Source organism: Paenibacillus wynnii, assembly GCF_030812855.1.
GTDB classification, from domain to species: domain Bacteria; phylum Bacillota; class Bacilli; order Paenibacillales; family Paenibacillaceae; genus Paenibacillus_AQ; species Paenibacillus_AQ wynnii_A.
This window is the reverse complement of record NZ_JAUSTK010000001.1, coordinates 461,372-507,226: the sequence shown is the minus strand read 5'-3', so window position 1 is coordinate 507,226 and position 45,855 is coordinate 461,372. Positions and strand designations below refer to the sequence as shown.

The following is a 45,855-nucleotide window of genomic DNA, read 5'->3' as shown; positions in this document are numbered from 1 at the left end:
AGGCAAATGTACTGGTCGATACGGACAGGCAATATATTCTGAGCGGCGTATGGAGTTCGGCGAATCTGAACGACCAGCGCATGGCCGTTGTCCTTTTCAAAGGCCTGCTCCTGAAGTTTCCTGCGCTGAAAATAAAGCATATCTTGGGAGACAAAGGGTACGACAGCGCGGCCATCTACCAGTTGATTCATTCGTTAGGCGCCTACCCTACGATTCCAATGATTCACCACAAAGATCCGCCCAAGGGAATGAACCAAGACTACAATCCCGTGTGCTCACAGGGGCATGCCTACCGTTACGACAGTTTTGATGCCAAGTACGAAACCCTGCGGTATACCCAGCCTAGCGAGTGCAAAGACTGTCCACTTTCCGGTTCCGGTTGCCAAAAGGTTTTTAAAATCCGCATAAAAAGGGATTTGCGTAAGCACACCTATCCCGCAAGAGGCAGTGAGAGCTTTACGCAGCTGTACAAAAAGCGAACAGCTGTTGAGCGTGTTTTTGCATACCTCAAAGAGTATTTTGGCATGAAACGTACGCGTCACCGCGGCGTCCGGGCAAGTGTTGATTTCCAGCTCAGTACGTTGGCCTACAATCTCAGTAAGTTTGCACTGGACAAGTTGAACAAGCAGTTGAGCAAATCCCAGCAAGTGGCCTAAATTAAAAAAATGACCTCAGATTTTGGCTAAGTCTTAATATTTAGCAAATTGAATTATGAAATTGACTCTTTCATACAATATTTTCACTATATAAGATGAACAAAAAGCTTCTCAAGACACCTATCTGGGGATGATGATAGAGCAGGCGATTCAAAGCGGCGGAGCAGCGGTGCTGGACTGAATGATAAGCGATCAATCCATCTTTATAACGCAAGCCTTCTACTGTGGAAGGCTTGCGTTTTTTTTGGCGAACCTGCCGGGTGATATTCCCACGGTCTTGGTGAAACTGCGGATAAAGTTCGCATAGTCGCTGAAACCGGATTGATAGCAGGCTTCGGTAATGCTGAGCCCTTCGCAGAGATAGGATTTGGCGAGTGCGATGCGGCGGTCTACGATATATGAACGGAGCGTTAACCCTGTATGTTTCTTGAACCGGCGGCTGATATAAGTGCTGTTCAAATGAAAATATCGTTGACGATGAAGAAATTATCACGGATGGCCTGGCAGTTATTTTTGGCAAAATGAACCTCAACCTGGATCTTTATAAAGCGTACTCCGGTCAAGAAGCGCTGAACCTGCTGGGCCGTACGAGAGTGGATATTGTCTTGTCCGATATATGTATGCCCGGAATGGATGGGCTGGAGCTGATGGAACACATTCGCCGGAACTGGCCGCAGTGTAAAATGGTTTTTCTGACGGGACACAGTGACTTTAATTATGTCTATCAGGCGATTCAAGCTCCGGGCGTTCAATATGTGCTTAAAAACGAAGGGTATCCGAAGCTGATTGAGGCCGTAGAGCGGGCTTTGAAGGAATTGGATGACACTATGCGGGTGAACAATTTAATCCGCCAATCGAAAGAGCATCTGGATACGCTTGAGACATTGGCCCAAGGAGACTATTTCCGCCATCTTGTACACAGTGTCAGATTCGAGCAGGATGTACAGGAGGATTTCAAGCAATTGCGCATACCGCTGGATGCGTCTATGCCCGTTTTGATTGCACTCGGCAGTTTGTCTTATCCGGAATCCTCCCAATCGTATGCCGACCGCCAGGAGACGGCTCTCGCGGTTAAGTATCTGTCGGAAAAGTTGCTGAAGGAGAGGACGGTCAGCCTCGGAGTAATCGACCGATACAGCGATCTAATCTGGCTAATACAGCCCGACTGGCAAAGATACGCGGAGAAGACGGACGCCTTTGAACAAATGGTCATGTTTCTGGAAGGAACGTTTGAGCTGATTCAGCAAGCATGTCTAGAATCACTGAATATAATGGTTGCCGTTACGCTGAGCGTAGAAGAGTCTGCCTGGGCTCGCTTCCCTTTTTTTACGACAAGGCAAGACAATTACAGCATTACCGAGTCGGTGACGGAAACCGGATGGTGCAAAAAGTGCTTCCGACGGAGGCCATAATGCCTGACTCCGTTAGTGACCGGTCTTTGCGCGACAAATCCGAAACGATGACCGCACATTTGGAGGAGGGGAGCAAAAGAGAGCGGCCAGCGCAATCGACAAGGTGTGCTCATATATTCAAGAAAATATCACCCAAGATCTATCGCTTGTCCGATTGGCGGGTGTTATCCATTTTAATCCCTCCTATTTGTCCCGTCTGTTCAAGCAGGAACGGGGCATCAATCTGTCAGAGTATATTGAAGAAATACGAATTCGCCAGGCTAAGGAACTGCTGAAAAGAGAGGAACTGAAGGTAGCGGAAGTCGGTTCATTAATCGGATATGTGACGCCGCAATCGTTCACCCGATTTTTTAAAAAATGGACTGGGATAACCCCGCAGGAATACCGGGCTGATAAGCAAAGCAGTTAAAAGCGCTTCCGTTATATAAAACTGCGATTTCTTTTTAGTATTTATGAATAGATATAATCTAAGAATAGATCAATGTTAAGTGTCTATATATCATGGACTTTGGTCAAGCCGCTTCACTATACTGAAAGGGACAAACCGTGAAGCAAAAAAAAGAGGGATGAAATAGCGATGGCGAAAAAACAAGGATTAAATCCGTATCTCCCGTCTTGGGAATATATCCCCGACGGCGAGCCGAATGTTTTTGAGGGCAGAGTGTATGTGTATGGCTCGCATGACCGTTTTAACGGACACGCTTTTTGCTTGAACGACTATGTCTGCTGGTCGGCGCCGGAGGATAATCTGGCCGATTGGCGGTATGAGGGTGTAATCTACCGGACTACAGATGATCCGCTTAATCCTGAAGGAAGCATGTGTCTGTATGCTCCCGATGTCACCGTGGGAATGGACGGGCGGTATTATCTCTACTATGTGCTTGACAAGGTTCCCGTCGTATCGGTGGCTGTTTGCGACAAGCCGAGCGGCAAGTTTGAGTTCTACGGCTATGTAAGATATGCCGATGGAACACGTTTGGGGGAGAGGGAAGGCGACGAGCCGCAGTTTGATCCAGGCGTGCTAACCGTAGGAGAGAATACCTACTTGTACACCGGATTCTGCTCGTTTGGCGACCAATCTAGACATGGCGCAATGGCAACGGTGCTTGGCCCGGATATGCTCACGATTGTCGAAGAGCCTGTATTTGTTGCGACGAGCCAGCCTTACAGTAAGGGGAGCGGATTCGAAGGATATGAGTTCTTTGAGGCTCCTTCCATCCGTAAAAAGGGAGATACCTATTACCTTATCTATTCCTCGATATCCATGCATGAACTGTGTTATGCGACCAGTCAGCATCCGACCAGAGATTTCACATACCAGGGAGTCATTGTCAGCAATTGCGATCTTCATATTGATACGTACAAGCCGGCAGACCAACCGATGTATTATGGCGGAAATAACCACGGCAGTATCGTTGAAATCAACGGGGAGTGGTATGTTTTTTATCATCGGCACACCAACGGGACCGCGTTCTGCCGGCAGGGCTGTATCGAGAGAATCAATTTTCGCGAGGATGGCACTATTCCCCAAGTGGAGATTACTTCCTGCGGTCCAAACGGAGGGCCGCTCGAGGGCAGGGGGGAATATCCCGCATACCTGGCCTGCCATTTGTTCTGCAAAGACAAGGAAATGTACACCGGAGGCTTCGGCCGTATCGGAGCATGGATGGACAGCCGATTTCCGAAGATTACCCAGGACGGCAGGGATGGCGACGAGGAAATCGGCTATATTGCCAATATGACGGATTCGGCAACTGCCGGTTTTAAATATTTTGCGTGTGAGGGAATCACCAAAATCAAAATCAAGGTGCGTGGATATTGCCAAGGCAGCTTTGAAGTAAAAACGTCGTGGAACGGACCGGCTCTCGGACGAATACCGGTAGGTTTCACGAATGTCTGGAAGGAATACTCTACTGATCTGGCTATTCCGGACGGTGTACAAGCACTGTATTTTACGTATACCGGCAATGGCGGTGCCAGTCTGGCTTCATTTAATTTGGAATAATCCGAATGGAGGAGATCCTATGACATTTCAATTGAATCAGGCAATCGGAAAGGTTACACCTAATGGTAATCCGGTGGTTGCGAATAGATATGGGGCCGATCCGTATGCCCTGGTATTCGAAGACCGGGTCTATCTGTATATGACCAATGACGCGCTGGAGTACGACGAAAATGGCGTGGTAAAAGAAAACACTTACGGCAGTATTAATAAAATTGCGGTAATTTCGTCCAGCGATCTAGTCAACTGGACTGATCATGGAGAAATTGCAGTTGCAGGGCCGGAGGGGGCGGCCAAATGGGCTACCCAATCATGGGCGCCTGCAGCAATCCATAAGGTAATCGACGGCAAGGATAAATTCTTTCTGTATTTCGCCAATAATGCCAGCGGCATTGGCGTTCTGTCCAGTGACAGTCCGGTGGGACCGTGGATTGACCCTATAGGTGAAGCGCTCATTCTGCGTTCGACTCCGGGAGTTGAGGACGTCACCTGGCTTTTTGACCCGGCGGTTCTGGTGGATGATGACGGGAAGGGTTACATCTATTTCGGAGGCGGAGTACCGGAAGGAGAATACGCGGAGCCAGGTACAGCACGAGTGATGAAGCTTGGAGATGACATGACCAGCGTAGTGGGTACTGCTGAGGTTATTCCCGCCCCGTTCATGTTCGAGGATGCCGGGATACATAAGCGGGAAGGCGTATATTATTATACCTACTGCTCAAATTTCTATGATGGGGAACGTCCGGAGGGCAGTCCTCCTGCGGGAGAGATTGCGTATATGACGAGCGACAAACCGATGGGTCCCTGGACATATCATGAGACGATATTAAAGAATCCAGGGCATTTTTTCGGAGTGTCAGGCAATAACCATCATGCGATTTTCGAATTTCATGAGGTATGGTACATCGCCTATCACGCACAAACCTTGTCCAAAGCACAGGGGATTGCGAACGGCTACCGTTCGACGCATCTCAATCGCCTTTTCCATAACGACGATGGTTCCATTCAGGATATTGAAGCAGATTATAAAGGTGTGCAGCAAATCAAATATTTAAGCCCGTATCAACGCGTACAAGCGGCAACAATAGGCTGGAGCGCAGGCGTAACTACGGAAACAGAGGAAGTATTGGGAGCACGAAGAGTAACGGAAATTGAGAATGGCGACTGGATCGGGTTATCAGGAGTCGATTTCAGTAAAGGTGCCGCGGCATTCAGTGCTTCTGTCATAAGCCTTGAGGGTGGTGGGACCATTGAACTGCATCTGGATGAACCATCAGGTCTATTAATTGGCGAACTGCCGGTTCCCGCCGCGAATGGGCCGGATAAACAGATGGAGTTAAAGACAGAAGTTAGAGGAGCGAAAGGGATCCACGACCTATATCTAGTGTTTAAAGGTAAACCTGAGACCGAGTTGTTTAAGTTTGTATCATGGCAGTTTATTGAGTAGAGGAATTCATCCTAAGGAGGGCAATACCGTGAATACTGCTACCATTACCAATCCAATAATGTGGGCAGATGTTCCGGATATTGACGTAATCCGGGTTGGCCCTATATTCTACATGGTCAGTACGAGTATGCATTCGATGCCGGGCTGTCCGATTATGAAATCGGTTAACTTGAAAGACTGGGAAATTGTAAGTTATGTATTTGATACCATTGAGGATAACGATGCCCATCGGCTGCTGGACGGAAAAGGGATTTACGGTAAAGGATCTTGGGCGGCATCCCTCCGATACAAGGACGGGGTATTCTACGTTTGTTTTTCTTCCAATGACATGGACCGGTTATATATCTACCGCACAGAGGATATTGAACATGGAATATGGGAGCGTTCGGTGATATCGGGGCTTCACCATGACCCTGGTTTGCTGCTGGATGATGATGGCCGCAATTATGTGATCTACGGTAATGGTGATATCCGTATTAAGGAGCTGACGGAAGATCTTACGGCTGTGAAGCCGGGTGGAACTGATCAACTGCTGCTCGAAGGCGAGCGGACAGACATGGGTCTGCGGATCGAAGGCTGTCATGCATACAAGCTGAAAGGTTATTACTATTTGTTCTTTATTGAATGGCCGAGAACTGGAAATAAGCGAAGACGTCAAATATGCTACCGTTCGTGTGAGCTTCTAGGTCCCTATGAACGGAAAATTATTCTGGACGATGATCTGGGCTACCATAATAACGGTGTGGCGCAAGGCGGAATTGTCGATACCCCGGATCATGATTGGTATGCTGTGCTGTTCCAAGATCATGATGCTGTCGGGCGGATTCCCTGCGTGCTTCCTGTGAGTTGGGAGAACGATTGGCCGATCATCGGGGATAACGGTTCAGGACCTCAAGTTTTTGAGACAAAGCTTCCTGTTGCGGAACCGAAGCCGCTTGTAATCAGCGATGAGTTCGACTATGAGACCAATCGGCTGGCTCTGAACTGGCAGTGGAACCATAATCCTGACAACGGGCTTTGGTCTGTCACAGAGCGGCCGGGTCATCTGCGGCTCCGCACTGGTCAATCAGCAGACAGCATCCTAATGGCACGCAATACGCTGACGCAACGTACTGAAGGACCGGTCTGCAGCGCGGTGACAGTGCTGGAGACCTCAGGAATGAAGCCCGGCGACCGGGCAGGAATGGCGGCGCTGCAGAATGGGTTTGGCACTGTAAGGATCGCAGCCGGGGAGCAAGGACAGTTCAGCATCGATATGTGTGTTAACGGCTGCGACGGCTGCGAGGAGACTTTGGAAAGTGTTGTGTTCACCAGTGAACGGGTTTTTCTCAAAATTGATTTTAATTTTAAGGAAAGCCTTGACCAGGCACAGTTCTTCTATTCGGATGACGGGACAGCTTGGATTCCGATCGGCCGGACGCTGCAGATGAATTACTCGCTGGATCATTTTATGGGGTACAGAATTGGATTGTTCAATTATGCGACCAAACAGTCCGGCGGTTACGCCGATTTCGATTATTTCCATTATAATAGGCGGAATTAGAACAAGGCTTGTAGATGTATGAGCTTGACCATGCTACAGATTATAACGCCAAGGGCGCCCACGTTGTGACCGCCCTTGGCGTTGTTTATAAAAAATACATTCATAGTTTAGCCTATATGTCTGCCTGGACTTTTTGTTCTTTGGAGGCAAGTTTTTCCCGGTAGGACCGGGGGGAGTAGCCAGTAAGCTGCCGAAACTGTCTGCAGAAATGCTCTACATTTGCATATCCGCAAAGCGCTGCGACCTCGGCAATTTTATGCGGACCGAAACCAAGCTTTTCTTTGGCCAGCCGAATCCGGCAATGAATGACATCCTCCATGCAGGAAATACCGAAGGTTGATTTATATATGGTTTGCAGATAACCTGCGCTTATGTGCAGATACTCTGCCATTAACGAAACGGTCCAAGGATGGCCAGGGTTATTGTAAAGAGCCTTGCGCAAGTTCAGAAGATTATAATATTGCGGGCTCAGCTTGTCTTGGGACGCTTCGCACAGCTTATTGAAGAAAATTCTAAACAGATAGTCGATGGAAAGCTCCCGGTAGTCATTCTGAAAAGTGTTCTCCAGAGTCAACAATTGAAACAACTGATGGCAATAGCCGGGATCCGGTAGCGAGAATGGAATACCAACAGGCAAAGTGTTTTCAGTGATGTAGGATTCGTCCGCATCAAAACGGACCCAGTCATTAATGTAATTTTTGGAACAGGCACGGTAATAAATGTTGTGCTTAGGCGGATATAGAACAACAGAGTGGGCCGGAAACTCCTTCAGTTCTCCGTTAACTTCAAACAACGCCGGAGTTTGTGTGAGCACCAGAAGCCAGGCATTCAAGCCATCGGGTATGCTGTACACAAAATCGTCAGGATGAGTAGCGTCGAATTCGACATAGTGAATCTTGGGCATCAGCTTCTCCTTTCTTCGGATACATCAATTAATGGACAGGATACATCATTGTATATCACTGAAATACGAGTTTCTGGTCATTAGAAATTATCAATAATGAAGAAAGGTCATTTGTTAATGATACCACAATAAAACGAAGATCGGAATTATATCCTTGCCTCCGGGTGAGTTGATGCAATTTCTGGTTGAGCAATATTTCAAACAGCAATTTATCCATGTATAAAGAGAGGAATGAGCGGCAATGAACGAGGGCAATCAGAATTATACGATGCAGACGGCACCGGCCGGATATGACGTGGAGAGGGAAGGCATTGCCCGGGGAATGATCCGCACCGTAGAATATCCTTCCACAACGGTAGGCAACATCAGGAAGGCAATGGTATATACGCCGCCAGGCTATTCCGACGGACGGGAATATAGCGTCCTGTATCTGCTGCACGGGATTGGCGGAGATGAGACAGAGTGGTTCAATCACGGCAAGCCCCAGATCATCCTGGATAATCTGTATGCCGATCAAATGCTGAAGCCCATGATTGTCGTTCTTCCCAATGGCCGGGCGATGCTGAACGACCGGGCGGAAGAAGATATTTTTGCTCCGGACAAGGTACAGGCGTTCGAAACATTCGAAGCGGATTTGCTCCATGATCTTATCCCTTATATCGAAGCTAATTATTCGGTCCTGACAGACCGGATGCACCGCGCTATTGCCGGATTATCCATGGGCGGAGGGCAATCCCTGAATATCGGTCTGAACAATCTAGAACGATTCGCCTGGATCGGGGCGTTCTCCCCGGCTCCCAATACGAAGCTGCCCGAGCTGTTGGTCCCGGAACCGCAGAAGACCGCAGAATTGCTCAGTCTACTCTGGCTATCGTGCGGTGATCTGGACAGTCTCAAGAATGTCAGCGACCGGACGGAAGCCTATTTGTCACAGCATTCCGTGCCGCATATCTGGGTGGAGGAAAACGGCGACCATGATTGGCCAGTCTGGAAGAACGGTTTATATCAGTTCTCCAAGCTCATTTTTTAGCTCACCGCTCAAAGGATACCTGCTGCTTTCCCACAATCAGCCCGTCCTCTCCGCTGTTTAAGCGGGAACCGGTTCTACAATCTTTAAAAAACGCAACAAGAACCTCTCAAACCCGGATATAACGTACAGATCGGGATGGAAAACCAAACAGAGCACGTCTCCAATAGCCGGAAACGTGCTCTGTTTTTAGTTTTTTTGTAGCTTTAAAGGAAGAAAGGTTATCTTTTCGTAAAAAGATCTACTTTTAGGACGCCCCCTAACAATAATTTATTTACTGGCGACTGGATCAGCACGCATTTTAACGATTTTTTGAGCTCTTTCCGTACCCACGGCAAGAACATTATTCCAACCGAGACCTACTGCATCGGTCTTCAGCTTGGTCCAAAGCTTATCGAATTCTGCTTGGTCCTTGGAGAATATCATTTTCCATGAGGTGTTTTTAACATAATCGGAGATCTGGCTTCGTTTATTCTTAATGTCCGACGAATCGGACCCGAGACTTGTATTAATAGCTACATTTCCCACCGCAGTGCATTCAAGGACATGATCGGTCAGTTCGAGAACTGGCTCAAGCCCGAATCCAAGGTCAACAAGGCGCTGGTGGAGCTGGACTAATCACGACGCCATTATGGGTATGTTCATATTAGGCAGATTGAAGGAGCGTAGCAATCATGACAAGCATGGATCACAAGCGGCGGTTATGGTACAACCGACCGGCGCGGGAATGGAACGAGGCTTTGCCGATTGGGAACGGTCGGCTCGGAGCCATGATTTTTGGCGGTACGGCCGAGGAGAAGCTGCAGCTCAATGAGGATTCCGTATGGTACGGCGGTCAGCGCGACCGCAACAACGAAGACGCCCTGCCTCATTTACCCGAGCTCCGCAGTCTGATTCTGGAGGGAAGGCTGCGGGAGGCAGAGGAGCTGGCAGCGATGTCGATGGCGGGACTGCCTGAAGCGCAGCGGCATTATCTGCCGCTGGGCGAATTGCTGCTATCGTTTGGCGGCCACCGGCAGCCTGCCGAGGACTATAGTAGAGAGCTTGATTTGGAGCGCGGCGTCTCCCGCATCAGCTATCGGATCGGTGAGGTCTGGTATACCCGCGAGATATTCGCAAGCTGCCCGGATCAGGCCATTGTCCTCCGAATTTCCTCCGACTATAAGAACGGGGTTTCCCTGAAGGCGAGATTTAACCGCCACAACTGGAGATACCTGGAGAAAACAGAGAAATGGCAGAACAGCGGACTGGCGATGAGCGGAGATTGCGGCGGCCATGGGGGCAGCTCCTTTGCCGCTGTCTTGAAGGCAGTCACGGAAGACGGCATCTGCCGCACCGTCGGCGAGTATTTGCTTGTGGATGGGGCAAGCTCGGTTACGCTGCTGCTTGCCGCAGGAACCACGTTCCGTCATCCCGATCCGGAGCTTTATGCCAAAAGACGGCTGGAAGAGCTGAGCCAGGTTCCCTATGAAGAGCTGCTGGCCCGGCATATCGCGGATTACCGTGGACTGTATGGGCGGGTGGAGCTGACGCTGCCGGAGAACCCGCATCTGAGAGTGCTGCCGACCGATGAGCGGCTGAAGCGGTTTCGGAAGGGTGAGGAGGACAACGGTCTGATAGCGACCTTTTTCCAGTATGGGCGCTATTTGCTTATCTCTTCCAGCCGCCCGGGCTCCTTGCCCGCAAATCTGCAGGGCATCTGGAATGACAGCTTCACCCCGGCCTGGGACAGCAAATTCACGATCAATATCAATGCGCAAATGAATTACTGGCCTGCCGAAATCTGCAATTTGGCCGAATGCCATGAGCCGCTGTTCGATTTGATCGAGCGGATGCGGGAGCCGGGGCGGGTCACGGCCAGGGTTATGTACGGCTGCGGAGGGTTCACGGCGCATCACAATACGGATATCTGGGCAGACACAGCTCCGCAGGATACCTACCTGCCGGCTTCCTTCTGGCCGCTGGGCGCTGCCTGGCTGTGCCTGCATCTCTGGGAGCATTACCGGTTCAGCCAGGACCGTTATTTTCTGGCGCAGGCGTATGAGACGATGAAGGAAGCGGCCAGATTCCTGCTTGATTATTTGGTGGAAGACGCCGAAGGCCGGCTGATAACCTGCCCGTCCGTCTCCCCTGAGAACACCTATAAGCTGCCAAACGGCGAGTCAGGAGTGCTCTGCGCCGGGGCTTCGATGGATTTTCAGATTATTGAAGCGCTGTTTGGGGCCTGCATCCGCAGTGGGGAGATTATCGGCAGGGACAAGGCGTTCCGCGAAGAACTCGCCGCTGCTCTGGCGCGGCTGCCAAGGCCGCAAATCGGGAAATACGGCCAGATTCAGGAATGGATGGAGGATTATGAAGAGGTGGAGCCGGGGCATCGCCACATCTCCCATCTATTTGCGCTGTACCCCGGCGACGCCTTCACCGTGGAGCATACGCCGGAACTGGCTGAAGCCGCCCGGACGGCGCTGGAACGCAGACTGGCGAGCGGCGGCGGCCACACCGGCTGGAGCCGGGCCTGGATCATTAACTTTTGGGCCAGATTGAAGGATGAGGGTAAGGCCTATGCGAACGTCCGCGCTCTATTGGAGCATTCTACGCTGCCCAACCTGTTCGACAACCATCCTCCATTCCAGATTGATGGGAATTTTGGAGGAACGGCGGGGATTGCCGAGATGCTGCTCCAAAGCCACGCCGAGGGAATCAAGCTGCTGCCCGCGCTGCCGCAAAGCTGGAGCGAGGGGCGTGTCAAGGGCCTGCGGGCGAGGGGAGGCTATACCCTCGATTTCGTCTGGGCGGAGGGGCTTGTTACGGAAGCGGTTGTAACTTGCACGGTTTCCGGTCCTTGCCGGCTGGAAGGTCCCGGACTTGATTCCGTTTCGTTCAACGGAGAAGCCGGATGCTCCTATACGTTCACCCGGTAAAGAATGAACAGGAAGGCGCCCAATTTGTCCGTTCAATAAGATTCTACTGGCAGGAGCTGGCGTATTGACGTCAGCCCTATTCCGCCGGGCAGCGGCTTGCAGAGCAGCGACTGTGAAGGCCAAGCTTTTTTTCTTCTATAATAATGTGTTGTTGAACCAGCAATATCCTGCACCTCAACAAATCCATATCCGCTGTACAATAAACGTTTCTTTGAAATCTATAAGCCTTCGACAAGATTTAATTTAGTGCTATATGGTGGTAAAAAGACAAATGTTAGTCGCGGATGTTCCTTTAGGAAAGATTGAATGTGCTTCGCATGGCTTCAATTAGTGATTCAATTTCTGTTTTCTGGGTTTTCATCGACCTCACCTCTTTGGTTGTGGTTTTTAGGGCGTTCAATCTTATCTGCTGGATTAGTGTTGATTAGATCAGTTTTGAGCGCATGCTGTAATGCTGCACGTATGTTGGCGTGGTAGTGAAGGACTGTATTAGTTGAAGACTGAATTTTCGTCATACCAAAACGCAGCGATTCAGCTTCTGACATGAATAATATTTTTGTGGAATGAAATGATCCTGATTCTTACTTTTTAAGGAGTGTTAGATAAATTGGACAAAAAAGCAGCAGCCAATGAAATCCCGGAAGGGACACAAATTATCTTTGGTGATTTTTCCGAAGGAGGCACCTATTATTCCTGCTCTTATCGGCCTGATGTAGTTTATGCGGAATATGGCGGCGTGGAAAGAAGACTTCAGATTATTATCCCGAATCGTGCCGGATACAAATTTCCATTAGTCGTTTTCGTTCAAGGTTCGGCTTGGAGAAAACAAGATCTTTATGCGGCCATTCCAAATCTAAGCCATATAGCGTCAAAAGGTTATGTGATAGCAAGCGTTGAAATCAGGGACACCGACATCTCAAGATTCCCAGCCGCTGTAGAGGACGTCAAATGCGCGATCCGGTTTATGCGTAAACATGCTATAGAATATGGGATTGATCCGAATCGAGTCGCGGTTTGGGGAGATTCATCTGGCGGACACCTTTCATTAATGACCGGTCTTACCATAGGAGAATATGATAACGGTCTTTATAGTGAACAAACGGACGAAGTTAGTGCGGTAATTGATTATTACGGAATCTCAGATCTGCTTACCTTAGGGAAATATAATGATGTTCTGGATCATGATGCCGCTGATTCACCGGAAGGTTTATTTATTGGAGGAAAAGTAAAGGAATATTTGGAATTAGCGAAGAAGGCGAGTCCCCTTCATCAAGATTTGGATAAAGCGCTTCCGCCGTTTCTTATCGTGCATGGAGACAATGACCAAGTTGTACATATAAACCAGAGTATAGAGATGTACAAAGCTTTGAAACAGCATGGACAGAGAGTTTTCTTCTATAAGGTTGTAGGCGCAGATCATGGACCAGGCTTGTGGAATCCTCAGGTGCTTGACATTACAGAAAAGTTTTTATCTGCTAACTTAAATCGGCCTTGTATAAATCAGCCGTCGTTTCAGCATTCATTGGAATAGTATTAGTGCGTATGAGCGTTTTAAAGTATAGCGTGGGGTGAAGGAAGATGGAATTGGAAGAAATGTTTACTGTACATGTTAAAATTGAAAAAACGATCGAACTGCAGAGCAACGATGGAGATTCAGTTGTCATGATTTCTTTTACAGGACATGTGACAGGACAATACTTTCAGGGAGAAGTACTTGAAGGAGGAGTAGATACGCAAGTAATCGGGAAGTATGGTGACCGGCACACCTTATCGGCAAGATATATGCTTCGGGGCAAGGATTATACAGGGGAAGTTTGCCAAATCTACATCGAGAATAACGGCGATGTCCAGAAAAAATTGAAAGATACATTGTTCCGCACTAATCCCAAATTGATTACGAATAGCAAAGCATTGTCCTTTCTGAATGAAGATTTATTCGTAGGGGAAGCGTTACCCACTGATTTGGGAGTAGATATAAAGATATATAGATGGCTTTAACATCGTAACATGCGGATGAAGGAAGAACGCTTCCAAGCTGTGGTGAAGTATGGAAATTACCACAAAGAAAAAAGCAGGGCATGGAAGATTAACCCTCGAAGTCGGGTGGCTTTCCCTTGCCCATGATCTGCTAAAGCAAGCTACAAGACCTGGAAGGGCGAGTCGCTGCACGATCCCATTGGAACGGATAAAGAAGGAAATGAAATAATATTGATAGATATTTGGGCTCAGGAGCGGACGATCTGCTGCTCACAGTAGATCTAGTGGTTGGACGGTTTGGGTTGGATACAGGCGGGGAAGGGCGAACCCAGCGGGATATCGCAAAAGAACTCGGCATCAGCCGGAGTTATGTGTCTCGGACGATCAACCTCCTCTGTGTTGTACAAATTTTACAACCACATAAACAAGTTCAACCGCGTAAACACCTCCCTTACGATTAACCTTTACTTAATGGCAAAAGTAATAATTAATCCGCTTACAATAAGGATTATATCGTTGATGCTAATCATCAAACCTTGAATATAAAGTCATAAAATAGCAGAAACAGGACAGGATTCCTTGCTTTGCATCGTGGGAATTTTCAGAGTTAGGACACAAAAAGGGGAAGACCCGGAAGGTCCTCCCCTTTTTGTGAAAAAGAATAACTATAAACCATTCATGGAGAGTTTTTAAAAATAATCGCATTTAAATTTTGAAAACTCAGCTGAGAAGCCTTCCCCATAAGCATATAAACCGATAATTACGCCTGTAAATCCTCCGGCGATTTCGGAGGAAAGGTATTTCGTTTGAGCAGTGCCTAAGAGGATTTCCTTGCCGTCTGTATGAATGAGGAAGGTATAGCGGTCATGACTTGCCCGTATAATCAGTTCAGCATGATTGTCACTTACTAGATCCACTTCATTTTCGATGGATTTAATATCCCCGATGTTAAGACGCTCGATAACCTTATATCCGCTCTCATCTTTACGAATAGCTAAATCATAATGATGATCTTCATCCATATAGAGCGTGATGCCGGCCTCTCCGTTCGTAAGGCTTACATCGCAAGAGATTACCGCGTTGAAGTCTTTTTGGCGTATGCCGATGAATGTCGGGGAATCCGGTTGATCAAGTCTGATTTCAGTTCCTTTAAGTTTTAGTCTGTTTTGCTCAAATAAATAATTTTTCGAATTAGGCTGACGAAGATAGCACCAGTCCTTGTCCCATTCCGTGTTTTCAAAGGTGTAGCTTCTTTTCTCCTTCTGAACAACATCACTAGGGATACGGTCAGTTTCAAAACACGTTAGTGTGGTACCTTTATGTCCTGCCGTAAACCAGCCGTCCTCGCCAAAGGTAACTGGTGTAAGGAATACTTCGCGGCCAAGGTGATGATAAGTAGACCATTGTCCACTTTGTCGGAAACCAAGATGAAGCATCCACCAATTGTCGTTGTTATTTTGAATAAGATCACCATGACCGACTGCCTGTAACGGACTCTACCAGAATCGAATCCCATATCCCGAATCCCTATCCATTGAGCTGAGACAGCTCATCGAACGGGTACGATCTGAGCTTGTTGATAAACAGCTGCTGAACTGGCTTGGCGGGATGCTTCTTTCTCCCATGTCAAGAACGGCATATATGGAGAAATGTTCGTAGCAGCCATGATCGCTGCTGCATTTTCTGAACGAAATCCGGAGCGTATTGTCGAAATCGGCTTAAGCGAAATTCCGGCTACCAGTCGATTGGCTAAGGATGTTAGGGAAGCCGTAGCGATTGCGCGTAGCTCGAAGGATCAAGTGGAGTTGGTTGATCGAATTTGGGAAGCCTTTAAACACTATAATCCGGTTCATACCAACAACAATGCGGCTTTGGTAGCAGCTTCACTGATCTTTGGTCAAGGTGACTTCGAAAAAGCAATCACAACATCGGTTCTAGGCGGCTGGGATACGGATTGCAACGGTGCTACAGTCGGATCTATTATGGGGGCTATGTTGGGAGCAGAAGCCATACCTAGCTCCTGGACTACACCTTTAAATGATACCCTTTATGCAGAAATTAATGGATTCCATCCCATCCCGATTTCTGAATGTGCGACTCGGAGTTATGAGGTGTTTAAGAAGCTGAACCCTAACGAATGAATGTTATGAATTCCTATGGTGTAGATCTTTAGGGATTTACATATAGATCTGATGAGATCCTTAAATCAGCCCCTGAAACGGGGCTGATTTTTTTTGGATGATTTTTTATATGCTTGTATAAGCAAGTTGGTCTTCAGGAAGTGCCTTCTTTGTGCCGTCATGATTCAGAACAGAACGCCATGTATGACGTGGTTCATAACCCAGGATTTTCCGTGCTTTATCTATTGCCATTAAAGTCTCATGTTCTTGTACAGGTCTCTTTAAGTTTACATTTGGAAAAAATCTAGTTACTAAATCGTGACTAAGATCGGGCATAATTGTATCTGGAGCGGTTATATGGAATACTTGATTTCCTAGATCATTCTTCTCAATGGCGAGAAGACACGCCTTAGCAGCGTCCCTGACATCGCAATAAGCCCATGCATTTTTCTTTTGAATATCCCTTTCCTCATCATTCCAATGCATAGGGGGGATTTTTTCATATTCATCAGGCTCATACATATTTGCAAAGCGAAGAGTAACGATCTGTTGCTTAGTAAGATTGTGGTACATTCCTGTCAGTTGTTCAGTCAACAGCTTTGCCATAGCATAGGATGACTTAACTAAAGTTGGATGCTCTTCGTCCACAGGAAGATAACTTAGCTCTTCCGGTACAAAAGGATACCCCAAAACAGTTTCACTTGATGCCCATACAAGTTTAGGAATTTTAAAGTCTTTGCAAGCTTCAAGGATATTGAAATTTACGATCATATTATTCTCAAATATAGCCTGGGGTGTATTCCTTACATCGGAAGGGATATTCCCAAGATGGACAACGGCATCACATCCCATCAATAGTTGACAGACCTGACCATAGTCACGTAATTCAGCTTGAATGAAATTTAACGAAGCAGATTCTTCTCTTAATTTTTTATCTGAAGCTATAACTTCATGACCGGCATCTAAGATTGTTCTTACGGCCCATCGTCCGATTTTACCTGCCGCACCGGTTACCACTACTTTCACCAATTCTCACTCCTTCTTTTATTATCGTGTTGTCTTCATAAGCAAGTTACATCTTGTTTAGATTACCCTTTGTTAATGGTTTTATTAATCGCAATCTCGAAATTCTAGATGAGCGCGAGAAGGGGGGGAACTCCTATGCCTATGCAGCAGGGTCATTTGAATATACAGAATTGGTTATTCCTATAGTTATGGGGGGTAACACCTTTAATATTAGTATGACAGCGGATAGTGCCGGAGATGTAAAATGGTGTGGACATAGATGTAAGCGGTTGCAATGGGGGTGGGTAACTGTAAGGAAAAAATAATCCATATGGTGTTCTACTGCTAAAAATGTAGGTAATTTATTAATTCCAAAAATTACTCGAGGGGGAAAGCAACAAATGAGTAGAATGTTCAAACAAGTCATTTCGATTTTACTAGCAGCTGGTTTGCTAATTCCGTCAGGCTGGTTTGCTCCGGTTGCGAAAGCAGCAGCGCAGGATATTCCCGTAATTTTGTATCACCGGATTGTCGATACTGCGACGGATCAATGGACACATACAAGCGTGGACAAATTCAGGAGCACCATGAAATATCTTCATGACAACGGTTACACGACGTTAACTGCGGATCAATATGTGAACATCAAGGCCGGTGTCACGACACCGCCTGCCAAACCGATCCTACTCACATTCGATGACGGAACCCCCGACTTTGTTACCAATGCTCTTCCGATACTGAATCAATACGGAATGAACGCCGTTGCATTTATTGTTACCGGCTGGATCGGTGGTACCTACAGCATGTCGCTTGCTGAGTTGCAAGATCTGGCGGCAAACCACCCGAATATTAGTATCCAGAATCATACGGTTAACCATGCTAATAATACATGGAACATCATGACACAGGTAGCTGCTTCGGCCGAATTAGCCCAAGCCAATACTTATCTTAAAGGAATTACGAACAAAGATCCTGTTCTTTTGGCTTACCCTTATGGCCACTTCAATTCGGATGTTCAAGCGGCAGCAGCAGCTAACGGCATTAAGTACTCCTTCAAAGTGGGTTATCCGGATCAAAGTGACCATGCTATGGGTCGTTATTACGTACAAATGGGTACAACATTATCCGAAATTGCCAATTGGATTGGCGGACCGGCACCGGATACGACAGTACCATCAGATACGGTAACGGTTTATCACGAAAGCTTTGCGAGTGGCAAAGGCGTGGCAACCCAAGCGGGTGGCGCTAGCCTTACACCAGTCACCGGTAAAATTTTTGCCGGCAATGCTGACGGCGCAGCTTTATATGTAAGCAACAGAGCGAATAACTGGGACGCGACTGATTTCAAATTCAGCGACATGGGGTTGGAAAACGGAAAAACCTACACGGTGACCGCATCCGTTTATGTTGATGCTGATGTGACTGTGCCTAGCGGCTCGCAAGCTTATCTTCAAACTATAAGCAGCTATAGCCTTTTGGCGAACGTAAATTATGAAGCCGGTAAAGCAATCACCTTGACTAAAGAATTCACCGTGGATACAAGCAAAGATACGACCCTGCGTGTTCAATCGGACGATACTGGGAAAACGGTTCCGTTCTACATTGGGGATATCCTCATCACGGCAAAAAAAGCAGTAACTGTAACGGATAAAGAAGTTTATCACGAAACTTTTGCGAGTGGCAAAGGTTTAGCAACGCAATCAGGCAGTGCTAGCCTAGCACCTATCACCGGTAAAGTTTTTACCGGCAATGCTGACGGCGCAGCTTTATATGTAAGCGACAGAGCGAATAACTGGGACGCGGTTGATTTCAAATTCAGCGACTTGGGCCTGGTAAACGGAAAAACCTACACGGTGACCGCATCCGTTTATGTTGACGCTGATGTGACTGTGCCTAGCGGCTCGCAAGCTTATCTTCAAACCATAAGCAGCTATAGCCTTTTGGCGAACGTGAATTATGAAGCCGGCAAAGCAATCACCTTGACTAAAGAATTCACCGTGGATACAAGCAAAGATACGACCCTGCGCGTTCAATCGGACGATACTGGGAAAACGGTTCCGTTCTACATCGGTGATGTATTGATCACAGAGAAGGGGTCTACGGTAACCCCAACACCAACCCCAGAGCCATCTAGAGACCCGGCTTTACCTTTTACCACTGTAACTTTTGAGGATCAAACGGCAGGCGACTTTGCAGGCAGGGCAGGTACTGAAACGTTGACCGCCTCCAATGAAGCAAATCATTCCGTTGATGGTGCATACGCTTTGAAAGTAGAGGGTAGAACCAATTCGTGGCATGGGCCGGCATTGCGAGTGGAGAAATATGTTGATAAGGGCTACGAATATAAAGTTTCGTTCTGGGTCAAGATGATCTCGCCCGCAAGCTCACAACTCAGTCTTTCCACGCAGGTTGGTAATACCAGTGCAAGTTATAATACCCTTACTTCAAAGACAATCAGCATAAGCGATGATTGGGTTCAGTTACAAGGAACCTACCGTTATACCACTGTAAGCGACGAATTTTTGACCATCTATGTGGAAAGCTCTAATGCAACCGCATCTTTCTATATCGATGATATCAGCTTTGAACAAACAGGCTCGGGTACGATCTCCGTACAGAAAGATTTAACTCCGATCAAAGATGCTTATCAAAACGATTTCTTGATTGGAAACGCGGTATCGGCGGCAGATCTGGAGGGTCTTAGACTTGATCTTCTCAAGATGCATCACAATGCCGTCACAGCAGAAAACGCAATGAAACCGGATCAGGCGTATTCTTCGGAAGGCATCTTTGACTTTACCTCGGAGGATGTGCTTGTTGATAAAATTCTGGCTGAAGGACTTCAGTTGCATGGGCATGTGCTGGTATGGCATCAGCAGACACCTACGTGGCTGAATACTACAACAGATGTTGACAACAATACGATCCCCTTGGGTCGGGAGGAAGCTCTCAACAATTTAAGAACCCATATCAAAACGGTCATGGAGCATTACGGCGACAATGTGATTTCCTGGGACGTAGTTAACGAAGCGATGAACGATAACCCGTCCAATCCAACGGATTGGAAAGCAGCTCTGCGTCAAGCCCCTTGGAAAAGTGCCATCGGGACAGATTATGTAGAGCAGGCATTTTTGGCGGCAAGAGAAGTGCTGGACGCGCATTCCGATTGGAATATCAAGCTGTATTACAACGATTATAACGAAGATAACCAAAATAAAGCTCAGGCCATTTACAGCATGGTCAAAGAAATCAATGATAGGTATGCGCTGACACACCCTGGCAAACTCCTTATTGACGGGGTAGGTATGCAGGCGCATTACAATTTAAACACGAACCCGGAGAATGTAAAACTGTCCTTGGAGAAGTTTATTTCCTTGGGCGTAGAAGTAAGCATATCCGAGCTTGACCTTACGGCCGGAAGCAATTCTCAGATTTCCGAGCAACAAGCGAACGCTCAGGGCTATTTATATGCGCAACTGATGAACATCTTCAAGGCTCACGCAGCAAATATCTCACGCGTGACATTCTGGGGACTAAATGACGGTACGAGCTGGAGGGCCTCTCAAAATCCATTGGTATTTGATAGTAACCTGCAGGCCAAACCAGCTTACTATGGTGTAATCAACCCCAATAAATTTATAGCAGAGCATACGCCTGATACTGTAAATGCAAATCAGTCAACCGCTAATTTTGCTACGCCTGTAGTAGACGGGATTGTTGATACAGTTTGGAATCAAGCTTCTGCAATGTCGATTAATCGCTATCAAATGGCTTGGCAAGGCGCGAACGGCGAAGCAAAAGCTCTCTGGGATGATGAAAATCTTTATCTTCTGATCCAGGTTAACGATGTGCAGCTTAACAAAAGCAGCGTAAACGCATATGAACAGGATTCCGTCGAAATCTTCGTGGACCAAAACAATGCGAAAACAACGTTCTATCAAGGGGATGACGGACAATTTAGAGTTAACTTTGACAACGAGACCACATTTGAACCGTCAAGTAGTGCAACAGGCTTCGAATCGGCTACCCAGATTTCCGGAACCAACTATACGGTTGAGGTGAAGATTCCGCTTCAATCGGTTACTCCGGCTAACGATACTAAGATAGGTTTTGATGTTCAGATCAATGACGCTAAAGACGGTGCCCGTCAAAGCGTTGCCGCATGGAATGATACGACTGGCACTGCATATATGGATACATCCGTTTACGGCGTGCTTACTCTCACTGGTAAACCTACGGGTTCGGAACCGACACCAACACCAACACCAACACCGACACAACCACCGACTCTGACACTAGCAACACCGGCACCGATTAGCACTGATAAGGATGGCGTTGTTACGATCAAGCTGGAAGTAAAGTCCGACAACGGGCGTGCGAAAGGTACGATTTCCAACGACAATATGAAAAAAGCGCTTGAGCAAGCTACTCCAGCAGCAAACGGTAAGAAACAAATCGTAATCGAAGTGCCGAAGCAAGCAGCATCGAAAGGCTATGAGGTTCAATTGCCGACTCCAAGCTTGAAAGGTAAAGAAAACTTCGAGCTATGGATAAAGACAGAAAATGCGACAATTCAAATTCCAAGCAACATGCTATCCAACGTGGCAGAAAATGCGGAGCAAGTATCCATCCGCGTAGACAAAGCCTCCACGGACAACTTGGATGCAGCTACCCGCGAACAGATTGGCAACCGTCCGGTTATCGATCTGAATGTAATAGCAGGCGACAAGGTCATTGAATGGAACAACCCTTCTGCGTCTGTAACGGTAGCAATTCCTTATACACCAACTGCGGAAGAACTTAGCAATCCGGATCTTATCGTCATTTGGTACATGGATGGAAAAGGCAACGCAACACCGATTCCGAACGGTCGATATGAAGCGGCAACTAAAAGTGTTGTATTCCAAACGACCCACTTCAGCACCTATGCGATTGCTTCAAGTGTGAGAACCTTCGGAGATCTCCAAAACGTACCTTGGGCAAAACAAGCCATAGACGCAATGGCAGCCCGCGAGGTCATCAAAGGAACGGCCGAAAACAGCTTCTCTCCTGCAGATTCCATCAAGAGAGCAGACTTCATTGCACTTCTCGTAAGAGCTCTTGAATTGAAAGGAACAGGCAAAAATGAAACTATGTTCAGCGATGTCCAAACAACCGATTATTATTATGATGAACTGGTCATCGCGAAGGAACTGGGAATTGCCACTGGCTTTGAAGATAATACGTACAGACCAAACAGTAATATCTCCCGGCAAGATATGATGGTGCTGGCAGTACGCGCGCTAGCAGCAGTCGGCAAGCCTGTCAAAGGCAGCGGATCGTTAGATGCTTATCCTGACGCGGCGAACATTTCCGACTATGCCAGAGACAGCGCTTTGTTCCTTGTCAAATCTGGAGTCGTGATTGGTAAGAATAACAAGATTGCACCGAACGATACTCTCACCCGTGCGGAGGCGGCAGTCATCTTGTACCGTATCTGGAATCTGTAGAAGTTTTTAAATAACAAAAAAAGCAGCTTGTCACTTCATCGGCAGGCTGCTTTTTTATGTGGCGCGAGATTCACACGAAAACTAAGCTTTGATATATTCAGAGAAATTCTCTTGCAAGTACAACGTATTAATATCTTCCCGCAGATGGTGATGGATCAGGTCATCGATTTTATCCGTATTCTTGTTCATCATATATTCGAGAATACTTTGGTGTTCTTTGTAAATGGCTTCGAGTTTTTCCTTCCGGAGCATATGCAGCCTGCGATATCTTACATAATGCACATTGGACTGCTGAATTAAATTCCACAGGAATTCCCGCCCGGCAAGTTTGAACAAGGTTTTGTGAAACTCATCATCCAGGTAAAGGAATTGTTCCGCAGCATCTTCTTGATGAATGACCGCTTGCTGCTTGTCCAAAATCTCCTTAAGTTCATGCATACCTTTGAGTAAAAGATGGGTGGAAAGATACTTTATAATCTCTTTTTCCAAAACACTTCGCAAATAAATAATCTGTTCAACAGACTCTAGATCTATATATGAAACCAGATTTCCCTTTTTAGGATAAATATCAGTATAGGATTCAAGACTGAGTTGTTTCAGCACATCACGCAATGGGGTTCTTGAGATTTGAAAACGTTCGGACAACACGGTCTCACTCAGTATTGTGCCGGGCTTTAGCGCCAGGGTAAGAATTTCATTCTTTAGTGAATTCATGATTTCTTCTTTGGTAGACATTTTGCTCCTGCTCCATTATCTTTTTTTTAACTAGTATACATCAACTTAAATATGAAATACAGGTTATATTTAGTATTCGCGAAAAAGATACATTGACAACTCGATATTTTATATTTTATGATCAAGTAAATCTTGTATACAAGACGAGTGAGACAAAAACCTGAGGAGGATATTTAAATGAACATGACATGGAGATGGTATGGGGAAGGAAATGACAACATCACTCTGGACCATATCCGGCAAATTCCGGGTGTTATGGGTATCGTCTGGTCTTTGCACGAAAAGATAGCCGGCGAAGAATGGGAAATGGAACGTATTCAGGAAGTGGCGGATCAAATCACCAGTAAAGGATTCAGCACAGCTGTAGTGGAGAGCGTCAACGTTCATGATGATATCAAAATCGGCTTACCGAGCCGCGATAAATATATCGATATTTATATTGACACGATCCGCAAACTGTCCAAAGTAGGCGTTAAAGTCATTTGCTATAATTTCATGCCGGTATTCGACTGGACACGTACGGAGCTCTATAAGGAACTACCTGATGGCTCGAACGCTCTCTTTTTTGAAAAGGCTGCCATTACCGACAATCCGCGAGAAATGGTGGACCGGATTCTGAAAGGCGCCGGGCAGTTTACGATGCCGGGCTGGGAGCCGGAACGGCTGGCCAAGCTGGATGAGCTGTTCTCCGCCTATGGTGATGTAACGGAAGAGAAGTTATTCGAGAATTTGAAGTACTTTCTGGAGCGGATTATTCCGGTGTGTGAAGAAGTGGACATTAAAATGGCCATTCACCCTGACGATCCGGCCTGGCCGATTTTTGGCCTGCCGCGCATTATTCGCAGCCGTGATACGATCCGACGCTTTCTGGATATGGTGGACAGCCCGTATAATGGCCTGACCTTCTGCACAGGATCTCTTGGAACGAATCCGGAGAATGATCTGCCGGCGATGATCCGCGAGTTCCATGACCGCATTTATTTTGCCCATATCCGCAATGTGAAGGTGTTCGATAACGGCGACTTTATTGAGGTATCTCACCGCGGACGAGATGGTAGCGTAGATGTGGCGGAAGTCGTTAAAGCCTATCATGAGAATGGATTTACGGGTTATGTGCGTCCGGACCACGGCCGTCATTTATGGGGTGAGGAAAAGAACTGCCGTCCAGGCTACGGCTTGTATGACAGAGCCATGGGAATTATGTATTTGCTTGGCGTGTGGGACAGCCTGGAAAATACCAAGGAGGTGAAATAATGCTGCGTCTAACTCGAAGCAGTATCTCTGATGATTCAGCCTGGAAGGCTGCGGACGTTGAACTTCCCAAGTTCGACTATGAGCAGGTGGCGAAGAACACAATCGTGAAACCGGAATGGGTTCATTTCGGTGCAGGTAATATTTTTCGAGGGCTCGTTGCGAATGCCCATCAGAAGCTGCTGGATAGCGGTAAAGCGGTTACAGGTATTATCGCAGCCGAAACGTTCGACTTCGAGATGATTGACAAGGTCTATAAGCCTTACGACAATCTAACCCTTCTGGTGCTGATGAATGCGCGCGGTGATTTTCAGAAGAAGGTGGTCAGCAGTATCGTGGAGGGAATCGCTGCGGATAAGAACCGGGGGGCGGATTACAGCCGTCTGACCGAAGTTTTTGAGAATCCCAGTCTGCAGATGGCCAGCTTCACCATTACGGAAAAAGGGTATTCTTTGACCGGTCCGAACGGCCAGTACCTCGGCATCGTGGAGAAGGACATCGAGAATGGACCCGAGGAGCCGATTCATGTGATGAGCATCGTGACTTCGCTGGCCTATCGGCGTTACTTAAAAGGCCAATATCCCATGACCTTTGTCAGTATGGATAACTGTTCCCATAACGGGGATAAGCTTAAGAACGGTGTCGTAACCGTCGCTAAAGAGTGGGCTAAGAAAGGTTTGGTTGAAGACGGATTCGTGGCCTATCTTGAAGATGAGAGCAAAATTACCTTCCCGCTTTCCATGATCGATAAGATTACTCCGCGTCCTTCGGAAACAGTGCAGGCAGCGCTTCTAGAGCAGGGGATTGGCGACATGGATATAGTTGTCACGTCCAAAAACACCTATACCGCTCCATTCGTGAACGCGGAGATCAGCGAATATCTGGTCATAGAAGATAAGTTTACAAATGGTCGGCCACCGCTTGAGGAAGCCGGCATTATATTCACAGACAGGGATACGGTCAACAAGGTGGAAACGATGAAGGTAACAACTTGTCTGAATCCGCTGCACACCGCGCTTGCTGTGTCCGGCTGTCTGCTAGGCTACACGCTGATTGCGGATGAGATGAAGGATGGTATCCTGCGGAAATTCGTGGAGATCATCGGGTACACGGAAGGTTTGCCGGTCGTTGTAGACCCGGGTATCCTCAGTCCGAAGAAGTTCCTGGATGAAGTGCTTCAGGAGCGGTTCGCCAATCCGTTTATTCCCGACACTCCACAGCGAATCGCTACAGATACTTCGCAGAAGGTGGGTATACGCTTTGGTGAAACGATCAAATCGTATACTCGCAGGGATGACCTTGACCCGGCTGAACTGACCGCAATCCCGCTGGCTATTGCCGTCTGGTGCCGATATCTTCTGGGAGTGGATGACGAGGGCAAGCCGTTCACTCTGAGTTCAGACCCGCTGCTTGAAACACTTCAGGGACATTTGTACGGGGTTTCTCTGGGAGAAACTACTTCAAACGTGCGCGCGATACTCCAGGATGAGAAGCTCTTTGGCGTTCCTCTATATACGATCGGCCTCGGGGACAAGATTGAGGGCATGTTCCATGAAATGCTGGCAGGACCGGGAGCCGTGCGAAGAACCTTGGAGAAATATCTGCAATAATGGCAAAGGAGCACAAGGATGAAGACTTTTATTCATGAGGATTTTCTGCTGCAGTCTGAGGAAGCACGTATACTTTACCATGAGTATGCTGAATCTCTGCCCATTATCGATTATCATTGTCATCTGGATCCAAAGGCCATTGCAGACAATAAACGGTTCAACAGCATTACCGATGTCTGGCTGGGTGGAGACCATTATAAATGGCGAGCGTTACGAACATTCGGAATTGATGAGAATTATATAACCGGTACTGCCTCTGATAAAGAAAAGTTTGCAAAATGGAGCGAGGTACTGCCTTATACCATCGGCAATCCGCTGTTTCATTGGTCGGCGCTGGAGCTGAAAACCTATTTTGGCGTGGAGGAACAGCTTAATCCGGGTAACTGGGAGGATATTTATGATTACTGCAATCAATTGATCGCACAGGACAGCTTCACGCCGCAGGCACTGATAACCCGTTCCAAGGTGAAATGGATCTGTACCACGGATGATCCGTTGGATGATCTGCGTTATCATAAGCAAATCGGAGAGCAAAAGGACTTCAAAACGGGGGTCTCACCGACGTTCAGACCGGATAAAGCGCTGCAGATTGAATCGGGTTCTTTTATGGAATATGTATCTAAGCTGGAGCAGGCCGTAGGCTACGCCATTACTACCTATGCTCTTATGGAACGTGCGCTGCTGGAGCGAATCGATTACTTCGACAAGAATGGCTGCATGATTTCCGACCACGGGTTCTCGCACCTGCCTTATGCTGAAGCACCGGCATCCATACTGGAAAGCATCTTCAGCAGTCGTCTGAGGGGTGAAACTTTAAGCAGACTGGAATGCGACCAATACGCTACCGCGTTATTCCTGGCCATGGGCCGGAAATATGCTGCCTACGGTTGGGCGATGCAGCTGCATATCGGAGCCATCCGCAATCCGAATACGAGGATGTTCCATGAACGGGGTCCGGATACGGGATATGACATCATTGGAGACAGGAGTTACGCCGACAGCTTATATAAGCTGCTCGATGATCTTGAACGAACCGGTGAACTTCCCAAGACGATTCTATACAATCTGAATCCGGCGCAGAATGATGTACTGGCTGCGATGATAGGGTCTTTCCAAGGCGGCGGGATTAAGGGGAAGATACAGTTTGGCTCGGGCTGGTGGTACAACGACCAGAAAGACGGCATGATCAAACAATTGACTTCGCTTTCTAACCTTGGTTTGTTGAGTTGTTTCGTAGGTATGCTTACGGATTCCAGATCCTTTCTTTCTTATACACGTCATGAGTATTTCCGCCGAATTTTATGTAACCTCATCGGTGGTTGGGTCAAGAATGGGGAAGTTCCGGGAGATATCGCTTTTCTAGGCCGTATCGTGCAGGATATCTGCTTCAATAATGCCAAGAACTATTTCGACTTATCCTGATTTCAGGTGTCAATCATCCCAAAAAGAACCCTGTACAACTGAGGCCACTGAAAAAGGTGTGGTTTCTACTTTTGTGAAAAGAGCTTCGCTAAATAAAGGCGAATTCCATTCGATTCTGAATGAGAATCCTTTATTTTATGGTTTGTTTATGTATTCTACTTCATGAGAGTCAATATCCTTTTTGAGGTGGATGAAGATCGCTAACTGTTTTCACTTCACACCTCTCTGCTGCGGACAGTATAGCCGCTATTTAAGTCTCAAAGGGTTATACGAAATATAAGCGGACTCAGGAGACGCTATTCAATCAGAAACAGCCTATTTTTGGAAGTAAACTGCTCAATAGTGTCACTGGTGTCCGTTAAAATCCTAAATCTTCCGGTTTTGCCCAAATAAGGTCTTCTCAGTCCGTTTCCTGGTGGGTTCTATCTGTAGATTCAGCAAAGCTCTTGGTCAAACCCTAATTTTTAGATAGAGCTAATTATGTTTCATCTTCTCATCGATTTAATAAACTGCTTTTCGTAGCAGCATAGACTTTCCATTAATATCACTGAGATTAATGGACTGTTGATTAGAAATCATCCGAGTCACCACCTGAAATTAGTACAATTATTATACAATAATACAGAACACCCTTCTTCTAAAAACCCGAGGAGGGGTGTTCTGCTCATGCCTGATTTTTTCTTGAATAATTTGTTGTCTCCGGATTTCATCCGCGAACAGCGGTACAATTCAAGCAAGTCAAGACGAAACGTTATTGTATAATTCTAATAAACAAACTTTCGCTGGGCCCAAAAACTTAATAGAAATAAAATACATTCGGTTACGAGCTTCGCAGGAATCAGGGGAATACCTAGAACCGTATGCAGCAGCGACAAACATCCGTAATTCAGCCCGACGATCAGGACGGCAAGCGCATAATAGCGGATCATGGACTTTTGGACCGTCCCTTTACCCTGACGGCCGAAGACAAATTGTCGATTTAAGCCGAAATTTGCGGCAGAGCTCATGGCTCTGGCACCGATGACTGATAATAAAAGATTTGAGGTGGCGCTCTGAAACAGCAATAGAAGAACGAAATCAAGAATACCTGAGACGAGAGAGGACACGCTGAATTTTAAAATGGGCGCATATATCTTTATGGAGTCGGCAATGGGACGGAAATGGGACGAATGATTATCGTTCAAGTAAATTGTATCAATCGGCAGTTCCGTAATCCCATAACCATGGGAGGGTGCTTCGAGCAGCAAGTTCATCTCGTATTCGAACCGTTCTCCGGGCACTTGGCACAGCCAACTGAGCATACTCCTCGGATACCCTCGGAGGCCTGTCTGTGTATCCCCGATGTATATACCGGTCGCCGCATCATACACCTTGCTAGTGAGACGGTTCCCAAATCGGCTGCGCAGAGGTACCTTGCCGGTGAATAACCGGCTGCCAAGCACCATCTTGGCATCGGCGGATTCGCTAGCCCGGCCCACAGCAACGATGTCCTTCGGGGAATGCTGTCCATCGCTGTCCGCGCAGACGACGGCTGCTGCGGCGGGGGTGTTATCTAAAATATATTGAAATCCGGTTTTTAGCGCCCGACCTTTGCCTCGGTTGATGACATGGGTCAGCACGGTGCATCCGGCGGCTTTTACGGAATCGAAGATGCTTCGGAACCGATCTCCGCTTCCGTCGTCCACGACGATGATCGGTGTTTCAGTCATCGCCCGCAGGCTCTTGATAAGCTCGATTAAGCGATGATCAGGTTCATAGGATGGTATCAATACGGTCATGGCTTATCCCTCCCCGAGATAGAGGATGTCGCTCACGCCACGTTCCTCTTGTTTTCCTTGCGGATTGTTCACGACGCGGCCCATAAAGTACATCGTTGATGAGCCGCCGCCGTCCAGGTTGTATGCTTCCGTGGCGCCGAGGTCGGCGAACAGCTGTGCAAACTCATCGAGCGTCATGCCCCGGCTTTCGTCCGAGCGGCCATCGACGACAACGAACACGTAGTGGTTCGGTGAGATCATACCGATACCCGTGCGCGGATTCGCGTTCGAGATGGAGCGATTGCCGAAATTGGAGTCGATTTTGATATTGTCCAGATCCTGAACAAGTTCGCCGCTCTTGATAAGAGATGGGCCGAACGACAGCGTTTGGAGGACGCCTTTTGCTAACAGGGTCTCAGCGGAAACCTCCTCTTCGTTGTAGGCAGCCATTGTGCCGTCCGCATAAAGGGCGACCGCCTCCCGGGCTGGTTCATTGCGGTACAAAACGCCGTTGCGGATGATGACCCCGTCGCTTCGGAAGCCGTAGTAATCCCCGTTGATTGCGAAGACCGCGTCATGGTCGGCGGCGATGTCTGAAGTATCTTCGGTGATGTTACGTCCGAAAGAATTATCGGCGAAAGCGGATTGGATAAGGGAAGCGTCCGAAACCTGTACATCGGCTACGTAGTAGGTGATTTGATCGCTGCCAGAGTTGGTAACGACTTGCTTAACTGAAATGCTCATGTCGTCACTGCTGTAGTTCCAGTCATCAGATACGGCTTCAGATGAGTTTGCGCTTGTCGTACTCGAATCCGTAGTAACTTCGGCGGTATTGGATACTGCCTCGGTTGTACTGGATGCTGCCTCGGCGGCTACGACGACCTCGACATGCTTGATCAAGTAACGATCAGCGAGTTGGTATAGGACACCGCCGACGAGCAAACAACATAGTGTCACGATGATTACTAGTTTTCGTTTGGTTGAGAATAGTTTTGACATAGAGAAGGAAACCGCCTTTCTGCTTCAGTTGAGATCTTAATATAAGGTTAGTATAGGAGGCATAGCTTAACTGAACCTGAACTATTATCTGAAGGTTTGCTGGAAAATGGGTACGTAAAAAAACAAGCCGGCAATATCATCAGGCTTGTTATCTTATATATTTATTTGGGAGCGATGACTTCAGTCTTTTTATAAAGATCGGGCAACTCGGAATCCAAGGTCGTCAATGGAAAATAAGGGGTGGCTGCGACGACGGCATGTTGCCCCGCAACCCTTGGACTCTTCAGCCCAGCTGCCGCCGCGGAAGATTCGATAGGAGCCATATACTTGTGTATCATATAAATCCCAACACCACTCCCTCTGGAATTTTCTTCATTTCAATCGACATTCTGTCACCCCTTAAATGGTTTATTCTTTGATTAGTCTTGTGACATAATCCTCGCAGATATATCGATTGTCTTCATTATTTAGTGTCTGTATATTCGCTACCCGAAAGAAGCTTAATCCTACCCACCATCGAGAGTAGGCCATAAGCAGCACTATTAGATCTTGTAAAATGGGATCCAATATGGCTTTAGAAAAGGATGTGTTTCAGAGTGATCTCTAGCATTTCCACGGCGGTCATTGTATTTTGGATTTCAGAAAAATAGCAGGTAGGCAACTATATCAATTATTGTTAGAATATTGTTTATTTTACATAATGCCAGTTTCAGCTGCTGGATGGTATGATAGTAGGCGGGGTGAATATAACATGAACAACGAGACAACAAACGAGGAAGTTAATAGTAATGAAGGTGCTATGACCGAAGAGAATTGGGCGGAGCTTATAAAGGCTGTTTACCATAATGGCCTTGTAGCTTTGAATAAGCACTTTCAGAAGGTTGAAGGACAAGTATTGAACTTCGAGGCATACGGACCTATTTTTGTCTATCATGTAAAAGATGATTCGAACCATGTATATTCCTGCGGTTTTTTTCTACGCGAGTTGATAGCTAGGTTCCAATCGGGGAATGATCCGGCAGTTTGGATGGCTTCTTTCTACGTTGATCTGATGAAAACCAAGGGAGGCAAAGCTCTTCCACAACCGCCTGCTAATGAAGATGAAGCCAAAGCATTGATAGACAATGTGCTGGTTCCCCAGTGTATAGAAGCTGTCCGTGAGGAATTTGCTCCAGAGCAGGTACATGCGGGACTAACTTGGAACGAAGATATTGGCCCGGCCTTCGAAGTAGGGTTCCCAGCGATTACAGAAGGAAATAACGTATGCGCTTTGCCTATACATCTTTTGCTGACACATTTGCAGTTGAACCGTGATCCTGCTGAGTTGCTGCTTCAAGGCTTATACAACATCCGAAAAGAACATGGAATGGAATAAAGTGTAGGCATTTAAGGCTCAAGTCCATGATAATTCATACAAAAGAACGGCAGAGATGCCGTTCTTTTGTTTTGCTCAATTGAGATCAAGAGTAAAATTTGTGGAATCACTTTATAGATTATATATAATAAACTATATATATCTACATTTTGATCTACTCTGGAGGAATGTCCACAAATGAAACCTTTTTTAGTTATCACTCAATTGATTTATACAGGGTGTTTAGTTGCTTGGCTAGTTGTTTGGCTAATGTCGTTCATGGTATTTGATAGTGGCGTTTCATTCTGGAATTCACTTTTCTTCCTACTGGTTAGCTTGTTCCCGGTTGCGGTTGTAGTTTGCTCGATCATAGCATGGGTTGTACATAAGCGCAGACCTAGAACTGCCATCACATTAAATCTTATTCCTATGCTTTGGGTTGTATCCTTTGGAGTAATTATGTTCATTAGTTAGTACTAAATATGAGTATAAGGATTTATCGCATTTGCCATACTATGGTCAACCTACCTGCAGCATGTACAAAGGAGTTTGATCTATTGAATATTGCAAGAGTCGATACTTTCCCTTTATTTTACCCGCTTAAGCAGCCTTATGGAGATGCTAACGGCTTCAAGCACTACCGAAGCAACTTCTTATTTCGCATAACAACCCAATCGGGAATCATAGGCTGGGGAGAGTGTGTGGATTGGCTGCCCGCTCTGAAGGCTGGGTTTGAAAACAAGATTATCCCTTATCTAATAGGTAAACAGGCATTGAACCGGCTTCAATTGGTGAACCATATTAAGCAGTGGCATCAGCGGGCAGCCTCCGGAGTGAGTATGGCACTAACAGAAATTGCAGCGAAATATTCTGGGCTTTCTATTTGTGATTTATGGGGAGGAAGCTGGAGAAATTCGGTGCCTGTATATGCCTCATTTCAGTCCTACTCTTACCAGACCGATTGGGTACAACATTCACTGGATCTCGTGAAAAAATCAGCGATTTCCGGTTTCAATCAAGTAAAAGTGAAAGTAGGCGGAAAAACATTTAAGGAAGATCAGTCCCATATTCAAAAGATCCAAGGACTATTATCCGGTTCATGTGAACTGATTTTGGATGCCAACCAAAGCTACGATTATGCCTCCGCCCGAGAGTGGGAGAGGAACTTTTCGAAATGGAACAACATTCTCTGGTTTGAAGAGCCGTTACCTATGAACCGGGTAGGAGATTATAAAATGCTGCGGGCAAGCCTTTCAGTTCCTATCGCCGGGGGAGAAAACTTAAAAAACTGCGAGGAATTCCTTACCCTCTTGCGAGAAGGAGCCATTGATATTACTCAACCGGACCTGGCTCATGAAGACGGCATTGACGATTACAGGCATACGCTGTTCATTTCCCGCTTGTTCGGTCTGAGGACATCGCCGCATACCTTTGATGGCGGATTATCTCGATTATATGCTTTATTTGCACAGGCTTGTCTGCCTCCTTGGAGCAAAATGGAAAGGCAAGACATCGAACCTGTTGAATGGGACGTGATGGATAACCCGTTTACTTTCATTACCCCTCTTGAAGCAGTAGGTGGAAAGGTGAAGCTCCCTGTTGGTGTGGGAATCGGCATGGAATTGGATGAGGAGATTCTGAAGCGGTACCGATGGGATGGATCAGTATATTAAGAACATATAGCGTTGATTATGAATAACAGACATTTCCCTCGTGCATAGTAAAGACGAACTCTGATCATGAAATGGAATAAGAAGGGAAGGATGTTGAGCATGAAAGATATGAAAATGAAGGTAAATAAACAGAAAGCCCTTGAGGCGGACAATTTAAATTTTCACGACGTTACAGATGACGCAATCGGAGATGTGCCTGCTACGACGGATGTTGATGAAGCAATGGAAGCTTTAACCTCACATATCAATAAATACGATGTACCGGATGAGTTAGAGGAAAAATAATGAAAATGTGAAGCGCGCGCAGGCTAACCTGTTGTGCGCTTTTTATATAGAGAGTATAGTCGATAATCGGCTCATTGTCTGGCGTCTCCCGGACTTTCATATCCAATCACTTTACATTCCAGGAACATACATATTATGGATGACGATCATAAGTAGTATAACAAATCAGTCAGCTAACGTAGTATGGAACTATGGGGCTGCATCCTACATATAGAAGTGAGTGTCTTTGCAAAATCCATTCGAACAGTATGGGTCTTACTGGGTTGAACGTTTGGGATAGTTGTAGTTTGTGCATCTAAAAACATCGTTTCTCGCTGTAATCGCCGCTTTAACTGTATATTCTGCAACTATATTCTTTGAAAAAGGTGAATAGCTGTGTTCTTTCGGGATATAGTTGCAGGAAATACAACTAAAGGTAATTTGTCGGAGAATTCACCCAAAATAGGTGTACAGAGTGCAGCTATTTTTATTTGTGATTCATAGGTATAGTGACAATGTATGACCTTTGCGCTAGATGTTGCCAATCACAAACTAGCAATTTGGTGATTGATATTATTTAATATATTTTTATCGCAAACAATTAGTATTTTTTCGTTCAGATAAGGAGTGCTGAGTTGAATGTGAGAACCTTATTCGTTGTGATGGCTGTAGCATGTAACGTGATTGTGTTGATATTCGTACTGCCCTTGTTGCTGCTTGGAGGGAGTCAGATGTTTGAAAATCTGTTTTATAGTGAACAGAAAGAAAGCCGGCTAGCAGAAGAATACTTAACGAAAAGGTACGGGGAAACATTTACGGTTATAACTAATACGGTTTTGTTCAAGCAGACTTTTGGACTTTCCACTATGAAAGCCTACCCGAATGATAGTCCCGATACCGTATTTAATATTGATGTCTACCATGAAAAGTTGAGGATTTATCATGAAAACTATGTGCTTAACCGATCTTTTGGCCCCATTCTGAAATCTATTTTAACAACGGGTCCCTATTATTACGACGTTGACTACGAAGACGCAGATTTCTCCTCGGCAGTATATAAAATTCCTTATGTAAAGACAACCAGTTGGCAGGATCATTTGCTGGATTACCAGAGTGAGCCCCTTCAAATCAATGTGTTTACCCAGTGGAAGGTGGAGAATAAGCCGAATTCAGAAAATGCGAAAAAAGTACATAATATAGAGTCGCTGATCCAACTTCTTCACAAGAACCAGATTGAGGGAGCTTTAACTCTGTATTTCCCTGTCGCACTGACCGATGAGGCCCAAGTGAAAGAGTACAATGATATGATAGAAATGAGGAAAAACAACAAACTAAGGGATACTCCCCTCCGCCGGGATAAGGTAGCTGAATGCTCATTCTCACTTGAAGATTTTAATGAGAATCTATCGATAACGGATTACATTGCAGTCGAATGTTCAGATCTTAGTGAAATTGCGTTTTGATCTTACAGACGTTGCTGAAGATGGAATAACCGTTACATTCCCGGACTTACCGGGATGTATTACATGTGGATATTCTCTTGATGAAGCAAAGCAAATGGCGAAAGAGGCTCTCATGTTATATCTTGAGGATATGATTGAAGACACAATCCCCAAAACAACTCAGATAAGACCCGTGATACAAAAACCTTCGGAGCAAGTATTTTTAATATAAATCAATATTTAAGATATAACACATATATTCTTGATGCCTGTATGAGCGTTCTTTAAATTGAAACGGTAGACTTATGATAAAGAAGAAAAAATGAACCAGGAAAAGCAGAAAAAAGACAAAGAGCCTCGCAGATGGTCTGCAAGGCTCTTTGTTATTTTAATTATCAGCATCCACTTCCCGCGCTCCAAGCGGTTGAACGGGACGATTATCATGAGGGAAAATGGCTTTGAACTTGTTAATTTGCTCCTCGGACCATGGAACAGAGCTTTCCAGAACGATCCATTGGACGCCTTCGGTACATGGAGGCGTGGTGAGCGAGCCTTGGTAGCGGAAGGAATGAAGGTCTGCAGGAAGCAGTTTGTTCATGTCGAAGTCACCTTCGATCGCAACTCCTTCTTCATTCTCCTCAGCCGGGAGCATCGACCAAATTTTATTCAACTCGGCATTTTCGGCGCCTTTGTTGATTAATACACTTAGAACGGCAAGCTTGCCTTCTTCATTTTTGTGTACAAAGTGAAGCTCCATATCCGCATGACTTCCGTTCACTTCATGCTCGCTGGGGAGGTGGAAATGGAACTGCTGCAGCGTATACGTCTTTCCTTCGAGGGTGATTTTATTGTTCGGATTGTTAAGGTTGGCCTGGATGGTGTGGCCGTTATTAACAATAGATACCTTAGACGGGGAGTACTCCACCTTGATAGGGGAGAGGCTCTCAACATCCTTTACCTCATCTTCGAGAATATTAATCGGTGACTGTGCCTTGCCGACTTTGCAGGTTGTAAACAGTTGATCCAGTTCAGCCCAGTGTTCGGGTGATGTATCCCCTTCGTAGGACCAGTGCGTTTTATGAACGCTTATTGCCGGCGAGGCTTCTTGTTCGTTAGCTGCCTTGTCGACCGCTTTTTCACTTCCACATCCCGTTATCATGGACAAGACCATGAATGGGAACAGTACTCGAGTTAATCTCTTGGTAATGCTCACTCCTACCCCAACTTTCTATTTTTTTGTTTGGGAAACATTATAATATTGTAAATTACAGGAAATAAATCATCAAGTGAAAATAGGCTCAAAGTTTCTGCTGATTCAAACTGCCTAGTTAGACGATACTAGAGTGTTAGAATGTTAGAGTTTCAGAATGTTAAAGTTTCAGAATGTTAGAGTTTCAGATGTAAGGCTATCCGTTTATAAGAAAGCATATTACTGTTTTATTCCATTTAAATATGTTAAAATTTTAAGTAATTTTAAGAATAATTAAGCTGAACAAAAGAAAATAACAAAAAGCGAAAAGGAACGAAAGGGAAATTTGGAACTGTAGGAGCGATAGCGACCGCCCGAAAGCTTTCCGTAGGAAAGCTCGCCTCGAAAGCATAAGCTGTATCCGGATTTCAACCGCTAAAAAGCGGATTAAATCAAAGAAATCTGGAGACAACAGCGGCCGGAGGTCCAAATCTTCACGGTAGTGACGCCAGAGCCTTAAGTTAATCTAGAAACCATGTAATTATAAGGGGAGCTAATTATATGAACATGTTTTCTGATCAAGACAATCAGAATTTAGCAGGTGAATTAGAACGCTCTCTTTTTGAATTAGATGATATTATGTATGCCTTAGACGAATCCTCAATTGTAGCTAAGACGGACGCTAAAGGTGTAATTACTTATGTAAACGACAAATTTTGTGCGATTTCCAAATATCCCAAAGAAGAATTGATAGGTAAAACCCATCGAATTATCAACTCCGGTTATCATCCCAAGGAATTTTTTCGCGACATGTGGAGTACCATTGCTCAAGGATGTATATGGCGTGGGGAAGTGAAGAATAAGACCAAAGACGGCGAATATTATTGGGTGGAAACTACAATTGTGCCTTCACTGAGAAATGGAAAACCGTTTCAATATATCGCTATACGCTCGGATATTACAGAACGAAAGCTAGTGGAGGAAGAATTAAAACAAACCTTAAAAGAGCTCTCAGATGTTCAGTATGCCTTGGATGAGTCTACCATTGTAGCTAAAACAGATGCACGAGGAGTTATCACTTATGTGAATGATCGATTCTGTGAGATCTCTAAATATTCCAGAGAAGAATTAATTGGGAAAACCCATCGGATTATTAACTCTGGGCATCACCCGAAGCCATTCTTTCGCGAGATGTGGCAGACGATTGCCTCGGGAAATATTTGGCGGGGAGACGTTAAGAATAAAACGAAGGATGGTCAATACTACTGGGTAACTACGACCATTGTTCCCTTTGTGAAAGATGGAGTTCCCTTTCAATATATTGCGATACGAACAGATATTACCGATCAAAAACATAAAGAAGAATTATATCGGGATCGGGAGCAGTTACTGTCCACAACCTTAAATAGCATTGGTGATGGAATTATTACAACGGATCAATATGGAAAGGTAACCTTCTTAAACCCAATAGCTAAATCTATAACGGGCTGGACGTTCGAAGATGCTGAAGGCCTCGATATTTCTGATTTATTCGTATTGATTAATGAAGATACTCGAAACGAGATCGAAAACCCGGTTTATAATGCCCTTCGCCAAGGGAAAATTGTCGGGATAGATATTAATACTATTCTTATTAATAAAAATGGCGTTGAGATACCCATCGATGATAGCGCCGCACCTATTATTGACCAGAACGAGCAAGTCATCGGTGTGGTGCTGGTATTCCGAGATATGATCGAGCGCAAGCGGTATGAAGAAAAACTGAAATATAATGCCTTGCATGACATGCTGACAGGGCTGCCTAATCGTCGACTTTTCAGAGATCGCCTTACGAAAGCCCTCATTTATGCTAATCGTAACCATGAGAATCTTGCCGTTCTGTTTCTTGATCTGGATCGTTTTAAGTTTGTGAATGACACTTTGGGACATGATGTCGGGGATTTACTACTCAAGAATACAGCCGATCTTCTCTCCAGTATTGTAGGGTCATCCGGCACGGTTTCTCGAATTGGCGGCGATGAGTTCACAATTATATTAGAAAAAGTAACGAAGGATAAAATTGCAGAAACTGCGCAGAAAATTGTAGATGTATTCTCACATTCACTCCTGAATAATGCGTATGAAGTCATAATCACTTTGAGTATCGGCATCAGCATGTATCCATCCGACGGCATTGATTTGGAAACCTTAATAAAAAATGCAGACACCGCCATGTATTTTGCCAAGGAAAAAAGGTTGAACACCTATCAATTTTTCACACCGGATATGAATGAAATTCTTAACCATAAACGAATCATCGAAAACGCGTTGCGTCATGCCATCGAACGGAATGAATTGGAGCTCTTTTATCAACCTAAATATGATTTAAATACTAGTAGAATTACTGGAGTAGAAGCTTTAAGCCGCTGGAATCATCCGGAAAGGGGAACGATCCCCCCGGCGGAATTTATACCTATTGCCGAAGAAACAGGGCTTATTGTCTCCATAGGAGAATGGGCTATTCGTGAAGCCTGCAAGCAATTGAAGGAATGGGAAACACAATTTCACTACTTGGTGCCGCTATCCATTAATCTTTCTATGAGGCAGTTCTATGACAAAAACTTAATTTTAACGATTATGCGGATTTTAGAGGAGACAGGAGTTAAGCCTCATTATTTGGAACTGGAGATCACGGAGAGCATCATGGAAAGGGCGGATGAAAGCATATTGATTTTATTTCAGCTCAAAGAATTAGGCTTCATTATCTCCATAGATGATTTTGGAACAGGGTATTCCTCCTTAAGTTATCTTAAGAAGCTTCCTATTGATACGATGAAAATTGATCGTTCCTTTATCAGTGAAACCGATGTGAATCATAAGGATTATAAAGTATTATCGACCATTATCCATCTGGCTCAAAGCATGGAAATGAATATTATCGCAGAAGGAATTGAGTCTGAACAACAAGAGAATGCTCTGATACAGTTAGGCTGCACGGAAGGTCAGGGTTTTTTCTTCTCTCACCCCTTGAATGCTGAGGATTTCAATGAATTTTACAGAACATCGATAATGAATAACTCTAATTGAACAAAATATCTGCAGCACTATATGACCCGCAGGATGGAAACTTTGAAAAAAGCGACCCTCTTGCGGGTCATTTGTGTTGTTAAAATGTCCGAATATCGCAAAAATAAACTTTTCTTTCTAAATACGTTTTTATAACTTCAACCTACCAATCAGGTGGTGAACGGCTAGAAGAACAGTTCTCATATGCTGGATATCGTACCTTCACTCCTGACCTAAACAAGAGAAGCACGATGCAGCGCAAGAAGATCGGCGACATGGCTACGCTATACTGGAGTAACGACGTGAGCTGGAGATTCTTAAAAGAAACACATTAATCAAGTCCTATGCTCTTTGAGTCATTGACAGTAGTAGAATGGAAGAAATATACTTTTGGACAATAGGACGAAGCACGTCCCGTACCCTTTCTTGCTTAGGGTGCGGGATTTTTTTGGTGCCTAAATGGGATGGAGGTTGATTATATGGGGTTTACAGAAGAGCATAGCAGGTGGTTGAAGTATCATATGAATCGCAGAACAGGCGAACGGAAGAGTCGGCTAGAGCGCGGACATGGCCATGGTGAGCGAATGTTTTTGGAGCAGGTATGGTGGATGATGTTCGGTCACTTAAATGATTTGCACCCCGAATATGAAGTAGCGGATTGGCGCGGTAGGCCCTACTTTATTGATTTTGTCTGGAAACCGGGACAGGTTAAGTTTGCGATCGAAGTGAAGGGATACGGCCCGCATGTGCAAAATATGGATCGGACTCGTTATCGACAAGAGCTGAATCGGGAGACTTTTCTGCAAATCGCAGGCTTTCGGGTGGTGGCTGTTCCTTATGATGATCTAGAGGCGAATCCAGAGCTTACGATCTCGCTGCTGCGATCCTTATTAACCCCATGCCTAGTGATGAATGCGGACGGGGAGAAGTTTGCTCGGCTTGAGCGTGAAATTATGCTAGTGGCAATCCGCTCCGATGGGTTCATTCGTCCGACTGATCTGGTGCATGAACTTGATGTAAATTATCGTACGGTTATGCGATATGTGAAGTCCCTCTGTGAGAAAGGAAAACTTAAACCTATAATTGCCGGTGAAGGCAGTAAAATCTGCAGATATGAGTATGTTCATTCCTTTAAGGATAGTCAGCTATGGTAAAAAGTCAGTAACGGGTAGCTCGGAAGCTCGAATCAGTAACGGGAGCACCAATCACCCCCTGGGAACACCAATCCCCCGGGAGCAATCCCCCGGGAGCGCGAAATGAGCGAATGAGATGTAAAAGTACAATAGAATCACCCCTGGGAGCACTAAATGAGCATATGAAATGTAAAAGTACAATTGAATCACCCCTGGGAGCACGAATCAGTAACGGGAGCACCAATCACCCCCCCGGGAGCATCAAATGAGCAAATGAGATGTAAAAGTACAATTGAATCAGCCCCGGGAGCATCAAATGAGCAAATGAGATGTAAAAGTACAATTGAATCAGCCCCGGGAGCATCAAATTAGCAAATGAGATGTAAAAGTACAATAGAATCACCCCCGGGAGCACCAAATGAGCATATGAGATGTAAAAGTACAATAGAATCACCCCCGGGAGCACCAAATGAGCGAATGAAATGTAAAAGTACAATTGAATCAGCCCCGGGAGCTCGAAATGAGCAAATGAGATGTAAAAATACACTAGGATCACCCCCGGAAGCTCGAAATGAGCGAATGAGATGTAAAAGTACAATAGAATCAGCCCCGGGAGCGCTAAACGAGCGAATGAGATGTAAAAGTACAATTGAATCAGCCCCGGGAGCTCGAAATGAGCGAATGAAATGTAAAAGTACAATTGAATCAGCCCCGGGAGCTCGAAATGAGCAAATGAGATGTAAAAATACACTAGGATCACCCCCGGAAGCTCGAAATGAGCGAATGAGATGTAAAAGTACAATAGAATCACCCCCGGGAGCACCAAATGAGCGAATGAGATGTAAAAGTACAATAGAATCAGCCCAGGGAGCACCAAATGAGCATATGAGATGTAAAAGTACAATAGAATCACCCCCGGGAGCGCGAAATGAGCGAATGAGGAGAAAAAGTCTAATTTTTACCTGATTTTTATGCAAATTGTACAGGTGTTGCCGGTTGCGCGTATCTTTTATGATAAAGAGGCTAGGACTCGCATGCAGCTAACAAATGTTGCCTTTCCGAGGTTGCTGATGTAGTCCTCAAGGTGAAATGAAACCGCTAACACTTAGATAAAAGGAGCGAACGCAATGCCAACAGAAATTGAATCATATCCTTATAAAAAAACGGAACTGCCTTTAGATGTTCGTGTAAAAGATCTGCTCTCCCGATTTACGCTGGATGAGAAGGTGACCTTGATCCCTCAGTATCAAGCGGCTATAGAACGTTTAGGAGTACAAGCGTATAAGCACGGAACGGAAGCGGCCCATGGTATATCCTGGCTGGGAAAAGCAACTTCATACCCGCAGGTGAGTGGACTCGCATGTACCTGGAACCCGGAACTGATGAAAAAAATAGGATCAGCAATCGGGGACGAAGCCAGAGCCTTTTACAAGAAAAACCCAACGATCAATGGCTTGACCCTTTGGGCGCCAACGGTTGATATGGAACGTGACCCACGCTGGGGCAGAACGGAAGAAGCCTATGGTGAAGATCCGGAATTGACCGGTCAACTAAGCACAGCGATAGTACAAGGAATTCAGGGAGACCACCCTTTTTATCTAAAAGCAGTGGCAACACTGAAGCATTTCCTGGGCAATAACAATGAGATCGAACGTGGAAACTGCTCAGCCAGCATTGACCCTAGAAATATGAGAGAGTACTATCTGGATGCCTTTAAAGCTGCCTTCCGGGAAGGCGGGGCACAGTCGATGATGACTGCCTATAATTCGGTGAACGGTGTGCCGGTTATTCTCCATCCAAGTGTTATGGACGTTGTCAAAGGCGAATGGGAAATGGACGGTTTTATCGTTAGTGATGCGGGAGATTTGTTCGGAATCGTGAAGGATCATCATTATTATGAGTCTTTTGCCCAGTCGATGGCCGAGTCTATTAAGAACGGGATCGACAGTGTGACTGAGGAGACCGAGGAAACCATCAAAGTCATTCATGAAGCACTGGCTCAAGGTCTTCTTACTGAAGAGGATTTGGACCGCGCTTTATCCAACACCTTCAGAGTTCGTTTCCGTTTGGGCGAATTCGATCCAGCTGAATTGAATCCATACGCTAGCATTGATGATTCCGTTATTCTGAGCAAGGAACATACTGCATTATCGTTAGAGGCTGCGAAACAGTCCATCGTATTGCTAAAAAATGAAAACGGTACATTGCCACTCAATAAAAATAACCTGTCTAAGGTTGCCGTTATCGGTCCACTTGGTGATGAAGCGTTTAGAGACTGGTATTCCGGAACACTCCCTTATGGTGTCACTCCGCTGCAGGGGATTACCAAGAAGCTTGCGGGTAAACAGGTTGCTTTTGAAAGCGGCTCCGACCTAGTGGTTCTGACCTCGGCAAGCAATGGAAAAGCGGTAGGGATTACCGGCGAAGACGGAAGATTAGCCGTTCAGCACGAACAAATGGAGCATGGAGAGCTGTTTGAGCATACGGCATGGGGCTGGAATAACCATACATTGAAGTCAACGAGTCTGAAAAAGTACGTTACACTCACTGATAATGATACTCTTACGGTATCCGCTGATGAAGTTTATGGCTGGTATGTTAAGGAAGCGTTCAGTCTGGTGCCGGGAGAAGAGGATACGGTTACATTGAAGGCTTGGAGAGATAAATCCATTTCTATAAATCCCGATACAGGTACGTTACTGGCATCAGACCCGAATACAAGTACAGCGGGTTCCGAACCTTTCACCAAACATATCCTTAAAAACGGTATAGATGCGGCAGTGAATGCGGCGAAGGCTGCTGAAGTTGCTGTTGTGTTTGTAGGAAATCATCCGCTTATTAACGGTAAAGAAGAGATCGACCGACCGGATATTGTTCTGCCTGAGGAGCAGGAGCGTCTAGTCAAAGCGGTATTTGAAGCGAATCCGAACACTGTAGTAGTTATTGTCGGAAGCTATCCGATTTCGTCTACTTGGATTGATGAGCATATACCGGCGGTTCTATATACCTCACACAGTGGACAAGAGCTGGGGAATGCCGTTTCTGATGTTCTGTTCGGGGATTACAGTCCTTCCGGTAAACTGAATATGACATGGTTCCGTTCTGTGGAGCAACTGCCTGACCTGATGGATTACGATATTATTAAGGGGAAAAGAACTTACATGTACTTTGACGGAGAGCCATTGTATCCATTCGGTCATGGTCTGGGTTACGCGCAAGTATCTTACAGCAATCTTAAGCTGGGCGCCAAGGAATTGGATCAGGACGGTATGATTAAAGTGTCTGTGCAGGTGGATAACACTGGATCTGTTGATGGAGATGAGGTCGTACAGCTGTATGTGCAATCTTTATCATCACGAGTGAAGCGTCCGCTCAAACAGTTAAAAGGCTTCCAAAAAATCCATACCACAGCAGGTCAATCCCAAACCGTGGAGTTCTTGCTGCCTGTATCGGAGCTGGCCTTCTGGGATGTTACGCGTGAGCGTTTCTGTGTAGAAAGTGGTCTTTATTCCATTATGATCGGCCGTTCCTCGTCAGATATCGTTGTGTCTGAACAAATCACGATTCAAGGGGAGACGATTCCTCCACGTAACCTTGAAGCTAGCACCAAAGCGGAAAATTACGATGATTATCAAGGCGTGTATTTAGATGAATGCAAAGCCGGCGGTGCCAGTGTGAGACCAAGGGAAGAGGGCGCCTGGATTTCTTTTGAAGATGTACAGCTAAGTAGTGGAATTACGCAAATTAAGGCGTTGGTCTCATCGACGAAAGGCGGTAGTATCGAACTTAGAGTCAATGAGCCGGAAGGAACATTAGCAGGAACGGTTGAGCTGTCTGGAAATACGGAACCACAGAAATGGAACGAAGTGATCGCGCCTGTAGTCATAGACGGAGAGGTGTCCCGCCTGTATCTGGTCTTCAGAGGCGAGGTTCTGTTAAGCAAGTTTGAACTTCATAAACAATAAACCAAAGATATTTCTCAACATGCTATTTTAATAAAAAAAACGGCTTCGCGTCTCCTGAGAGTTATCAGGTAATGCGGAGCCATTTTCTGTATAAGACCATTTTTCTGAAAAGAGATTCGCATCAATCCCCGCCACCGCCACCGCCGCCATCTCCGCCGCCACTGCCACCATCAAAGCCGCCCCCGCCATGGCCGCCATCTCCGCCCCAACCGTGACCGCCGCTGTCGTGTCCAGAATGATGATGTGTATCGTTATTATGATGACCGTGATGATTATGATGAGTATCGTTATTAGTATTATCGCTGTATAAGTCCAAATGGGAGCCCGCTATGAAGGAACTGCCTGATAGATCCTCATGCCTGGACTTCTTAAGTCTGCCGCCCTGCGAGTTGTCATTAAGTAGAGTTCTCAGTATTAAATAACCAAATACAACGACAAATATAATGCCAATGATCATCACTTTCGCCCCTTTAGTGTTAAATATTATCTCGCATACATTATTACATTATTTTCCTAAAAAAGCTATGAATTGAGTCGTTCTTAAAGCGTGATTCCCCGGTTATTTCTGTATTCTTTGGGTGTGGTGCCGGTGTATTTTTTAAATACTTTTGTGAAATAGCTCTGGTCGTTAAAATGGAGTCGGGTAGCGATGTCGGACAAGGTAATTCCGTGAGCCTCTATCAGCCGTTTGCCTTCCTCAATCCGTTCACGCTGAATATAATCACTAATTGCGATCCCCGTCTCCTTCTTAAACAGCTGCGAGAGATAACTCCCGTTCAGTCCTGCCACCCCGGCCAACTTGTCTAAAGAAAGCTCCTCATACAGGTGGTTAAAAATATAGTTTTGGCAGAGGGCGGCTGTACGCGAGAGCTTGGAATTACGGCTATCTCTGACATGGTCGGCGAAATCGCAGAGGGCAGCGAGCTGGGCACGATCTACCGCAGGAATATCCTTAAGTTCTTCGATATGCTGTATATGAAAATCGCTCAGTGTAAAGGCAATCTCCCAGAACACTCCCCCCTCAATAGCTGCCCGTGTTGCTAAAGTTATCGAGGCGATCGCCAAGTTTTTTTTACTGCGTAAATGGCTTTTCTTCGAGAGCAGACCGAACTTTTCCTCGGTAAAGGAAGCCTGTACCCTCAGTAGTTCAGCTTTATTTCCATTTTTGATATGGCGGAACATATCTTTCTCCAGCATTGGATCGTGGTGCAGCCATGTGTTCTCGCGCCGGTAGGAGACATTTAAATCAAGGCTGTCACTGGTATGTGGTGTTGGCTCTAAAGTGCGGGTGTCGAGTAAAAGGTCGGTAATGGATAAGGCCTTACCGGTGACCAGCGAATATAGCAGCATGGCAGCATGGTACAATCTCATTCGATTGATAACGGTCAGGCTTTCGTAATATTGGAGCCATTCCTCCTGTAGCTTGAGGGGAATATTATTGTCGCGCATCAGGCTTGCTGCGTTGTCCTCTGTCAGGGGAGCATATAGAGAAGGGCCAATGACTACTAGTGTT

33 protein-coding genes and 5 pseudogenes (1 of these 38 running past the window's edge) are annotated in these 45,855 nt (G+C 45.9%); 24 read left to right on the top strand and 14 right to left on the bottom strand.

The genetic code is table 11. The annotated features are described in order from the left end of the window. A partial coding sequence (locus J2T20_RS02075) for a transposase (protein ID WP_307585067.1) occupies positions 1 to 656 on the top strand: 656 nt, incomplete at its 5' end. 219 nt (positions 657 to 875) lie between these two features. On the opposite strand, the gene J2T20_RS02070 is transcribed toward J2T20_RS02075, so the two are convergent. Further along, positions 876 to 1,115 (bottom strand): helix-turn-helix domain-containing protein, encoded by a 240-nt coding sequence (locus tag J2T20_RS02070; protein WP_307585065.1) that lies wholly within the window; start codon positions 1,113 to 1,115, stop codon positions 876 to 878. Positions 1,116 to 1,177: 62 nt separating this feature from the next. Between J2T20_RS02070 and J2T20_RS02065 the strand changes: the two genes are divergently transcribed. From J2T20_RS02065 to J2T20_RS02050, 5 genes are all read left to right on the top strand, one after another. Beyond that, positions 1,178 to 2,068, top strand: a complete 891-nt coding sequence (locus tag J2T20_RS02065; protein ID WP_373457740.1) for a response regulator — start codon at positions 1,178 to 1,180, stop codon at positions 2,066 to 2,068. Between the two features lie 103 nt (positions 2,069 to 2,171). Further along, positions 2,172 to 2,477, top strand: a complete 306-nt coding sequence (locus J2T20_RS25690; RefSeq protein ID WP_373457739.1) for a helix-turn-helix transcriptional regulator — start codon at positions 2,172 to 2,174, stop codon at positions 2,475 to 2,477. Between the two features lie 168 nt (positions 2,478 to 2,645). After that, the gene (locus J2T20_RS02060; RefSeq protein WP_307585063.1) at positions 2,646 to 4,073 is read left to right on the top strand and encodes a family 43 glycosylhydrolase; all 1,428 of its coding nucleotides are present in this window, start codon (positions 2,646 to 2,648) and stop codon (positions 4,071 to 4,073) included. Positions 4,074 to 4,092: 19 nt separating this feature from the next. Further along, entirely contained in the window at positions 4,093 to 5,517 is a 1,425-nt protein-coding gene (locus J2T20_RS02055) for a glycoside hydrolase family 43 protein (RefSeq protein ID WP_307585060.1), read from the top strand. 28 nt (positions 5,518 to 5,545) lie between these two features. Continuing rightward, positions 5,546 to 7,060 (top strand): glycoside hydrolase family 43 protein, encoded by a 1,515-nt coding sequence (locus tag J2T20_RS02050; RefSeq protein ID WP_307585058.1) that lies wholly within the window; start codon positions 5,546 to 5,548, stop codon positions 7,058 to 7,060. A 112-nt stretch (positions 7,061 to 7,172) separates the two neighbouring features. Here J2T20_RS02050 and J2T20_RS02045 read toward each other — a convergent pair whose 3' ends face one another. Continuing rightward, complete coding sequence (locus J2T20_RS02045) at positions 7,173 to 7,964, bottom strand: helix-turn-helix transcriptional regulator (protein WP_307585056.1); 792 nt, start codon at positions 7,962 to 7,964, stop codon at positions 7,173 to 7,175. A gap of 241 nt (positions 7,965 to 8,205) precedes the next feature. Here J2T20_RS02045 and J2T20_RS02040 point away from each other — a divergent pair, with 241 nt between their 5' ends. Beyond that, on the top strand, positions 8,206 to 8,994 hold the full coding sequence (locus tag J2T20_RS02040) for an alpha/beta hydrolase (RefSeq protein WP_307585054.1): 789 nt from the start codon (positions 8,206 to 8,208) through the stop codon (positions 8,992 to 8,994). A gap of 267 nt (positions 8,995 to 9,261) precedes the next feature. Here J2T20_RS02040 and J2T20_RS02035 read toward each other — a convergent pair whose 3' ends face one another. Further along, on the bottom strand, positions 9,262 to 9,519 hold the full coding sequence (locus J2T20_RS02035) for a hypothetical protein (protein WP_307585052.1): 258 nt from the start codon (positions 9,517 to 9,519) through the stop codon (positions 9,262 to 9,264). Positions 9,520 to 9,665: 146 nt separating this feature from the next. Here J2T20_RS02035 and J2T20_RS02030 point away from each other — a divergent pair, with 146 nt between their 5' ends. The 4 genes and pseudogenes from J2T20_RS02030 to J2T20_RS02015 all read left to right on the top strand — a co-directional run. Beyond that, on the top strand, positions 9,666 to 11,912 hold the full coding sequence (locus J2T20_RS02030) for a glycoside hydrolase family 95 protein (protein ID WP_307585050.1): 2,247 nt from the start codon (positions 9,666 to 9,668) through the stop codon (positions 11,910 to 11,912). 607 nt (positions 11,913 to 12,519) lie between these two features. After that, positions 12,520 to 13,443 carry an alpha/beta hydrolase gene (locus tag J2T20_RS02025; RefSeq protein ID WP_307585048.1) on the top strand — a complete coding sequence of 308 codons (924 nt, stop codon included), beginning with the start codon at positions 12,520 to 12,522 and terminating at the stop codon, positions 13,441 to 13,443. Positions 13,444 to 13,490: 47 nt separating this feature from the next. Next, positions 13,491 to 13,910, top strand: a complete 420-nt coding sequence (locus J2T20_RS02020; protein ID WP_307585046.1) for a DUF3237 domain-containing protein — start codon at positions 13,491 to 13,493, stop codon at positions 13,908 to 13,910. A 144-nt stretch (positions 13,911 to 14,054) separates the two neighbouring features. Further along, positions 14,055 to 14,350, top strand: a pseudogene (locus J2T20_RS02015) (MarR family transcriptional regulator); the annotation flags it as partial. Positions 14,351 to 14,578: 228 nt separating this feature from the next. Here the strand turns inward: J2T20_RS02015 and J2T20_RS02010 are convergent. Together J2T20_RS02010 and J2T20_RS02005 are read right to left on the bottom strand one after the other, a co-directional pair. Further along, positions 14,579 to 15,172 (bottom strand): hypothetical protein, encoded by a 594-nt coding sequence (locus J2T20_RS02010; RefSeq protein WP_307585114.1) that lies wholly within the window; start codon positions 15,170 to 15,172, stop codon positions 14,579 to 14,581. A gap of 60 nt (positions 15,173 to 15,232) precedes the next feature. Beyond that, positions 15,233 to 15,370 (bottom strand): annotated as a pseudogene (locus tag J2T20_RS02005) (hypothetical protein); the annotation flags it as partial. A 105-nt stretch (positions 15,371 to 15,475) separates the two neighbouring features. On the opposite strand from J2T20_RS02005, the pseudogene J2T20_RS02000 reads away from it, so the two are divergent. Beyond that, positions 15,476 to 16,030: pseudogene (locus J2T20_RS02000) on the top strand (ADP-ribosylglycohydrolase family protein); the annotation flags it as partial. Positions 16,031 to 16,135: 105 nt separating this feature from the next. Here the strand turns inward: J2T20_RS02000 and J2T20_RS01995 are convergent. Then, positions 16,136 to 17,035: an NAD-dependent epimerase/dehydratase family protein gene (locus J2T20_RS01995; RefSeq protein ID WP_307585044.1), complete on the bottom strand. Its 900-nt coding sequence runs from the start codon at positions 17,033 to 17,035 to the stop codon at positions 16,136 to 16,138. Positions 17,036 to 17,415: 380 nt separating this feature from the next. On the opposite strand from J2T20_RS01995, the gene J2T20_RS01990 reads away from it, so the two are divergent. Next, a complete protein-coding gene (locus J2T20_RS01990) occupies positions 17,416 to 22,503 on the top strand; it encodes an endo-1,4-beta-xylanase (RefSeq protein ID WP_307585042.1) in 5,088 nt (1,695 codons plus the stop codon). A gap of 81 nt (positions 22,504 to 22,584) precedes the next feature. Here J2T20_RS01990 and J2T20_RS01985 read toward each other — a convergent pair whose 3' ends face one another. After that, complete coding sequence (locus J2T20_RS01985; RefSeq protein WP_307585040.1) at positions 22,585 to 23,238, bottom strand: GntR family transcriptional regulator; 654 nt, start codon at positions 23,236 to 23,238, stop codon at positions 22,585 to 22,587. A 177-nt stretch (positions 23,239 to 23,415) separates the two neighbouring features. Here J2T20_RS01985 and uxuA point away from each other — a divergent pair, with 177 nt between their 5' ends. Genes uxuA through uxaC form a run of 3 tightly spaced genes read left to right on the top strand, consistent with a single transcriptional unit; the run spans position 23,416 to position 27,521 of the window. Further along, positions 23,416 to 24,492 carry a mannonate dehydratase gene (gene uxuA / locus J2T20_RS01980; RefSeq protein WP_307585038.1) on the top strand — a complete coding sequence of 359 codons (1,077 nt, stop codon included), beginning with the start codon at positions 23,416 to 23,418 and terminating at the stop codon, positions 24,490 to 24,492. Beyond that, positions 24,492 to 26,099, top strand: a complete 1,608-nt coding sequence (locus J2T20_RS01975; protein ID WP_307585036.1) for a mannitol dehydrogenase family protein — start codon at positions 24,492 to 24,494, stop codon at positions 26,097 to 26,099. The genes uxuA and J2T20_RS01975 overlap by 1 nt, the downstream gene beginning before the upstream one ends. An 18-nt stretch (positions 26,100 to 26,117) precedes the next feature. Next, positions 26,118 to 27,521: a glucuronate isomerase gene (gene uxaC, locus J2T20_RS01970; RefSeq protein WP_307585034.1), complete on the top strand. Its 1,404-nt coding sequence runs from the start codon at positions 26,118 to 26,120 to the stop codon at positions 27,519 to 27,521. A gap of 764 nt (positions 27,522 to 28,285) precedes the next feature. Here uxaC and J2T20_RS01965 read toward each other — a convergent pair. The 4 genes and pseudogenes from J2T20_RS01965 to J2T20_RS01950 all read right to left on the bottom strand — a co-directional run. Next, positions 28,286 to 29,299, bottom strand: coding sequence for a bifunctional glycosyltransferase family 2/GtrA family protein (locus J2T20_RS01965; protein WP_307585032.1), 1,014 nt, complete (start codon positions 29,297 to 29,299; stop codon positions 28,286 to 28,288). A gap of 3 nt (positions 29,300 to 29,302) precedes the next feature. Beyond that, complete coding sequence (locus J2T20_RS01960; RefSeq protein ID WP_307585030.1) at positions 29,303 to 30,277, bottom strand: phosphodiester glycosidase family protein; 975 nt, start codon at positions 30,275 to 30,277, stop codon at positions 29,303 to 29,305. 189 nt (positions 30,278 to 30,466) lie between these two features. Next, positions 30,467 to 30,634, bottom strand: a pseudogene (locus J2T20_RS01955) (SUMF1/EgtB/PvdO family nonheme iron enzyme); the annotation flags it as partial. A gap of 51 nt (positions 30,635 to 30,685) precedes the next feature. Continuing rightward, positions 30,686 to 30,824 (bottom strand): annotated as a pseudogene (locus tag J2T20_RS01950) (TetR/AcrR family transcriptional regulator); the annotation flags it as partial. 204 nt (positions 30,825 to 31,028) lie between these two features. On the opposite strand from J2T20_RS01950, the gene J2T20_RS01945 reads away from it, so the two are divergent. The 5 genes from J2T20_RS01945 (at position 31,029) to J2T20_RS01925 (ending at position 35,242) form a co-directional block, all read left to right on the top strand. Beyond that, on the top strand, positions 31,029 to 31,652 hold the full coding sequence (locus tag J2T20_RS01945) for a hypothetical protein (RefSeq protein ID WP_307585028.1): 624 nt from the start codon (positions 31,029 to 31,031) through the stop codon (positions 31,650 to 31,652). Positions 31,653 to 32,188: 536 nt separating this feature from the next. Next, positions 32,189 to 33,304, top strand: coding sequence for a mandelate racemase/muconate lactonizing enzyme family protein (locus tag J2T20_RS01940; protein WP_307585025.1), 1,116 nt, complete (start codon positions 32,189 to 32,191; stop codon positions 33,302 to 33,304). A 99-nt stretch (positions 33,305 to 33,403) separates the two neighbouring features. Then, the gene (locus J2T20_RS01935) at positions 33,404 to 33,589 is read left to right on the top strand and encodes a hypothetical protein (RefSeq protein ID WP_307585024.1); all 186 of its coding nucleotides are present in this window, start codon (positions 33,404 to 33,406) and stop codon (positions 33,587 to 33,589) included. Positions 33,590 to 34,203: 614 nt separating this feature from the next. Then, a complete protein-coding gene (locus J2T20_RS01930; protein WP_307585023.1) occupies positions 34,204 to 35,031 on the top strand; it encodes a hypothetical protein in 828 nt (275 codons plus the stop codon). Then, positions 35,015 to 35,242 carry a type II toxin-antitoxin system HicB family antitoxin gene (locus tag J2T20_RS01925; protein WP_307585020.1) on the top strand — a complete coding sequence of 76 codons (228 nt, stop codon included), beginning with the start codon at positions 35,015 to 35,017 and terminating at the stop codon, positions 35,240 to 35,242. Before J2T20_RS01930 ends, J2T20_RS01925 begins: the two co-directional genes overlap by 17 nt. Before the next feature lie 156 nt (positions 35,243 to 35,398). On the opposite strand, the gene J2T20_RS01920 is transcribed toward J2T20_RS01925, so the two are convergent. Then, positions 35,399 to 36,223 (bottom strand): carbonic anhydrase, encoded by an 825-nt coding sequence (locus J2T20_RS01920; RefSeq protein ID WP_307585018.1) that lies wholly within the window; start codon positions 36,221 to 36,223, stop codon positions 35,399 to 35,401. Positions 36,224 to 36,760: 537 nt separating this feature from the next. Here J2T20_RS01920 and J2T20_RS01915 point away from each other — a divergent pair. From J2T20_RS01915 to J2T20_RS01905, 3 genes are all read left to right on the top strand, one after another. Beyond that, positions 36,761 to 39,265, top strand: coding sequence for a sensor domain-containing protein (locus J2T20_RS01915; RefSeq protein WP_307585016.1), 2,505 nt, complete (start codon positions 36,761 to 36,763; stop codon positions 39,263 to 39,265). A gap of 458 nt (positions 39,266 to 39,723) precedes the next feature. After that, positions 39,724 to 40,398 carry a hypothetical protein gene (locus J2T20_RS01910; RefSeq protein WP_307585014.1) on the top strand — a complete coding sequence of 225 codons (675 nt, stop codon included), beginning with the start codon at positions 39,724 to 39,726 and terminating at the stop codon, positions 40,396 to 40,398. Between the two features lie 1,106 nt (positions 40,399 to 41,504). Continuing rightward, a complete protein-coding gene (locus J2T20_RS01905; RefSeq protein WP_307585012.1) occupies positions 41,505 to 44,342 on the top strand; it encodes a glycoside hydrolase family 3 protein in 2,838 nt (945 codons plus the stop codon). Between the two features lie 121 nt (positions 44,343 to 44,463). Here the strand turns inward: J2T20_RS01905 and J2T20_RS01900 are convergent, their stop codons facing one another. Together J2T20_RS01900 and J2T20_RS01895 are read right to left on the bottom strand one after the other, a co-directional pair. After that, the gene (locus J2T20_RS01900) at positions 44,464 to 44,799 is read right to left on the bottom strand and encodes a hypothetical protein (protein WP_307585011.1); all 336 of its coding nucleotides are present in this window, start codon (positions 44,797 to 44,799) and stop codon (positions 44,464 to 44,466) included. Positions 44,800 to 44,882: 83 nt separating this feature from the next. Next, positions 44,883 to 45,855: the 3' portion of an AraC family transcriptional regulator gene (locus tag J2T20_RS01895; RefSeq protein WP_307585009.1), read on the bottom strand. It continues 299 nt past the right edge of the window; the window shows 973 of its 1,272 coding nt (coding positions 300–1,272); its start codon lies beyond the right edge, outside the window; the stop codon is at positions 44,883 to 44,885.

Coding starts and splice junctions, on each gene's coding strand:
- J2T20_RS02065 (WP_373457740.1), top strand. CDS start 1,178: ATGAACCTCAACCTGGATCTTTATAAAGCGTACTCCGGTCAAGAAGCG.
- J2T20_RS02060 (WP_307585063.1), top strand. CDS start 2,646: ATGGCGAAAAAACAAGGATTAAATCCGTATCTCCCGTCTTGGGAATAT.
- J2T20_RS02055 (WP_307585060.1), top strand. CDS start 4,093: ATGACATTTCAATTGAATCAGGCAATCGGAAAGGTTACACCTAATGGT.
- J2T20_RS02045 (WP_307585056.1), bottom strand. CDS start 7,964: ATGCCCAAGATTCACTATGTCGAATTCGACGCTACTCATCCTGACGAT.
- J2T20_RS02040 (WP_307585054.1), top strand. CDS start 8,206: ATGAACGAGGGCAATCAGAATTATACGATGCAGACGGCACCGGCCGGA.
- J2T20_RS02030 (WP_307585050.1), top strand. CDS start 9,666: ATGACAAGCATGGATCACAAGCGGCGGTTATGGTACAACCGACCGGCG.
- J2T20_RS02020 (WP_307585046.1), top strand. CDS start 13,491: ATGGAATTGGAAGAAATGTTTACTGTACATGTTAAAATTGAAAAAACG.
- J2T20_RS01990 (WP_307585042.1), top strand. CDS start 17,416: ATGAGTAGAATGTTCAAACAAGTCATTTCGATTTTACTAGCAGCTGGT.
- J2T20_RS01985 (WP_307585040.1), bottom strand. CDS start 23,238: ATGTCTACCAAAGAAGAAATCATGAATTCACTAAAGAATGAAATTCTT.
- uxuA (WP_307585038.1), top strand. CDS start 23,416: ATGAACATGACATGGAGATGGTATGGGGAAGGAAATGACAACATCACT.
- J2T20_RS01975 (WP_307585036.1), top strand. CDS start 24,492: ATGCTGCGTCTAACTCGAAGCAGTATCTCTGATGATTCAGCCTGGAAG.
- uxaC (WP_307585034.1), top strand. CDS start 26,118: ATGAAGACTTTTATTCATGAGGATTTTCTGCTGCAGTCTGAGGAAGCA.
- J2T20_RS01965 (WP_307585032.1), bottom strand. CDS start 29,299: ATGACCGTATTGATACCATCCTATGAACCTGATCATCGCTTAATCGAG.
- J2T20_RS01960 (WP_307585030.1), bottom strand. CDS start 30,277: ATGTCAAAACTATTCTCAACCAAACGAAAACTAGTAATCATCGTGACA.
- J2T20_RS01945 (WP_307585028.1), top strand. CDS start 31,029: ATGAACAACGAGACAACAAACGAGGAAGTTAATAGTAATGAAGGTGCT.
- J2T20_RS01935 (WP_307585024.1), top strand. CDS start 33,404: ATGAAAGATATGAAAATGAAGGTAAATAAACAGAAAGCCCTTGAGGCG.
- J2T20_RS01915 (WP_307585016.1), top strand. CDS start 36,761: ATGAACATGTTTTCTGATCAAGACAATCAGAATTTAGCAGGTGAATTA.
- J2T20_RS01910 (WP_307585014.1), top strand. CDS start 39,724: ATGGGGTTTACAGAAGAGCATAGCAGGTGGTTGAAGTATCATATGAAT.
- J2T20_RS01905 (WP_307585012.1), top strand. CDS start 41,505: ATGCCAACAGAAATTGAATCATATCCTTATAAAAAAACGGAACTGCCT.
- J2T20_RS01900 (WP_307585011.1), bottom strand. CDS start 44,799: ATGATCATTGGCATTATATTTGTCGTTGTATTTGGTTATTTAATACTG.